We start from the raw sequence: 54,561 nt of genomic DNA, 5'->3' as shown, positions 1-54,561 counted from the left end.
CGAGGCGCGCAGGTCGGTCGCCATGACCGGCGCGCCGGCCAGGCGCGGCACGCCGCGCACGATCGCCGAATGGCCGTGATAGTTGATGCGCGCGCCCATCCGCAGCAGCTCGGGCACGTGCATGAAGCGGTTCTCGAAGATCGTCTCGGTGATCATCGAGGCGCCCTCGGCCACGCACATCAGCGCCATGAACTGCGCCTGCATGTCGGTGGCGAAGCCGGGGAAGGGCTCGGTCACGACGTCGGTGCCGCGAAGCCCGTTCAGGCGCGAGACCTTGAGCCCGCCATCCGCCTCGGCCACGTCCACGCCGGCGTCGCGCAGGATGCGCACCACGGCGCCGAGATGATCGAGCCGCGCGCCGCCGAGCAGCACCTGCCCGCCGGTGATGGCGGCCGCGCAGGCGAAGGTGCCGGCCTCGATGCGGTCGGGGATGATGGGGTGGACGGCCGCACCCAGCGCGCTGACGCCTTCGACGATCAGGCGGTCGGTGCCGATGCCCTCGATCCGCGCGCCCATGCGCATCAGGCAGGCGGCGAGGTCGGTGATCTCTGGCTCGCGGGCCGCGTTGACGATTTCGGAAGTGCCGCGGGCGAGTGTGGCGGCCATCAGGATGTTCTCGGTCGCGCCGACCGAGACCTGCGGGAAGATGATCCGCGCGGCCTTCAGGCCGCCGGGCGCCTTGGCCTCGATGTAGCCCGAGGTGATCTCGATCTCGGCGCCCATCTGCTCGAGCGCCTTGAGGTGCAGGTCCACCGGCCGCGTGCCGATGGCGCAGCCGCCGGGCAGGGACACCCGCGCCTGGCCGAAGCGGGCGACGAGCGGCCCGAGCACGAGAACCGAGGCGCGCATCTTGCGCACCAGGTCGTAGGGCGCCTCGAGGTTGGTCGCGGCGCCGGAGATGGTGATGGTCCGCGCCGGCTTGTCCCACGCAACCGCGAGGCCGTGCTGCGTCAGCAGCCCGGCCATGGTCGTGACGTCGGCGAGGTCCGGCGCATTGGTCAGCGTCAGCGGCCCGTCGCCGAGCAGCGCGGTCGCCATAAGCGGCAGGGCGGCGTTCTTGGCGCCCGAGATCGGGATGGTGCCCGACAGGGCGCGGCCGCCGCGGATGCGGATGCGGTCCATGCGCCTACAGCCTCGGCAGCGCGACGCCGCGCTGGCCCATGTATTTGCCCTTGCGGTCGGCGTAGCTCACTTCGGGTGCGCCTTCGCCCTTGAGGAAGAGGAACTGGCAGACGCCCTCATTCGCATAGACCTTGGCGGGCAGGGGCGTCGTGTTGCTGATCTCGATCGTCACCTGGCCTTCCCATTCCGGTTCCAGCGGCGTGACGTTCACGATCAGGCCGCAGCGGGCATAGGTCGACTTGCCGAGGCAGATCACCAGCACGTCGCGCGGGATGCGGAAGTACTCGACCGTGTGGGTCAGCACGAAGGAATTGGGAGGAATGATGCAGACCGGGCCCTTGCGGGTTACGAAGCCGTCCTCGCTGAAGGCCTTGGGATCGACCACGGCGTTGTCGACATTGGTGAAGATCTTGAACTCGTCCGCCGCGCGCGCGTCGTAGCCGTAGGAGGACAGGCCGTAGGAGATCACGCCCTCGCGGCGCTGGGCCTCCACGAAGGGCTCGATCATGCCCTGTTCGGCCGCCATGCGGCGGATCCAGTGGTCGGGCATGATGGGCATGGTGGTGGCCGGCCTCGGCTTCTTGCGGGCGGGCGGGCGGGGCCAGGCGCGATGGCGGCCCCGGGCGCCCCGGGGCGGCCGGATTAGCCCATGGGCTTGGGCGGGGCAACCTTCGCGGGTGCAGCGGGGGCGGCCCCGGCGGAGTCGCGGGCGCGGGCCTGGGCCTTGCGGCGCTTGAGGTTCTCCCGCAGCGCGGCGGCCAGGCGGGCAGCGCGATCCTCGGCGGCGGGCGGTTTCGCGGGCGGGCGGGTCATCGGCGGGGAAGGTGGCGGGCGGGCCGCCGGGCGGCAAGGGGGTGGAACCCCCGCGCGATGGGGTTGCGCGGCGCAAGCCATCCGCTTAGAGAGTGCGCCGCCCAGCGGCACCGGCGCTGTTGTAGCTCAGTGGTAGAGCACTCCCTTGGTAAGGGAGAGGTCGAGAGTTCAATCCTCTCCAACAGCACCACCCCATCCTATCGCCCTGGTTCGCGTTTCAGGGTCGATCGCGATGGCGCCCGGCCCCACGCTCAGTGCGACCTGTTCCACTGGTTGATGAACTGCATCATCTTGCCCTGCAGCAGGTTGCGCTCCGTCATGCTCTGACTGTTCGCCATGACGAACAGCGCGTTCTTCAGCTCGGCGCAGCGCGGCAGGTCCCGGAACTCGTGAAGCCAGGCGCAGAGAACCACCACCGCCATCTCGGTGCACTGGCCGACGAAGGGGTGATCGTTGCTCTCCATCTCGGCCGGCAGGAAGGTGTACTCGGCCGAAGCGCCCCCCAGCCCTCCGGAACCGGTCAATTGCCGGATCGCCGCGCCGAAATCCTGCGCCTGCCGCGATGACACGTCGACCTCGAGGCTGATCGCCGTCGGGTCGTGGATCATCGTCTCGTCGTTGTACCAGGTGCCCTCGCAGGTGAACCTGTTCTTCTGGCCCATGACGTTGGCCAGCATGGTCTTGACCTGCGCCGCCATGTAGCTGCTCGGGTTCCACCCGATGACGGCGGCGATCTCGCCGTTCACCCGCGCGACCATCGCGGTATGGCCGTTGTAGGCGTAGCCGATGCACGCCTTGGGTTCCATGAAGGTGAAGGTGCTGGCGAGCCTCGAGAAGATCGACGCCCCTTCGCCTTCGCCCTGCACGTTGTGGTAGATGCCCCGCATGCTCGAAACGCCCACGAGGCCGATTGAGTTCTTGCCAGACACGATGCGCTGAACCGTCATAGCCATTCCCATGCCAAAGCGTGGGTCGATCCTATGACCATTCCAGATCCGTGACAAATGGGGCCCGGCAAGATGGACCCGGTCGCGGCCCGCAATGCGGGCGGAGCGCCGGCCCGCCTCGCTTCGTCACCGCACGGCCGACAGGATCCTGACCGATTCGCGCGGGGCCAGGCGTGCCGTGATCCCCTCCGGCGGGGCTGCGTTACGCACCGCGGAACACCGGCGCCCGCTTCTCCCGGAATGCCGCGAGACCTTCCTGGATATCCGCGCTCTCCTTGCACGCCTTCGCCCGCGCCTCGCAGGCCGCGACGTCGAGGCGCCCGTGCCCGATCTCGTTCAACGCCTGCTTCATCCCCTGCACCGCCATCGGCGCCATCGCCGCGAGCGTCGCCGCCAGCCCGTCCACCGCCGCATCGAGCGCCTCCGGCGCCACCAGATGCGTCAGGTAGCCGATCCGCAGCAGCTCCTCCGCGCCGAGTTTCTCCGCCGTCAGGAACAGGCGCTTCGCCGTGTTCAGCCCCAGGCGCGAGACGTAGCGCCGCAGCCCGCCCGGGTAGTAGTGCACACCGAGCCGCGCGGCCGGCATGAACATCTCCATCCCCGTCACGCCCACGCGGAAATCCGCCGTCAGCGCGAAGTCGGTCGACCCGCCATAGACCCCGCCCTGCAGCCGGCAGATGGTCGGCACGCGGATCGCCTCGAAGCGGTCGACCATGGCATCGAAGCCCGGGGCGCGGGCGGCGGCCGCCCGGTCCTCGGCGAAGCCGCCAAGGTGGAAGCCGGCGCTGAAGGCCGGCCCGCTCGCCGCGATGACCAGCACCCGCAGCAACGGGTTCGCATCGACGGTGTCGAAATGCTCCATCAGGCGGATGATATCGCCGGGCTCGACCCGGTTGCGGTGGCGGGACCGGTGCAGGCGGATCGTCGCGCGCGCCCCCTCGATCTCGAGGCTCGGGGGATCCAGGCGGGTGTCTTCGGTCATGGCGTTCCTCTCTCGGCCCCCATGCTTCCCGAATCCCACCCGCTTCACCAGCCGCAGAGGCGCCGCCCGGTCATGTTGTGGGCGAGGATCGCCCGCGCCGTGGCGTCCTCCAGCCGATCCGCGACCGAGACCAGGATCGGCCGCCACGGCCCGCAGGCCTCAGCGCCGCTGCCAGTCCCGGCGCAGCCGGCCAGCAGCATCGCCAGACCGATCCAGATCGCGCTCCACCGCATCGCGTACCTCCCGCGCGCGCGCCGCGCGCCTCAGCGTTTCGGACTCCGCCGCGCCGCGCCCGTCGCGCCGCCCGGCGGCATAGGCGGCCAGCAACACGACGAGCGCCGCGCCCAACGCCGCGGTCCACCCCGCGACCCGTCCCCAGGCCGCGGACAGCAGGGCGGCGATCGCGCTCATGCCGGCCGCCGCATGCGCTGGGCGACGAACCAGCCCGCGACGCCGAGGATCACCGCCGCTGCCAGCCACGGCCCAAGTGCGCGGGCGAGTTCGGCTGCCGCGCCGAGATGCGGCGCCACCTGGCCGATCACCTCGACGGCCGCGACCGAACCGACGCCCGCCGCGGCCGTGCCCGCCGCCGCCCGCGCCGTGCCGCTGCGCGCGACGGCGGCGCGGCCTTCGGGCACGACGCCCGCCAGCCGCAGACCCGCATCGATGGTCGCGCGGTCATACGGCATGCCGCCGAGCTCGTGCTGGATCACCGCTTCCACGAGCGGCCGCAGGTCCGCATAGGCATGGAGGTCCAGTCCCGCCCGCGGGTGGCGGTCCATCCGCCGCGCGACGGCGGCGATATAGGCCTCGGTGTCGTTCTCCCGCCCCGGCGCCCAGCGGGTAATGATGCCACGGATGGTCCGGAGGCCGTGGCGGTCCTGGTAGGTCGTCAGCAGCATCGCGAGTGCGCGGATGCCGTATTCATGGCTGATGAAGCGCGCGAAGCGGGGCGCGCCGCCGCCGGCGGGTGGGGGCTCGATCGGCGGATCGGCCAGGCCCTGCCAGCGATTGGCCGGCTGGTGCTCGATGTTGCCCGGGTTGCGGTTGCGGTAGCCGCGGGTCTGGCGGGGGTCCATGCGGGTCCTCGGGGCTGCGGGGGGAATGGGTGGTGCTGGCCGCGCGGGCGCCTTCCGGGGCATCCTTCGCCCCTGGAGTAGGGAGGGAGGCGGCGGTGAGGCGAGCCATCGCGGCGGCGCTGGCGATGACGATGGCGGCGGGCGCGGCGCAGGCGTCCTGCGTGCACGTCGTCCGCCACCAGGATGCGCGGGACGACGCCAATGCCTTCGCCGCCGGTCTGCAGCGCACGGTGCGGATGCCGATCGACCGCGGCGGATCCTGCACGCCGGAGCTGCTGGTCTCCTTCATGGTCGTCGAGCTCGCCGTGATCGCCGGCCGGTCCGGGCAGGGCTTCCTCGTGACCTATGCCGTGGTCGACGAACGCGAGGGCGATTTCCGCCCCCGCATGGGCGCCACCTGGGGCCGAGACCGGACCCAGGCGCTGATCGATGCCGGGCGCTCGGCGGGGGGCGTCATCCTCGCCGGCGCCCAGCAATAGGACGGTCAGTCCGCCACGACGGCCAGGCTCGCCGCCGGGATGGTGATGGTCCCGGCCGAGGTCAGCGTCGCCGGCGAGCCGAGCGTCGCCCAGGCGAGCGCGTTCCCGCCCGACACGGCGTCATACAGCCCGACATGGGTCAGCGTGCCGGTGGCCTGGTTGAAGCTGAAGCGCACCTGCGCGGCATTGGTCTGCGTGCCGGTGCCGGTGAAGGACGCCGGCTGGCGGGCATAGCCCGTCGCGGCGGCCGGTTCCCCGGTCAGCCCGGCGGCATCCGTGCCGCCGGTGCCGAGGCCGACCCAGACGGCGACCGGCAGGCTCGGCTGCCGCCCGACCAGGGCGCGGGCAAGGACGTTCTTTGCGTAGTCGGTGAGGGCGGTCATGGGGCGTGTCTCCTCGGCTCTCGTGCTGCGCTCAGGACACCACCGCCCCGTCCGGCCAGCGCCAGGACGTGCCGTCGCTCACCGCGAAGCGCTTGTTCGTCGTGCCGTCCGAGACGTAGACGATGCCGCGCGGGTAGCTCGCCGCCGCCGGCAGCGTGGCGACCGTGTAGGTCGCGAGCTGCAACGGACCCACGACGCTGACCATCCCGGTGCCCTTGCCCGAGAGCTGCAGCCCGACATTGGTGTCCGACCCCTGCGCGATCAGTTGCGGCGCGCTGCCCGCGGCCGTGGCGTTGACGCGCAGGAAGTTGCCCGGCGTGCCGGTGGCATTGACCTCGAGCGCCGTCGCACCGCGGGTCTGCAGTTGCACCGGGTTGGTGCCCTTGGCCGCGAGCGCGAGGGCGATGTTGGCATCCGACCCCTGCGCCACCACGCCGACCGCGGTGCCGGTGGCCGATCCGTTCACGCGCACCGAGTTCACCGGCGTCGCCGCCGCGCCCACCTCGAGCGCCGTGGCGCCGCGCGTCTGCGCCACCACCGTGCCCGTACCCTTGGCCGCGACCGTCAGGTTGACGTTGGCGTCGGACCCTGCGGCGGACAGGCTCGGGGCCTGCGCGGTGATGGCGGACCGTGCCTCGACGACGTTCACCGAGCTCGCCGGCGTGACGACGCGGAAGCCGGGTGCCGAGGTCGGCCCGCCGACCGTGACAGTACCGGCCGAGGTGGCGCGGAGCACCTCGGTCCCGCCGGCCACGGTCGCGATCTCGCCGCTCGCGGGCAGGTAGAGCCCGTTGTTCTCGCCGCCCACCATCACGCCCGGACGGTCGATGCGGCCCGCCGGCCCGCCCGAGGCGACGAAGCCGTTGGTGCCGGTGTTCGCCAGCGGCCCGCCATTGCCGTTCGACAGCAGCGGCGGCGTGCCGACATAGACCGCGTTCGGCGTGCCCGAGGCGACGTTGGCCACCTGGATGGCCGCCGAGCCGTCATTCAGCGTGTTGAACCGCTCGGCACGGAAGGAGAAGACGTCGAACCGGTTGCCGCTGCCCGCCACCACGATCGCGTTGCTCTCGACGGCGTCGACGCGAAGGTTGCCGACATGCAGTCGGGTGTTGCTGCCGTCGATGCGGATGCCGTTGCTGCCGGGCAGGACGGCGCCGACGGGCGTGATGGCCTCGCCCTGCGTCGTCGCATTGGCGATCTGCCCGTCGACGCCGCTGCCGTCGATCCAGACGCCGTACTTGGCGAAGTCGGTATAGAGGTTGCCGACGTAGAACTTGGTCGTGACGCCCGAGGCCGAGGCGGAGAAGCGCAGCACCGACCGCGCGCCGAGGGCGAAGATGTCGTCGAGGAAGATGCCGTCGTTGCGCCGCAGCAGGATCGCGTCGAGGTTCTGCTGCTGATAGGCCAGCACGTCGTCGTCCGAGGTCGCGAAGGTCCAGAAATGGACGTGATCGATGCGGCCGATGTCGTAGGACCGGTCGATCTCGATGCCGCCGGTGAAGACCTGGCCGCGCAGGCGCTGGATGTTGAAGCGGCCGGAATTGTCGATCCAGATGCCGCGGTTCACCGCGCAGAGGAAGACGTTCTCGAAGTCGATCGAACCGAGGCAGTCCTGCACGCGGAATACGAAGTCGTAGGCCGTCGGCGTCCAGCCCGGCACCTGCGCCGCCCCATGGGTCTGGTGCACCGCGATGTCGCGCACGGCGCAGCCGCGGGTGTTGACGCCGGTGAAGGTGAAGGGCGTGAAGCCCGTGGTGTCGATGGTGAACCAGGTGCCGTCGCGCGGCGCCGGGCCCTCGGTGAAGCCCGCGCCCTGGAAGATGATGGATACGCCGTTCACCGTGACGGGGCTCGCCAGGCGATAGCGCCGCGGGCCGAACTGCAGAACGCCGCCGCCGCTCGCGGCCATGGCGTCGACGGCGGCCTGGATGGCCGGCGCGTCGTTGGCCACGCCGTCGCCGACCGCGCCGTATTCGCGCACATGGACGGGGCGGTCGGCGAGCAGCCCGGCGCGCAGCTGCGCGATGCTGGCGCGGCGCGTGGTGGCCGAGGGCCCGCTGCCCTGCACCACCGGCAGCAGGTCGGCGTCGGCGGCGGAGGCGATGGCGGGCAGGGCGCTGATCTTGGTGTCGGACATCGGGGTCTCTCTGTGGCGAAGGGGCGGGGGGAGCGGAGCGGGCGGCGCGCTACAGGATCATCGTGTCGCCGGTCTCGAGCAGGAGCCGGCCGCCGCCTTCCGTCAGCAGGCGCGGCAGCGGCGAGACGACGAAGGGCGCCGAGAGGTTGAACAGCGTCGGGTCCGACGCGTCGGCGACGGAGAAGCGATAGCCGCTGCCCGCGCCGGGGATGACGAAGGTCGCGCTGGCGCGCCCCGCGCTGACCGGCACCGTCTGCGGCGGGCGCACATCGGCGCCGCCGGCGTCGCGCAGCGCGAAGGTCGCCTGTGCGATCGGGCCGGTGATGGTGGCGGCGACCGTCTGGCTCGACGCTTCGACCAGCACGCCGGGGATGGCGTCGAGCAGCACCGACCGCGCCGTGGCCGCGGCGGAGACCATGACGTCGACCAGCAGCGTCGCGGACCGCAGCAGATTCGGCGTCAGCCCTGCCAGGTCGACCGTGACGCCGCCGCCGGCCAGCGCGCTGCCGCGGATCGGCACCAGCGCGGTCGCGTCCGCCGCCTGGACGATGATGATGTCGCCCGGCAGCAGTGGCGGTTCCGCTCCGGCGAAATACCCCGGCGCCACCACCGCGGCGCGGGCGTCGGGCGTGCGGTAGTGCCAGAGCGTGAAGCCGTTCGCGGCCGTCAGGGCCGTGAGGTCGCTGGCATTGAAGGGCATGCATGGCTCCTCGCCCGCGCGGCGGGGCCGGGCGGGGCTGCGGGGGATCGGGCTGTCGGGGAGGACGCGGGGCGCTGCGGACGCAGTTCGCCCGTTGGTGCGGCGGAATTACAGGAACCGATGCCGATTGGTCAAGCAAAAAATTCCTAGATCGCGAAGCGGCGCCCCGGGGCTTGCGCCGCCGCCACGCGTGGTAGTCTGCCCCATCCGCCGTTGTCGCCCCGAGGACCCGCGCCGATGCTCCGACGCCTGCTGCCCGTGCTCGCCCTGCTGCTCGCCGCCCTGCCGGCCGCGGCGCAGGAACGGGTGCTGAACGTCTACAATTGGTCGGACTACATCGATCCCTACGCGGTGGCCCGCTTCACGCGGGAGACCGGCATCCGCGTCCGCTACGACGTCTATGACAGCCTCGAGACGCTCGAAGGCCGCCTCGCGGCCGGGCGTTCGGGCTACGACATCATCGTGCCGACCAGCGAGCCGACCTTCGCGCGGCTGCTGCGCGCCGGCGCGTTGCGGGAGATCGATCGGGAACGTATTCCCAACTGGCGCAACCTCGACCCCGTGCTGATGGACCGCGTCGCGGCGATCGACCCGGGGAACCGGCACGGCGCGATCTACCTCTGGGGCACGGTCGGGCTCGGGCTGCGGCTCGACCGCGTGCGCGCCGCGCTGCCGGACGTGCCGCTCGATGGCCTGGACGTGCTGCTGAAGCCCGAGAACGCGCAGCGCCTCGCCCGCTGCGGCATCATGGTCATGGACAGCCCGACCGACGTGCTGCCTTCCGTGCTGCGCTGGCTCGGGCGCGATCCCAACGGGAGCTCGGCCGAGGACCTCCGCGCCGCCGAACAGGCGCTGATGGGTATCCGCCGCCATGTCCGCGCCATCATCCCCTCCAGCGCGATCCTCGACGCGCTGGCGACCGGGGAGGTCTGCGCCGCGATGACCTATTCCGGCGACGTCATCCAGGCCGCGGCCCGCGCCCGCGAAGCGAACCGCGGCGTCGAGATCGGCTACGTCATGCCGCGCCAGGGCGCGCAACTCTGGTTCGACATGATGGCGATCCCCGCCGACGCCCCGAACCCCGAGGCCGCGCACGCCTTCATCAACTTCCTGCTGCAGCCGGACGTCATGGCCGGCATCACCAACCAGGTCCGCTATCCCAACGCCGTGCCGGCCAGCCGCCCGCTGGTGGAGGAAGCCGTCCGTAACGACCCGAGCGTGTTCCCCCCGGCCGAGACGCTGGCCGCGACCTTCGTCGCCGGCACGCCCACGCGCGACGTCGAGCGCCTGCGCACCCGCCTCTGGTCCCGCTTCAAGGCGGGGCGTTGACCGCGCTGCTGCGCGCCGAGGCGATCACCAAGCGCTTCGGCCCGACCCTCGCGCTCGACGCGCTGGACCTCGAGATCGGGCAGGGCGAGTTCTTCGCCCTGCTGGGCGGGTCCGGATCGGGGAAGTCGACGCTCCTGCGCATCATCGCGGGCTTCGAGACACCGGATTCGGGCCGCCTGCTGCTGGACGGGACGGACATCGCCGCGACGCCGCCCTGGGCGCGGCCGGTGAACATGATGTTCCAGTCCTACGCGCTGTTCCCGCACATGAGCGTGGCGGACAACGTCGCCTATGGCCTGCGGCGTGCCGGCGCGCCGAAGGCCGAGGCGGCGTCGCGCATCGCCACCGCGCTCGCCATGGTAGGCCTGTCGGGCTTCGAGCGCCGCCGTCCGCACGAACTCTCGGGCGGGCAGAAGCAGCGCGTCGCCCTGGCCCGCAGCCTGGTGATGCGCCCGCGCCTGCTGCTGCTGGACGAACCGCTTGGCGCGCTGGACGCGGGCCTGCGCGAACGCACCGGCTTCGAACTCCGCGCCCTGCAGCGCGAGACCGGCGCGGCCTTCGTCATGGTCACCCACGACCAGGAGGAAGCGCTCGCACTCGCCGACCGCGTCGCACTGCTCGACGGCGGCCGCATCGCCCAGGTCGGCCCCCCGCGCGAGATCTACGAACGCCCCGCCTCCCGCTTCGTCGCGCGCTTCCTCGGCGCCGCGAACGTGCTGGAAGGACGCGCCGCGCAGGACCGCTTCGACTGCCCCGACGCCGGGATCACCTGCGCCGGCGCCATCCCGGCCGATACCGTCGCGATCGCGTTGCGTCCCGAGCGCATCCGCATCGCAGCGGCCGGGGAGGGACCCAATACCGCCCGTGGCATCGTCCAGGACGTCGCCTTCCGCGGCGATGATTCCCTCGTGCTTGTGGACCTCGGCGGCGGCACGACGCTGCGCGTGGCGCACCCCGAAGAAGGCGGACCGCCGCCGGCGCGCGGCGCCGCCGTGACCCTCGCCTGGGAGGCAGCCGACGTGGTGCCGCTCGCGTCGTGAGGAACCGCCTCGCCGTCCTGCTGCCGGCCTGGGCCTGGCTGCTGATCTTCGTCGCCGCGCCGGCCGGCATCCTCGGCGCCATCGCGCTGGCCGAGGCCGATCCCGGCGTGCCGCCCTTCCGCCTCGCCTGGTCCACCGCCGGCTTCGCGATGCTGGTGGCGGACGACTACTACCTCGGCGCTTTCCTCACCGCGCTGCGCGTCGCGGCGACCACGGCCGGGCTGTGCCTGGCGATCGCCTATCCGATGGCGATGGGCATCGCGCGGGCCCGGCCGGACCGCCGTGTGCTGCTGCTCGCGCTGCTGATGCTGCCCTTCTGGACCGGCTTCCTGCTGCGCGTCGGCGCCTGGATCGGCCTGCTGCGCGACGAGGGCTGGATCAACGGCCTGCTGCAGGGCCTTGGCATCACCGATGCGCCTCTGCCGATGCTCTACACCGAAGGGGCGATGCTGGTGGGCATGGTGCACGCCTACCTGCCCTTCGCGGTGTTGCCGCTGTTCGCGGCGCTGCTGCGGCTCGATCCGACGCTACTGGAAGCCGCAGCCGATCTCGGCGCGCGCCCCGCGATCGCCTTCCTCACCGTCACCCTGCCGGCCACCGCACCGGCCGCCGCGGCCGCCTTCCTGCTCGTCTTCATCCCGGCGGCGGGCGAGTTCGTCATCCCGGAATTGATGGGGCCATCCGAGGCGAACCTCGTCGGCCGCGTCCTCTGGCAGGAATTCTTCCAGAACCGCGACTGGCCCGTCGCCGCGGCGCTGGCGGTCGCGCTGCTGGTGCTGCTGCTGGTGCCGATCCGCCTGTTCCAGCGTCTCGAGGCGCGGCCGTGACCCGCGGGCGCTTCGTGCGTGCCGCGTTGGCGGCGGGGCTGCTCTTCCTCTGGCTGCCGATCCTGCTGCTGGTCGTCTACGCCTTCAGCGCCGACCGCATACCCTTCCAGTGGGGGGGCTTCTCGCTGCGCTGGTTCAGCGCGCTGGCCGCGAATGAGCGTCTTGTCGAGGCCGCGCTGCTGTCGCTGCGCATCGCGGCGGGGGCGGCGACGCTTGCCGTGCTGATCGGCGGCGCGGCGGGCTGGGCGTTGGCGCGCTTCGGGCCCTTTCGCGGCCGCGCGGTCTTCGGTGCGCTGATCGGCGCACCATTGGTGCTGCCCGAGGTCGTGACCGGCCTGTCCTTGCTGCTGCTGTTCGTCGCGCTGGAAACCGCGACCGGCTGGCCGCAGGGGCGCGGCGCGCTCACGGTGCTTTTCGCGCACGCCACGCTCGGCGCCGCCTTCGTCGCGGTCGTGATCCAGGCGCGCCTGGCCGAGACGGACCGCAGCCTCGAGGAAGCGGCGATGGACCTTGGCGCGACGCCCTTCACCGCGTTCCGCACCGTGACCTTGCCGTTGATCGCCCCGGCGCTGACGGCGGGCTGGCTGCTCGCCTTCACCCTATCGCTCGACGACGTGGTCATCGCCTCCTTCGTCTCGGGACCGGCCGGGACGACGCTGCCCATGGCGCTGTTTGCCATGCTGCGGCTCGGCCTGACGCCGGAGGTCAATGCGCTGGGCGCGGTGATCGTGCTTGGCGTCGGAGCGATGCTTGCCGTCGCGGCGCTGCTGCTCAGGCCGCGGCGGGGCTGAAGCGGGCACCGAAGGCCGCGGTCGCGAGGCGCGCCGCCGTGTCGTGCCCCAGCCGCGCATAAGTCAGGGGATGCGCCTTGGCCGGGTCCTGCTCGGCCTCGACGACCAGCCAGCCGTCGTAGCCAGCCTCGGCCAGCATGGCGAAGACCGCGGCGAAATCGACGCTGCCGTCGCCCGGCACGGTGAAGACGCCCTCCAGCACCGCGGCGAGGAAGGGCAGGTCGCGCGCCTTCACATCCGCCATCACCGGCGCACGGACGTCCTTGCAATGCACATGCGCGATGCGCGCCGCATGCCGTCGCCCGGCCGCGACCGGATCCCCACCGGCGAAGGTCAGGTGCCCGGTGTCCAGCAACAGCCCGACCTCCGGCCCCGTGCTCGCCATCAGCCGGTCGATCTCGGCCTCGGTCTCGATCACCGTCCCCATGTGGTGGTGATAGGCCAGCTGCAGCCCGCGCGCGGCAAGGCGTCGGCCCATCTCCGCCATGCGCGGCGCCAGTACGGCCCAATCGGCATCCGACAGCACCGGCCGGCGCGACAGCGGCGTGCCGCGTTCCCCATGCACGGCGCGCGACACCTCCGCGAAGACGCAGGCCGTGCAGCCCATGGCGGTCAGCAGGGCGATGTGTGGTTCGGCCGCCGCCATCTCGGCGTCCACGTCCCGCTCCAGCAGGCGCGAGCCATACCAGCCTGAAGCCAGCGCCAGGCCGTGCCGCTCCAGGATCGGTTTCAGGACGGCGGCCTCGCGCGGGAACTTGTTGCCCAGTTCCACCCCCGCGAAGCCCGCCTGTCGTGCCTCCGCGAGGCAGGTCTCGAGCGGCGTCTCCGCGCCGAGCTCGGGCATGTCGTCATTGGTCCAGGTCAGCGGGTTGATGGCGAGGCGGATCATCTCAGGCTCCGAGGCGCTGGCGCGCGCGGTTGGTCTCGTAGTCGGCGCGGGCGCGTTCCTGCGCGGCGTCGCGGGGCAGGGCGGTGACCGGCACGTCCCACCAGGCCCCGCCCTCCTGCGTCGAGACCTGGGGGTCGGTCGCGACGACCAGCACCGTGGTGCGCTTCGACCGGAAGGCGCGGGGCAGGGCGTCTTCGAGCCCCGCGATGCCGTCGACGGCGATGGCCTCCGCGCCGAGGCTCGTGGCATGGGCAGCGAAGTCGACTGGCGGTGCGGCCTCGGCGAGAAGGTTGTTGAAGGGCACTCCGCCGGTGCCGCGCTGCAGCCGGTTGATGCAGCCGAAGCCGCGATTGTCGAGCAGCACGATCGTTAGCTTCGCGCCCATGGCAACCGATGTCGCGATCTCGCTGTTCATCATCAGGTAGGAGCCGTCGCCGACCAGCACGACCACCTCCCGCTGCGGCATGGCGAGCTTCGCCCCGAGCCCGCCGGCGATCTCGTACCCCATGCAGGAATAGCCATATTCGAGGTGGTAGGACGCCGCATCTGTCGCCCGCCACAGCTTGTGCAACTCGCCCGGCAACCCGCCTGCCGCGCAGACCACGATGCCGTCCTTAGGCATCGCCCGGTTCACCGCGCCGAGCACCTGCGCATCGGTCGGCAGGGTGCCCGCCTTCGGCGCTGCGGTGATGCGGTCGACCGCCTTCTGCCAGCGCGCCGTCGCGGTCGCACCCTTCTGCGTCCAGGCCGCCGGCGCCGCCCAGCCCGCCAGCGCCGCATCCAGCGCTGCCAGCCCCCGCGCCGCATCGGCCACCAGAGCCAGCGCGGCATGCTTCGCCGCATCGAAAGCGCCGACATTCAGCCCGATCAGCCGCGCCTGCGCGAACAGCGCCCGCGATCCGCTGGTGAAATCCTGCAGCCGCGTGCCGATGGCCAGCACCAGATCCGCCTTCGCCGCGAGTTCGTTCGCCGCCGCCGATCCGGTCACCCCGATCGCGCCGGCATTGCGCGGATGATCCCAGGCGAGGCTCCCCTTGCCGGCCTGGGTCTCGGCCACCGGCACGCCATGCGCCGCGGCGAATTGCGCGAGCGTCTGCTCCGCCCCCGCATACTTCACCCCGCCGCCGGCGATGATCAGCGGCCGCTTCGCCCCGCGCAGCGCCGCGGCGGCATCCGCGAGTTCCCGAGCGTCCGCTTCCGGCGCGCGGGGACGATGCAACCGTGGCCGGAAGAACTCCGCCGGCCAGTCGAAGGCTTCCGTCTGCACGTCCTGCGGGAAGGCGATCGTCGCCGGGCCGCACTCGACGGGATCGGTCAGTACGCGCAGCGCCGCGGGCAGGCTCACAAGCAACTGCTCCGGCCGCATGATGCGGTCGAAGAAGCGCGACACCGGCCGGAAGCAATCGTTGGCCGAGATCGTCGGGTCGCCGAAATGCTCGATCTGCTGCAGCACGGGATCGGGCCGCCGGTCGGCGAAGATATCGCCGGGCAGCAGCAGCACCGGCAGGCGGTTCACATGCGCGACCGCCGCGGCGGTGACCATGTTCGTCGCCCCCGGCCCGATCGAGGTCGTGCACGCCATCATCCGCCGCCGCGCATGGGCCTTGGCATAGGCGATGGCCGCATGGGCCATGGCCTGCTCGTTGTGCGCGCGGAAGGTCGGCAGCCGCTTGCCTGCCGACTGCAGCGCCGGCCCGAGTCCCGCCACGTTGCCATGCCCGAAGATAGCGAAGACGCCACCGAACAGCGGCACACGCTTCCCGCCGATCTCGGCTTCCTGCGCCGCGAGGAAACGCATGACGGCCTCGGCCGCGGTGAGGCGGATGGTGGCCATGGCGTTTCCCCCTGCGAGTTGACGGGCGGGCAGTGTTACGGATGGATGACGACGGCCACAAGCGGGGCCTCGGGGGAACGCCATGCTCGTCTTCGCGCAGTTCGGGGCCGGCCGGATCGGTGCCATCCACGCCGCCAACCTGGCGGCGAGCGGTGCCGCCCGGCTGAAATACGTCGTCGACGTGCACGCGCCCGCCGCCGCTTCCCTCGCCGCGAAGCACGGCGCCACGGTGACCGACACAGCGACCGCGCTGGCGGATCCGGAGGTCGGCGCGGTCATCGTCGCCTCCTCGACCGACACCCATGCGGACCTGGTCATCGGCGCGGCGCGCGCCGGCAAGGCGATCTTCTGCGAGAAGCCGATCGACCTGTCGCTCGGGCGCGTGGACGAGGCCCTGGCCGCCGTCCGCGCCGCCGCCGTGCCGATGCTGGTCGGCTTCAACCGCCGCTTCGACCCCTCCTTCGCCGAACTGCATCGCCGCGTCGGCGCTGGCGCGATTGGCGCGGTCGAGCAGGTCATCGTCACCAGCCGCGACCCCGGCCTGCCGCCGGTCGAATACCTGAAGGTCTCCGGCGGCCAGTTCCGCGACATGACGATCCACGACTTCGACATGGCGCGCTGGATGCTGGGCGAGGAGCCGACCGAGGTCTTCGCCTACGGCGCCGCCCTTGTGGACCCCGCGGTCGCCGCCGTCGGCGACATCGATTCCTGCATGGTCCTGCTGCGCACCGCTTCGGGCCGCATGGCGCACATCAACAATTCCCGCCGCGCTTCCTATGGCTACGACCAGCGCGTCGAGGTCCATGGCAGCAAGGGCCGCCTGATCGCCGGCAACCGCGTGCCGACCACGGTGGAGCAGGCCGACGCCGATGCCGTGACCACCGAGAAGCCACTGCATTTCTTCCTCGAGCGCTATGCCGATGCCTACCGAATCGAGCTTGCCGCCTTCATCGCGGCCGTGATGCAGCGGACGCCGATGCCTGTCGGCGCCGAGGATGGCCGCCAGGCCCTGGTCCTGGCCGAGGCCGCGCTGCGCTCCCTGCGCGAGAACCGCCCCGTGAAGGTGAGCGAGATCGGATGAACGCCCTGCCGAAGGTCTCGCTGCAGGGCCGCGTCGTCCTCGTCACCGGCGGCACCCAGGGCATCGGGGAGGGTGTTGCCCGCGCCGCCGCGGAAGCGGGCGCGTCGCGTATCGCCATCACCGGCCGCGACGTGGCGCGCGGACGGGCCGTGGCCGACTCGCTGGGCGTGCCCGCGGCCTTCATCCCGGCCGACCTCGCCGACGCCGAGGCCACCGCGCGCATCGTGGACCAGGCCGAAGCCGCCCTCGGCCCGGTCGATGCCTTGGTCAACGCGGCGGGGCTGACCGACCGCGGCACCATCACCGACACCAGCGTCGAGCTCTGGGACCGCCTGTTCGCGGTGAACGCCCGCGCGCCCTTCATCCTGACCCAGGCGGTGGTGCGGCGGCTGAAGGCGCTGAAGCGCCCCGGCGCGATCGTCAACGTCATCACCATGTCGAGCCATGGCGGCCAGCCCTTCCTCACCGCCTATGCGGCCTCGAAGGGTGCGCTCGCCACGCTGACGAAGAACACGGCGCATGCGCTCCGCGCCGACTGCATCCGGGTCAACGGCATCAATCTCGGCTGGGCCGACACGCCGGGCGAGCACGCCATCCAGGCGCGCGACGGCAATCCTCCGGATTGGCTGGATCGCGCTGCTCCGGCCCAGCCCTTCGGCCGGCTGATCGAACCGCGCGACGTCGCGGGCCTTGCCGTCTACCTGCTCTCCGACGCCGCCGCGATGATGACCGGCGCCTTGATCGACTTCGACCAGAACGTGATGGGAGCCTATGGATGAGTGACCTCGCCCGCCGCCGCGACGCGGCCGCCGCCATCGCCGTGGAGGCGGCCGCTCTGGCGTCGCGCATGCGGGCCGAGGGCGGCGGCGTCGCCAGCCTCAAGGGCGCCCAGGACTTCGTCACCGAGGCCGACGGCGCCACCGAGCGCTTCATCCGCGAACGCCTGGCGCAGGACTTCCCCGGCGAGGCCATCCTCGGCGAGGAGATGGGCGGCGCGGCGAACGGCACCGGCCCGCTCTGGGTGCTCGACCCGATCGACGGCACCTCGAACTTCGCCCGCGGCAGCGACCGCTGGTGCGTCTCGATCGGCCTGGTCATGGACGGCCGGGCCGTCGCCGGCGCCATCGCCCGCCACGCGCCGGCCGAGGTCTTCGCCGCCGCCGAGGGCCTCGGCGCCACGCTCAACGGCGCCCCGATCCGCGCTGCGCCGACCACCGACATCGGCCGCGCCATCATCGAATGCGGCTGGTCGCTGCGCGTGCCCATGGCGCGCTTCCACGCCATGGCGCGCGGCGTCACGGATCTTGGCGCCGGGCTGCGCTCGGGCGGCTCCGGCGCGCTCGGCCTGGTCGAGGCCGCGGCCGGGCGGATCGATGCCTATCTCGAACTCCACATCAATGCCTGGGACGCCGCGGCCGCAATGGCCATCGCGCGCGAGGCCGGCTGCTGGACCAACGGCTTCGACAGCGGCGACTGGCTTGCCTCGGGCAATCCGGTCGGCGTCGGTGCGCCGGCGCTCGGCGCGACGCTCGCGGCGCTGATGGAGGCTTGAACGCGGCGCGAAGTCGCGCGTTACTCGACACGACACGCCGAGCGGCCGGAACAGGCCGCCGGATGGGAGGATCCAACATCATGGCGTCACGCCGTTCCGCCGTCTTCGCCTTCGCCGCCGGCATCCTGGCCGCCGTCCTGCCGGGTGCCGCGCGGGCCCAGGGCAACCTGACGGTCTATTGCTCGGTGCAGGAGGAATGGTGCCGCCCGATGATGGCCGCCTTCGAGCGCGCGACCGGCGTCCGTGTCGCCATGACGCGCAAATCCTCCGGCGAGACCCTGACCCAGATCCGCGCTGAGGCGTCGAACCCCCGCGGCGACGTCTGGTGGGGCGGCACCGGCGATCCGCACATGCAGGCGGGGCAGGAGAACCTGACCGAGGAATACCGTTCCCCGCGCCTGCCCGAGCTCCAGCCTTGGGCGGTGCGCCAGGCCGAGCAGGCCAATTTCCGCACCGTCGGCATCTATGCCGGCGCGCTCGGCTATTCCTACAACACGCGGGAACTGGAACGCCGCCGTATCACCGCGCCGCGCTGCTGGTCCGACCTCGCCAAGCCCGAATTCCGCGGGGAGGTCCAGGTGGCCGACCCCAACACCTCCGGCACCGCCTATACGATGTTGGCGACGCTGGTGCAGGTGATGGGGGAGGAACCGGCCTTCACCTATCTCCGGGCGCTCCATCGCAACGTGAACCAGTACACCCGTTCGGGTGCGGCGCCCGCGCGCGCCGCGGCGACAGGGGAGACGCTGGTCGGCATCACCTTCCTCCATGACGCCGTGACGCAGAAGATCGCCGGGGCGCCGGTGAACATCGTCGCCCCCTGCGAGGGCACGGGCTACGAGATCGGCTCCATGTCGATCATCCGCGGCGCGCGGAACATGGAGAACGCCCGCCGCTTCTACGACTGGGCGCTGAGCCCCGAGGCCCAGGCCATCGCCGGCACCGCCAATTCCTTCCAGCTGCCCTCGAACCGCGCCTCGCCCATCCCCCCTCAGGCCCCGCGCTTCGAGGATGTCCGCCTGATCGACTACGACTTTGCCCGCTGGGGCAGCGCGGAGGAACGCACCCGCCTGCTGACACGTTGGGAACGCGAGGTCCGCGCCGGCGCGCGCTGACCCCGCGTGGGGGCGCTGACGCTCGGGCGCCTGGCGCTGGCCGCAGGCCTTCTCGGCCTGCTGCTGGCGCCCTGGCATGGCCTGGAAGGCGGGGTGGACGCGCTGTCCGCATGGCCGGGCGGTGACGCGGCGCCGCTGCTCGCCCTGCTGCTCGACGGGTCGCGCTGGTGGCTCTGGCCGGTGGTCGGGTTGCTCGGCCTCGCGACGATTCCGATCGTTGCGGGTCGCAGCTCTGGCGGCCTCGTCGCCTCGACGGGCCTCGCGCTTCTCGCCTTCGTCCTGGTCCAGGGCCAGGCAATCGGGCTGCGCGGCCTGCGCTGGGAATGGCTCGCGCCGCTGCTCGGCGCCCCGCCCGCCCAGCAGGCGCTGGGCTGGGGCGGGGCGCTGGTCCTGGCGGCGGCGATCGGGCTGATCTCCGCGGGGCTCGCCCAGCGCGGCCGCTTCGGCGGCGATGCCTTCATCGCCTTCCTGGTCGTGGGCAGCGGGGCGCTGCTGCTGCTCTTCGTCTTCGTGCCGCTGATCGTCATCCTCTCCGCCGCGGCGGTGGAGGACGGCCATGTCGCGCCGGGCGCGCTCGCCGCGCGGCTGGCTGCCCCCGAGGCCTGGAGCCTTGCCTGCGTCACCAGCCACCAGGGCTGTGGCGTGGTGTGGAACACGCTGCTTCTGGCCATCCTCGCGGCCGTCTCCTCGACCCTGATCGGCCTCGCCTTCGCGCTGCTCTCGGCACGCGGCGGAGTGCGCGCGCAGCCGGCCTTCCGCGCGATGACGATGCTGCCGCTGATCACGCCGCCCTTCGTCGTCTCGCTCGCGCTGATCGTGCTCTTCGGACGCACCGGGCTGGTCACGACCGCGTTGTGGGAATGGTTCGACATACCCCGCAGCCGGTGGATCTACGGCCTGCCGGGGGTGCTGCTGGCCCAGGCGCTCTCCCAGGCGCCGATCGCCTTCGTGCTGCTGGAAGGTGCCGTCCGCGCCATCGGTCCGTCGCTCGAGGAAGCAGCCTCGACCATGGGTGCGCGCCGCTTCACCGTCTTCCGCACCGTCACCTGGCCGCTGCTGCGTCCCGCGGTCGCCGCCTGCCTGCTGCTCGGCTTCGTCGAGAGCCTCGCGGATTTCGGCAACCCCCTCGTCCTGGGGGGCGATTTCGACGTGCTCTCGACGCGCATCTTCTTCGCCATCGCCGGTGCGCGCCACGAACCGGGGCGGGCGGCCGCGCTCGCGATCCTGCTGCTCGCGCTGACCTTCGGCGCCTTCGCGCTGCAAACCCTGTGGCTCGGGCGCCGGCGCTACACGACGGTGACCGGGAAGGGGGATTCCGGTGCGCCGGCGCCGCTGCCGCGCGGGCTGCGGATCGCCTGCGGCAGCGTCGCCTGGCCATGGATGGCCTTCACCGCCGCGGTCTACGGCATCATCCTCATCGGCGGCTTCGTCCATGACATCGGCCGCGGCGACATGGCATTCACCTGGCGCCACATCCTGACCGGCTTCGCCGTCGAATGGCAGGACGGCATGGCCTTCCGCGGTTCCGCCTGGGACAGCCTCTTCACCACAATCGAGGTCGCGGCGATCTCCGCCCCGATCACCGCCGGGCTCGGAATCCTGCTGGCCTGGCTGCTGGCGCGGCAATCCTTCCCCGGGCGCGGGACGCTCGAATTCCTGACCATGCTGTCCTTCGCCATTCCGGGCACGGTCGTCGGCGTCTCCTACATCATGGCCTTCAACGAACCGCCGATCGAACTGACCGGCACGGCGCTGATCCTCATCCTCTGCTTCGTGTTCCGGAACCTCCCGGTCGGCGTGCGCGGCGGCATCGCCGCCCTCGCGCAGATCGACAAGTCGCTCGACGAGGCCTCGGCCACCATGGGTGCCGGGGCGTTGCAGACGCTGCGCCGCGTCGTGCTGCCGCTCCTGCGCCCGGCGATCGTCGCGGCCCTCGCCTATTCCTTCGTCCATGCCATGACAGCGGTCTCGGCAGTGATCTTCCTCGTCTCGGCGCGGCACAACCTCGCCACCGTCTACATCGTCGGGCGGGTGGAAGCCGGCGAGATGGCCCTCGCCATCGCCTATTCCACGGTGCTGATCGTGGTGATGCTCGCCGTCGTGCTCGGCATCGAGCGCCTGGTCGGCCGCGCCCAGATCGGCCGCCGCGCCGCCCCTGCCGGGAACCTCGTCGCATGACGGACGCCGCCATCCGCTTCGAACGCGTGACCAAGGCCTTCGGCCTGGTGCGCGCGGTTGACGACGTCTCCTTCGACCTGCCGCAGGGCGCGCTGGTGACGCTTCTGGGTCCCTCCGGCTGCGGCAAGACCACCACGCTGCGCCTGGTCGCGGGCCTCGAACTGCCGACCTCCGGGCGGATCGAGATCGAGGGCAGGGACGTCTCCCGCCTCGCCGCGGCGGAACGCCGCATCGCGATGGTGTTCCAGTCCTACGCGCTGTTCCCGCACATGAACGTGCTGGAGAACGTCGCCTACGGCCTCGTGGTCGGCGGCGCCCGGCGCCAGGCAGCCGAGGCCGATGCCACCGCCATGCTGAAGACCCTCGGCCTCGAGGGCCTTGGTGCCCGGATTCCGGCGGAACTCTCCGGCGGCCAGCAGCAGCGTGTCGCCGTCGCCCGCGCCCTGGTGCTGCGCCCCAAGGTGCTGCTGTTCGACGAACCCCTCTCGAACCTCGACGCGCGCCTGCGCCGCCGGGTGCGGGAGGACATCCGCGACCTGCAGAAGCGCCTCGGCCTCTCGGTCGTCTACGTCACCCATGACCAGCAGGAGGCGCTCGCCGTCTCCGACCTGGTGGTGGTGATGAAGGACGGCCGCATCGCCCAGAAGGGAACGCCGACCGAACTCTACGACGCGCCCGCCGATGCCTTCGTCGCCGACTTCATGGGGGAGGCGAACGTCCTTCAGGGCGAGGTGCTCTCCGCCGCGGACGGCCGGGGCCGCGTGGCCATCGGCGGCGCCGTCCTCGACGCCGCGATGCGCGACCACCCGCCGGGCGCCGCGGCGCTCGCCGTGCGGCCCGAGGCGATCCGCCTCGCTCCGCCGGAGGAATCAGGTCTGCCCGGCCGCATCCGCCGCGCCGCCTTCCTCGGCCAGACGCGTGAATACGAGGTCGACACCGACGCCGGCGCCTTGTTCGTCGTCACCCCCGCCTCGGCCGAGGCCTGGGCGGAGGGTACGTCCGTCGCCTGCCGGCTCGAGCGGATCATCCCACTTCGCGCCTGACCCTCACGGCGGATCCATGAAGGCCGACGCCGCCGAGGCCCGGGCGAGCAGCGACTGCATGGCCGGGTTCCGATGCCCCTCATGGGCGGTCAGTGCCTCCATCGGGCAGAAATACTCGTGCGGATGCGGCACCTGGTGGCGGGCGAAGCCGTCATACTGATCCCTCTGCAGGCCATAGAGCACCCGCAGGTCGCGCACCGGCACGGTGATCGGCGCCGAGGGCTCGCTCGCGACGAAGGGGATGATGTGCCATCGCGGCGTCGCATCCCCCGCCTGCAGCGGCGCGAGCAACCATGCGAGCGGGCAATGCGCCAGCATCGCGATGGTCGAGGGCGCGAAGCGCGACCGCTTGTCGAGCAGGTTCTGGAAGGTCGAGCAGGCCTCGATGCAGAGGATGTCCGCATAAGGATCCTCGGGCGTGCCGCCGAAATGCAGCCACAGCCCGTCGGGTATCGTGCGCATCCGGTCGGAGCCAGGGATCTTCAGGTAAGGCTGCGCGACCGGTTCCCCGTCGCAGGGCCGCCCGCGCAGCCAGGCCCCGCCGCTGCCGAGGGTCGGCGCCCCCGGCGGCCGCTGCGGCCAAGCCTTCAGGCGGTCGCGGACAATGTTGTCGAGCCGTGCGGGGCGTCGCTCGAAACGGCGGATCTCGCTCATGGCAGGAATTCATCACCCGTTAATCAACTTATGGGTGAATTAACTTGGGTCGATACCCTCACGGCAAGTGGAAACAGCCCCTTCACGGGCCAACCAATGGTTTTTTGACGGAGGAAAAACGCGAATCATCCGGCCCTATTCGGACCTTTTCTTAAAGTAATTTCTCAGATCGAGATTGTAACGCGCTCAATTGAGTCCGGAATTCACGGCCGGATCTCTCGCGCAGCCTTCACGCTGGCATGACGCACGTCATTCCTTCCCGGCGCGCCCGCCGGAGCCCGCCGACACCCGGTCGGTGATCGCAAGGATCAGCGCCCCCGCCAGGAACACCCCGTGCAGCCCGACCGCCCAGGCCAGTGTCCGGTCCGTGTAGACATCCGCGCGGAGGAACATCTGCAGCAGCTGGATGGAGGAGATGGCGACGATCGACCCCGCCAGCTTCACCTTGAGGTTGCCTGGGTCCAGCTTGCGCACCCATGCGATGCCCGACGCCTTGCTCTCGGGGTCGAAGGGGGAGACCAGGCTGTCCCAGGACGCCAGGATCACCATCACCACCAGCGCCGAGACCAGCGTCCAGTCCAGGATGTGCAGCAGGTCGAGCAGCGCCTGATCCTGCGGCGAGGTGAAGACGGTCATGCCGAACTTCACCACCTTGCCGAGGTAGCGGATCGCGAACAGCGCCAGCGCCGCCGCGAGGCCGAGCAGGAAGACCGCCGCGATCCACCGGCTGGCGAGAATGAGGTTGGCAAGAATCGGCCGCATCGGGAGAACCTCCGATGCGGCTTATGACGCATCCATATGGCAGGAGGAACAATCGCATGGCGATCCGGCGCATCGCGGAGGAACAGCGTCTCTCGGGCGCGGTGGTGGCGGGCGGCATGGTCTGGCTCGCCGGCCAGGTCGCCGACGACGCGACCCTCGACGCCGAGGGACAGACCGCGGACATCCTGCGCCAGATCGATGCCCTGCTGGCCGAGGCCGGCACCGACAAGCGCGCCCTGGTCAGCATCCAGATCGTCCTGGCCGATATCCGCGACGCCCCGGCGATGAACCGCGCCTGGGATGCCTGGCTCGATCCGGCCCACAAGCCGGCGCGCATGACGATCCAGGCGCCGCTGGTCGATCCGGCCTGGAAGGTCGAGATCACCGGCGTGGCGCTGGCCCCGGCGGCGTGACGCCGTCCGGCCTCGGCCGCCGGCTGCCCGAGGGGTGGTTCCGCTCGGTCATCATGACGCTGGGCTTCGGCCTGCTCGTCGCCGGCGGCGTGGCGGACCAGGGGACGCTCTTTCCCTTCCTCGTCATCGGCGTCGCGGCCCTCGGGCTCGGCACGCTCTATCTGTTGTTCCCGCACGGCCTGCATTTCGCCTTCGGGACCAGCGCGGGGCTCGCCGTCTATGCGTGCCTGTTCGCCGTGATGGGGCGGGCGGCCTTTCCGGATGCGCCCGCCCCCGCGCGGGCCGTGGCCTTCCTTCTGCCGGTCGTCACTTTCCTGGTCGCGGTCTGGCGGCGCCGACGCTCCCTGCGCCTGGTCGCCGAGGCCGAGCATCCCTTCGACCTCGGCCACCTGCCGCGCATGGCGCGCTGGCTGATCCCGGTCTGGTCCGTCGGCGCCTTCTCGCTGGCCCTGCCGGTGAACCGCCTGCCGGTCCTGGAGCAGGGTGCCGCCCTGATCCTGGCCATGGCGGTGATCGCGATCGTGGTCGCGGCCTCGGTGCGCGGCGTCGTGCTGCTGCTGACCGACATGGCGCTGATCACCGAGGAACTCGCCGGCCGCGCCTCCCGCATCCTGGTCCCGGTGGTCGCCTTCCTCGCGATGTACGCCATGCTGGTGATCGTCTTCGCCTGCCTCTACCGGATCGCCCAGGGGCTCTCGATGCACTCGCTCTTTCACGGGCCCCAGGGTCCGGTGCCGCTGCCCTTCCCGGATGCGCTCTATTTCAGCCTCGTCACCCAGGCGACGGTCGGCTACGGCGACGTCACCCCGCATGACGACGGCATCCGCCTGCTCGCCTCGCTCCAGGTCATCCTGGGCCAGGTGCTGCTGCTCTTCGGCTTCGCCGAGATCATGCGCAGCCGGCGCGTGCTGGCCGGCGAGGCCCAGCCTCGCCGCCCCGTCGCGCCCGCCGACGACTGATCGCCAAGGAGACCGCCATGCCCCTGCCACGCCCCCTGACGATCCTGGCGACCGCGGCCGTCCTGGCGCTGCCGGCTTCGGCCGCGCTGCCGCCACCCTACCAGCGCCTCGCCGAGTTCCGCGCCGTCATCAGCCACCCTGAGATCGCCTCGGCCCTCGGCGCGGACCTGATCACGCGCATCGAATATGTGCGCGAGGATCTCTACCGCGTCTCCGGCACGCGCTGCCGGCTCGACCTCGCCATCGTGACGACGCCCGGCAGCCCCGGCCTGGTCGGCCCGCGGCAGTTCGAGGTCCGCGCGACCGACCGGTCCTGTTCGTGACGCCGCGCGCCCAAGGCTGCCGCGGCGGCGGCCTCATTCCGCCGCAATCCGGGGCAGAATGCGGCTGCGTCTCCTGGAAGGCTGAAGCATGAGCGATGCGGGTTTCTGGCGTGGCCGTCGGGTGCTCGTCACCGGCGGGGCGGGGTTCCTCGGCTCGAACCTCTGCCACGCGCTCGCCGCCCATGGCGCGCGCGTCACGGCGCTCGACGCGATGATGCCCGATGGCGGGGCGACGGCGCGCAACCTCGAAGGTGCCGGCGTGCTGCTGGTGCGCGGGGACATCCGCGATACCGAACTGCACTCGCTGTGCGAGGGCGTGGACGTCCTGTTCAACATGGCCGCCCAGACCAGCCACATGGGCGGGCAGAAGGACCCGGTCGCCGACATTGCGATCAATGCCGTCGCCCAGGTCCGCCTGATCGGCGTGATGCGGGAGGTCGCGCCCAAGGCGACCGTCGTCCACGCCTCGACCCGCCAGTTCTACGGCCGCCCTCGCAGCCTGCCGGTCGACGAGCTGCATCCGGTCAACCCGCCCGATGCCAACGGCGTGTCGAAATGGGCGGGCGAGCAGTACTGGCTGCTGGAGAACCGCGTGCACCACCGCCCGGTGGTCTCGCTCCGCCTCACCAACTGCTACGGGCCGCGCCTGCGCATCCGGGATGCGCGGCAGACCTTCCTCGGCATCTGGATCCGCCGCGTCCTTGAAGGCGAGCCCTTCGAGGTGTGGGGCGGCGACCAACTGCGCGACCTGACCTATGCCGAGGACGTCACCGAGGCCTTTCTCATTGCTGCGGAAAAAGCTGCAGAACCAGGGCTTTCCGGCCAGGTCTTCAACATCGGCGGCAGCCCACCGACCTCGCTGCTCGACCTCGCGCGGCGCCTCATCGCCGCCAATGGCGGGCAGGGGGAGTTCGTCACCAAGGACTTCCCCGCTGACCGCGCGCCGATCGACATCGGATCCTATGCCGCCGACGACCGCGCCTTCCGAAACGCTTCAGGCTGGGCGCCGAAGGTCGACCTGGACGAGGGGTTGCGCCGCTCGCTCGCATGGTATCGTCCCCGCCTTGCCGACTACCTCTGATGGATCAGCCCCGATGAACGCGCCCACCATGACGATGATCCCCCAGGCCGACCCCGGCGCCGGCTACCGCGCCCAGAAGGCCGAGATCGACGCCGCCGTCGCCCGCGCGCTCGACAGCGGCTGGTACATCCTCGGCAAGGAAGGCGCGGCCTTTGAACAGGAATACGCCGCCTGGCTCGGCGCCGGCCAGCACGCGGTTGGCTGCGCCAACGGCACGGATGCGATCGCGCTGATCCTGCGCGGCCTCGGCATCGGGCCGGGCATGACGGTCGCCACCGTCTCCCACACCGCGGTCGCCACCGTGGCGGCGGTCGAGATGGTCGGCGCGACCCCGCTGCTGCTCGACATCGACCCCGACACCTACACCATGGACGCGGATGAACTGGTTTCGGTGCTCGAGGACCCGCCGCCCGGCCTGCCGCCGATCAAGGCGGTGATCCCGGTGCACATCTATGGCCAGGCCTGCGACCTCGGCCCGATGCTCGAGGCGACGATGGCCGCCGGCATCCCGCTGATCGAGGATTGCGCCCAGTGCCACGGCGCGACGCTGGGCGGGCGGAAGCTCGGCACCATCGGCACCGCCGCCGCCTACAGCCTCTACCCGACCAAGAACCTCGGCGCGCTCGGCGATGGCGGCGTGCTGTCGACCGCGGATGCCGAACTCGCCGAGCGGATCGCCGCCATCCGCCAGTATGGCTGGCGCGAGCGCTACATCAGCAGCATGGTCGGGGTGAATTCCCGCCTCGACGAGGTGCAGGCCGCCATCCTGCGGGTGAAGCTCACGGCGCTCGATGCTGGCAATGCCCGCCGCCGCGCCATCGCCGCGGCCTATGACGGGGCACTCGCCGGCGGCCCGATCGCGCCCCCCGCCCGTCGCGCCGGGGCCGAGCACGTCTTCCACCAGTATGTCCTCCGCACCGAGGACCGCGCCGCCGTGCAGGCGAAGCTCAAGGCCCAGGGCATCGGCACGGGCGTCCACTACCCGGTGCCGGTGCACCTGCAGTCCGCCTACAAGGACCGCACGCCGCTCGGCCCCGCCGGCTGCGCCGAGACGGCGAAGGCGTCGCAGGAAGTGCTCAGCCTGCCGATGTATCCGGAACTGACGGATGCGCAGGTGGAGCGGATCTGCGCGGCGCTGCGCGACCTGGCTCGCTGAACTCGATCCGCGGGGCCGGGCGCAAGCGCGGGCGGAGGACCTCCGTTCGGGCTTGAATATTTGCTCGCGCTGGCGCGATGTTCGCGCCGACGCGGCACCCTCGCCGCGGGGGGAAGGCCATGACGGAGGTATCCTGTCGCCCTGCGACTGAGGAGGACCTCGTGCCGGCGCTCCGCATCGTTCAACGCGCCGTGCTCGATCTCAGGGCTCGGAACGGCATCGGGGTGTCCTCGCCTGCTTCGCCGCCGCACTTCCAACGGCTGTGCTTGCAGGAGGACCCGAGCGGCGTATGGGTCGCCGAGGCCGACGGCGTGCTCCAGGGCTTTGCCTTCAGCTGGATGATCGGGCGCTTCTGGTTCCTGGCCCAGCTCTTCATCGACCCCGGCGTGCAGGCACGCGGCATTGGACAGGCGCTATTGTCGCGCACGCTCGAACAGGCGGCGAGGCGAGGTGCGGACAACCATGCGCTCATCACCTTCGCCTACAATCGCGCCTCGACGGGGCTCTACATCCGCCATGGCATCTACCCCCGAGAGCCTCTCTATCGTTTCGAGGCCCCGGCACAGACCGTCCGGCTTCCATCGGTGCCGCCAAGCCTGGAGGTCGTGCCGATGCAATCCGGGGGTCCGGCGCCGGCTTGGCTGGGCGAAATCGACGAGCTCGTCCTGGGCTTCCGGCGCGACGCTCACCACCAGATGCTCCTCGGCACCGGCCTGCGTGCGCTGGGCTTCATTCGGGCCGGCCGGCCGGTCGGCTATGCTTATGTCTCGGGTGCGGGGCATGTTGGCCCGATGGCCGTCGCACCAGGCACGGACCCTGCGGCTGCGGGCGTGTTGGCGCTGCACGAGGCAAAGGCCACGGCGGCCGAATACGTCTCGATCCTTGCCCCAGGCCGCGCCGCAGCGCTGCTTGCCATGATCACCGAGGCCGGGCTGAGGCTCGCCGAGCCGATGGTCATCCTCGCCGCCCGGCCTTTCGGCGAATGGGACCGCTACGTGCCCATGAACCCGGGCTACATGTGAAAAAGGCCGCGGCCCCGGTCAGGCCGCCGCCCGCCGCCCCCAGTTCGCGTTGACCAGCGGCGACCCCGCCCCGAGCCGCTGCCGCGCCGCCGCATACTCCGCGGCCAGCCGATCCACCAGCGTCGCCGCGGGCACCACCGCCTGCACCCCGCCGACCGACTGGCCCGCGCCCCAGATGTCCTTCCACTTCCGCTTGCGGTCGGTGCCGAAGTTCATCTGCGACGCCTCATGGCCCGCGAGGTTGTCGGGGTCGATCCCCGCCGCCCGCAGGGAGGGCTTGAGGTAGTTGCCGTGCACCCCGGTGATGAGGTTCGTGTAGACGATGTCGTCTGCCGCGCTGGCGACGATCATGGCCTTGTAGTCCTCGACCGCGCGGGCTTCCTGCGTCGCGATGAAGGCGCTGCCCATATAGGCGAAGTCGGCGCCCATCGCCTCGGCCGCCAGGATGGATCGGCCGTGCGCGATGGCGCCCGACAGCGCGATCGGCCCATCGAACCAGGCGCGGGTTTCCTGCAGCAGCGCGAAGGGGGATTGCGCCCCGGCATGCCCGCCGGCACCGGCCGCGACCAGCACCAGCCCGTCCGCGCCCTTGTCGATGGCGCTGTGCGCGAAGCGCTGGTTGATCACGTCGTGGATGACGTGCCCGCCGTAGGAATGGATGGCCTGGTTCACCTCCGGCCGCGCGCCGAGGCTGGTGATGATCAGCGGCACCTTGTGCTTCACGCACAAAGCGAGGTCCTGATCCAGCCGGTCGTTGGACCGGTGGACGATCAGGTTGATGGCAAAGGGTGCGGAGGGCCGGTCGGGATGGGCCGTGTCATGCGCCGCCAGCCGCTCCTTGATCTCGGCCAGCCATGCGTCGAGTTGCTCCACCGGCCGCGCATTGAGCGAGGGCATCGACCCGATCACGCCCGAGGTGCATTGCGCCACCACCAGGTCCGGCACCGAGATGATGAAGAGCGGCGAGCCGATCAGCGGCAGCCGCAACCGTCCCTTCAGGCTCTCGATCAGGTTCATGGCGGGATCCTCCGGTTTCGCTTGGCGCGAGGCTCGCCGGACCCGCCTGGATTGTCGAGGGGGAGGGGGCCGGCGCCGATGTTTCGGACTCGCTTTCCGGTTCTTCGCGGGTGCAGCATGGGCCCATGGATGATGCCGCCCCGCCCGACCTGCTCGCCGATCTGCTCGCCCGGCTGCGCGCGGCCCGGGAGGCCGCGGCGGCCGACCCCTTCGGCGACCCGGTTCTCCTCGTCGCCCTCGACATCAGCCGCGCCCTGGACGAAGGCCGCCTGAGCGCCGAGGCGCTGACCGCCCTGATCGCCCGCATGGCGCGGGAGGCCGCGAGCGAACGCGCCGCCCGCATCGCTGCCTATACCGGCATGGGGGAGGACCGCGCCGTCCTCGCCCGGCTCGCGGCGCGCCTGGTGCGCCCGGACCCCGAGGACAGCCCGGTCCCCTTCGCCGCCTATCGCGACGCTGTGGAGCGCATCCGCTTCGCCGCCGTGTTCACGGCGCACCCGACCTTCTCCCTGCCGCTGCCCACCGAGATGGCGCTCGCCGAGGCGGCATGCGGCGCGATCCTGCCCGATGGCCTGGCGCATCGCCCTGCGCCGGTGACGCTCGAGGACGAGTTCGCCCAGGCCGCCGCCGCCATCGCCCGCGGACGCGATGCGCTCGACGTGCTGTCGGACTCGCTGTTCGAAGCCGGGCGCGCGGTCTGGGGCGACCGCGCCCTCGCGCTGCTGCCGCGGCCGGTGATCCTGTCCTCCTGGGTCGGCTACGACACCGACGGGCGCACCGACATCGGCTGGCAGGACACGCTGCGCCTGCGGCTGCGGATGAAGCGGCTGCAGCTGGCGCGCCTCGCCGACCGCCTCGAACCGCTTGGGGATTGCGCCGCGCCGATCGTCGCCCGGGCCCGCGCCGCCGAGGCGGCCGTCGCCGCCCAGGAGGCCGCCGCCCCGGCCAAGCCGGACGCGCAGAGCACCCGCGCCTTCGCCCTTGCCATGGTGGAGGGCCACGACACCGCGCTCACCACCCCCGGCCCGCTGCTCGCCCTGTTCGCCACGGCGATGGAGGCCGCGCCCGACGCCGCGACGCGCCAGGCGCTCGCCGTGCAGCGCGCCGGCCTCGTCGCGCATGGGCTTGCGCTCGCCCACACCCATGTCCGGCTGAACTCGACCCAGGTGCACAACGCGCTGCGCCAGCGCCTCGGCATCGCCGCCTCGCCCGAGGACCGCGCCGCGCGGCGCGGCCTGCTCGCGCAGATCAACGCGGCGCTGGCGGAGGTCGTGCCGTTGCCGCTCGACTTCGGCGCCCTGCTGGCCGAACAGGCCTCGGCGGTGAAGCTGGTGATGACCGTCGCGCAGATGGTCAAGCACATCGACGGCAGCCATCCCGTCCGCTTCCTGATCGCCGAGACCGAGACCGGCTACACCCTGCTCTCCGCGCTCTGGCTCGCGCGCCGCTTCGGCATCGCCGACAAGGTCGAGATCTCGCCCCTGTTCGAGACCGCCGACGCCCTGGAACGCGGCGAACGGGTGCTCGAGGAAGCGCTGCGCAGCCCGCATTTCCGCGACTACCTGCGCATGCATGGGCGGCTCTGCCTGCAGTTTGGCTATTCGGATTCCGGCCGCTATGTCGGCCAGCTCGCCGCCTCCTACCTGGCCGAGCGGCTCAAGATCCGCCTTGCCGAGCAGTTGCGCCGCCACGGCCTCGAGGGCGTCGAGCTCGTGCTTTTCGACACCCATGGCGAGAGCATCGGCCGCGGCGGACACCCGTCGAGCCTCGCCGACCGCTTCGCCTATCTCTCCCCGCCGGCCGCGCGCGCCGCGCTTGCCGCCGCCGGCCTGCCGCTACGCGAGGAAGCCGCCTTCCAGGGCGGCGACGGTTACCTTCTGTTCGGCACCGAGCGCCTCGCCCTCGCGACCGTCGCGCGCATCGCCGAACATGCCTTCGCCCCGCCGGCCGAGGCCGAGGACCCGATCTATACCGAGGCCGACTGGGGTGCCGATTTCTTCGCCACCATCCGGCGCGAGATGGCGACGCTGGTCGAGGACCCTGGCTATGCCGCGCTGCTCGGCGCCTTCGGCCCCGGGCTGCTGGACAAGACCGGGTCGCGCCCCGCGGCGCGGCAGGCCGATGGCGGCGGCGGGCCGGTGCGGATCACCCACCCCTCCCAGCTGCGCGCCATCCCGAACAACGCCATCCTTCACCAAATGGGGTTCCTGGCGAACACGCTGCACGGCATCGGCACGGCGGCGGCGGCGAACCCGGAGGTCTTCGCCGACCTCGCCGCACGCTCGCCACGTTTCGCGCGGGCGCTGGCCATGGCGCGCCGCGCCGCGGCCTGTTCGGACATCGGCGTGCTGCGCGCGGCGGTCGACATGCTCGACCCGTCGCCCTGGCTCGACCGTGCCGGCTTCACGAAGCGGCCTGGGCGGCGAGAGACGCTGACCTCGGTCGCCATGGCGCTCGAACGCCTCGATCTGTCGCCCGCCACGCGGCGGATGTTCCGCCGGCTGCAGGCCGACCACCAGGCGCTCCGCGCCGCCTGGCCGGACCTGCCGGTGATGCCCGACCGGCTGGTGCTGGCCCATGCGCTGCGGCTGTGCCTGGTGCAGCGGCTCTGGCTGCTCGCCGCCGCGCTGCCGGAATTCAGCCCCCGCCACGGGCAGACGCGCGAGACCCTGATCGCGCGGCTTCTGCAACTGGACGTGCCGCCGGTGCTCGACCTGCTGGGCCAGATCTTCCCTGCCGCCCCCGACCCGTCGAGCGGACTCGACTTCGGTGAACCGACCGCGCCGCGGGAAGGGGCGTCCTATGCCGCCGAGCATGCCGCCATCTTCGGCCCGATGGCCGCCTATTTCGCGCTGGTGCGCGAATGCTCGGCGGTGATCTCCCATGAGGTCGGGGCCTTCGGCTGACGGCGCCGGTGAAGCGCTTCGTCGCGTTGGCGGCGTGCGTCGATCACCACTGAGGCCATGACCGCGCGCCTGCTCTGCCTGCTGCTGACCCTCCTCGCGAGCCTGCCGGCGGCGGCGCAGGAACCCTGCCCGGCGCGGCGCAACGTCGACTGCGCCGGCGCGGCGCGCGCCATCGACGCGGCCATCGCAGCCGACCCCTGGCTCGCCATCATGGACCGGGCACAGCGCATGCGGCTCGATGAACTGGCGCCGCTTCTGGGGGCCGAGAGTGCCGCGGAACTCGCCGCCCAGCAGGCGGCCTGGCGGCGCAGCCTGTCGCGCAACCTGTTCTTCCATCCGGACGGCACCCTGGACGCGCCCGATCCGCGGGCCGTGCTGCGCGCCGCGATGGAATACCGGCTGATGCAGCTGATCCGCATCGAGCACGACCCCTCGGCCAGCATCGACGGCATCTGGGCCGGCGTTCAGGGGGAGGTGACGGTCGAGATCCTCGGCGCCGGCAGCTACCGGATCTCCGCCGGCACCGCCGACATCAACAACCTGGCCTGGACCTGCGGCTATGAGGGCGAAGGCGAGAGCACCCGCGTCGAATGGCTGGAAACCCGCGACGGCGCGTTGGAACTCCGGCGGGAAGGGGTGATGCTGCGCGTCCGGATGAACCTGCCGCAGGCCAATGGCTTCTGCGGCGCGGCGGGCAGCCTGTCCGGCCTGTTCTTCCGGATCGGCGATGTCCGCTGATCAGAAGCCCACGCAGGCGCTGCGATAGACGGTCAGCACCGAATCCTGCTGGTGCCGCGCGGTCCAGGCCTGTTCGAGCGGCAGGATGCGGGCCCGCGCCTCGCCGGCCGTCGCGCCGGGCATGACGAGCGTCAGCACCTTGCTGGCCTCCCGCACGATACGCGCATCCGGGCCGCGCCACTGTCCCGCGCCGTCGACCACCGTCAGCCCGTCCGGGAAGGCCGGCGTGACGACGCCGTCCAGGAAATCCTGCCACTGCGCGTCGCTGACGGGCGCGCCGCCACGGACGGCGCGGCCGAAATAGGCCTCGGCCACCGTCGCGCGCTGCGTGCCGGCGGGGCAGGGCGGTTCGGCGCCGGCGCAACCGGCGGCAAGCCCCGCCAGCAGCAGCGCCGCCGCCCTCACGCCGTCGTCGCCAGCAGCGCGACCCCGGCCGAGATCAGCCCGATGGCCGCGATCTTCGCCGGGCCGAGCGATTCCCCGAACACCGCCCAGCCGATGACGGCGATGACGACGTAGGAGGCCGCGGTGCACGGCAGCGCGACGCTCATCGGGATCTTCCGCAGCGCGACGATGTAGAGCAGCGCCGCGCCGCCGTAGCAGACCAGCCCGACCATGGTGTGCAGGCGGAACAGCTGGTCGATGAAGCCGCCCTGCGCCTCCACCGCGTCGGAGGCGCCGGACTTCAGCAGCACCTGCCCCACCAGGGAGGTGCTGATCGCCGCGGCCAGCGCCAGCCAATGTGCCGTCACGACGCGCTCTCCTTCGGCGGGATGACCTGGCGGACGACGCCCTGCGGCTTGCCGTTGGCCGACATGAAGGCGCGGCCGACATATTCGCCCATCACGCCCATCACCAGGAACTGCACGCCCGCGACCAGCAGCACCACCGTCATCAGCGAGGCCCAGCCGGAAGGCGTCTCCCCGAACATCGCCTCGACGATGACCCAGGCCGCGGCCACGAGCCCCAGGATGCCCATCGCGACGCCGGCGAAGATCGCGAGGCGCAGCGGCAGCACCGAGAAATTGGTCGCGAGGTTCAGCCACAGCCGCACCAGGCGCCGCACCGTGTAGTTCGACCGCCCCTCGACGCGGGCGAAGTGCTTCACCTCGATGCTGTCGAGCCGCTGCGTCACCTGCATCAGCAGACCGTCCACATAGGGGTAGGGGCCGCGATACTTGATCACCTCGCCGACCGCGAGGGCCGACATGCAGCGGAAGGAGGACAGATAGAGCCCCTTCGGCTTGTCCATCAGCTGGTCCGCCACCCAGTTCGCGAAGCGCGACCCGAGGTTGCGCCACCCCTCGTGCTCCTTCACCGCGTAGCGGGTGTAGACCACGTCGAAGTTGCCCAGCCGGCAGTGGTCATAGAGCTTGATGACCTCCTCCGGCGGGTTCTGCAGGTCGTCGTCCATGGTGATGACATAGGCCCCGCGCGCATGGCGCAGGCCGGTCATGACCGCGTTGTGCTCGCCGAAGTTCCGCGCGTGCTCGATGTAGGTCAGCGGCACGGTGGCCGTCCGTGCGAGCTCCCGGCAGACGTCGCCCGAATTGTCGGGGCTGCCGTCATTGACCAGGACGATCTCGATGCCGCCCTCGGGCCGGAGCTTCGAGAGCTCGGCGACCAGCGTCCCGACGGTGGCCGCGCCCCGGTACACCGGCACGACGATGGAAAGGCCGACCGGGTGCGTCGCCCCGGTCGCAAGTGTGGACATGGAAGGTGTCTCCGACATCACGGCCGCGTCGCGACCAGGAGGATCGATCCGCCGGCGGGATAGCGCAGGCCGAGCCTGCCGAGGAAGCGTTCCGCGGCGGTCACCGCATGCAGGCTCGCATCGAGCCAGGGCGGGAAGGGTTCGACATCGCTCTTCGCATCCGCATCCGAGCGCAGCACCTTGCGCTGCAGCGCCATCAGCGGCAGCAGCAGGGCGTTCCAGTAGCGCGTCTCAACGCCGCCGAAGCCGGCCGCCGCGACCAGCGCGCGGGCCGAGGCCGCCGTGAAGCGACGTGCATTGTGGACACGTTCGTCATGCGCGGAATGCAGCCAGTCATAGGCCGGCAGGTTCAGCACCAGCGTCCCGCCCGGCATCAGCACGCGATGGAACTCCGCCAGCGCCGCCGCCGGATCCACCGCGCGGTGGCAGAGCACGTCGCAGGAGGTCAACGCGGCGAAGGCGCGATCGGCGAAGGGCAGACGGTTCGCGTCTCCCGCCGTCGCGACCGCGCCGGACTTGGCCGCCGCCCGCGCCGCCGCGGCCGGGTTGTAGTCGAGGCCCGCCAGCGGCCGGCCCAGCGTCGCGAGCCGCCGCAGCAGCCCGCCCGTGCCGCAGCCGGCATCGAGCACGCTGCCCGGCGGACCGGGCCGGCGGGCAAGCGCATCCAATACGCGGGCATGGAGGGCGCGGTACCACCACATGCGCTCCTCCGCCGCATCCATGAGGTCGTATTCGGCGGGTTCCACGGCATCGTTACATCGCATCGCAGCAAGGCCGGAACATGGCAGCAATGCGGACCGGATGAATCGCTTTATGGTTGCATACAGCGCCGCGCGCCCCGAGGATGCGGCCCGCCTCCATGATCTTCCTCCGCCGCAACGCAGAATCCGCCCCGGCCTCCACCTACCGGGACGCGGACGCCACCCTCGTCACCTCCAGGGACCGCGGCGCGCGGGCGCGCTGGCTGCGTCTCGCCGCCTTCGCACCGGCGGCGTTCTTCCTGGTCGCGATCCTGCTGCCGCCGTTGAACCACGACGTCGCGGCGGTGATGGATTTCTCGCGCCGCTGGCTCGCCGGCGAGGCGCTCTACACTGACCTGATCGACGTCAACCCGCCGCTCGTCTTCATCCTGAACCTGGTGCCCGCGGCGCTCGCGCGATGGACGATCCTGTCGCAGGGCCAAGCGATCCTCGTCTGCCTTCTCGGCTTCACGTTCATGCTCTGGCGCATGACCGAGGCGCTGCGGCGCGGCCGCGCCGAGGGGCCGGTCGAAGCCGCCGTGCTGACCGCGGTGCTGCCGCTTCTCCTCCTCGCCGCCGGGTCGGATTTCGGCCAGCGCGACGTGATGATGGCCATGGCGGCGATTCCCTATTGCCTGCTCGCCGCCCGCCGGATCGAGGGCCTGCCGACGGACCGGCGCCTCGCCATTGCGGTCGCCGTCGTCGCGGCGCTCGGCTTCGCGCTGAAGCCCTATTTCCTCGCCGTCCCGCTGCTGGTCGAAGGCCTCGTGCTGCTCCGCCGGGGCGCGGCCAAGGCGAAGCGGGACCCGGTGCCCTGGGTGATGCTGGGCCTTTGGGTCGCCTACCTCGCCTCCATCCCGCTCTTCTTCCCCGCCTATGCCTGGCAGATCCTGCCGCTGGCCTGGGAGTTCTACGGCGACATCCACGGGCCCGGCCCCTGGCGCGTGCTGGTCACCGACGTGATGGGCGCGGCCGAGGTGCTGCTGCTGTTCACGGTGCCGCTCGCCTTCCGGCGCGAGTCCGGCGCCTTCGGCCAAGCGCTGGCGATGGCGGCCCTCGGCGCCTTCCTCGCGGCCTGGGCGCAGCACAAGGGGTGGACCTACCACGTCCTGCCGATCACCCTGCTCGGCCTGGGCGCGTTGGCGGTCGCGGCGGCACGCTGGGCCGACCGCGCCTTGCCCGAGGGCCGCGCGCGCGCCTCGGCGCCGGCGCTCGCCCTCGTCGCGGCAAGCGCGATCCTGGTCTACCAGCTGCGCGGCGGCGAGACGCCCTGGCGCGAGGCCGCCTATTACGGCGAGACGCCGGGGCGCCTCGCCGAATGGCTCGACCGCAACGCGCACGGGCAGCCCGTGCTGGTGCTCAGCCCTGACATCTTCCCGGTCTACCCGGCGCTGACCTACGCGGATGCCCGGCAGATGCTCCATACGATGAGCACCTGGACGCTGCAGGGCTTCTACCGGTCCTGCCCGGCCGGCGAGGAACCCTATCGAGACCCCTCGACGATGCGGCGGTCGGAATACGCGGTCTTCCACACGGTGGCGGAATCCTTCGCGCTGCATCCGCCCGCGGCCCTCGTCGTCGCGCGTCACGCCAACATCCCCGCCTGCGGCGGGCGGTTCGACCTGCTGGCCTACTTCGCGCGTCACCCGCTGTTCGGGGAAACACTCGAGCGCTACGCGCCGGCCGGCGAGATCGACGGCTACCGCCTCTTTGTCCGGCGCCACTGACATGGCGAACGACGCCGGCGGACCCGTGCGCGAGTCGGATGCCCATGGCCTGAAGATCCCGACCGCGGCGGAATCCGTGCGCGGGATCCTGCTGATCCTCGCCGCCTATGCCGTCGTCACCAGTGCCGACGTCGCGGTGAAATGGGCTCTGCCGGAAGTCGGCGTCGCCGTGTCGATGCTCGCCCGCGGCGTGGTGGGGGCCATCGCCATCCTCATCATGACGCGCGGGCACGGGCTGGGGCCGGTCAACCGGCGGCTGCTCGCCCTGCGCGGGACGATGCACTGCGTCGTCTCGGCCACCTGGTACTGGGCCTGGCTGTCGGGGATGGCACTGGTCAATTCCTATGCCATCGCCGCGGTCGCGCCGCTGATGATGACGATGCTCGCCATCCCGATCCTGGGGGAGCGCGTCGGCTGGCGGCGTTGGACCTCGACCGCGGTCGGCTTCGCGGGCGTGCTGATCATGCTGCAGCCCTCGGGCGACCTGTGGGTGCTCCAGACACCCTTCCTGCTGGCCGCCGTCATCCTGATGGCCGTCACGCGGATCTGGACGCGCCTGCTCTCCGTGACCGACGGGCCCGCGGCTGTCGCGTTCTGGTTGATGATGGCCCATATCCCGATGGGCCTGCTGTTCCTGCCGATGTTCCCACCGCCTGGCGGCATCCCCGGAACCGCGATCATCCTGGCCCTGATCTTCTTCGGCATCGCCAACGCGGTCGCGCACATGCTGTTCGCCAGGGCCTTCGCGCTCGCTCCCGTCTCGGCGCTCGCACCCTACGAGTATTCCCCGCTGCTGATCGGCGGCGTCGCGGGCTTCCTGATCTGGAGCGAGCTTCCCGCCTGGACCACCGTTGCCGGCGCCCTCGTCGTGATCGCCGCGGGGCTCTACAATCTGCACCGCGAAAGGGTGCGCCGCGCCCAGGAACGCCGCGAGACGGGAACAGGCTAGTGCCGCTCCGACACGACATCCGCCGCGGCGCCCTGCTGATGCTTGGCGCCACGGCGCTGTTCACCGTGATGTCGGCGATCATCAAGGGGGTCTCCCCCGAGATCCATTTCATCGAGACGATGTTCTTCCGCTCCGCCTTCGCCCTGCCGGTGATGGTGGTGATCGCGGCGCGGGGGCGGGACTGGGGGCTGCTGCGGACGAAGCGCTTCCCCCAGCACGTCGTCCGCGCCTTCACCGGCACCATGGCCCAGGGCTGTTCCTTCTATGCCCTGACGGTGCTGCCGCTCGCCGAGCAGACGGCGCTGACCTACACCACGCCCCTTTTTGTCACCCTGCTGTCGATCCCCTTCCTGGGGGAGAAGGTCGGCATCCATCGCTGGTCGGCCGTGCTGGTCGGCTTCGGCGGCATCCTGGTGATCGCGCTGGGGGAGGGCGCCTTCCAGGCCGGCGCCATGCCCGACCGGACCATGGCGATCGGCATGGTGGTCGCGGTCGTGCAGGGGGTCTGGTCGGCGATGACGACGCTGCTGGTCCGCAGCCTGTCGGCCACGGAGTCATCGGCGACGATCGTGCTGTGGCAGTCCTTGCTGATGACCGCCTTCAGCCTGGTCGCGCTGCCCTTCATCTGGACCACGCCGAGCCTGTGGCAGTTCTGCCTGCTGGTCCTGGTGGGCCTGATCGGCGGCGTGGCGCAGGTGATGCTGACCGAGGCCTATGCCTCGGCGCAGGTCTCGGCGCTCGGGCCCTATTCCTACACCTCGATCCTGTGGTCGGTCGCGATCGGCTGGGTGGTCTTCTCGGATGCGCCGGGCTGGAGCACGCTCACCGGCGCGGCCCTCATCGTCGTGTCGGGGTTGTACATCCTGCACCGGGAACTGGTGCGGTCGCGGCAGCGGAGGAACCAGTGAGCATCCCCTTCCTCAAGGACGACCCGCTGCCCGTCGGCATCGCGGCCGAGGTCGCGCCCGGCGTCCGCCGCCTCCTCTGCGGCAATCCCGGCCCCTTCACCTGGCGCGGCACCAACACCTGGATCATCGGTGCCGGCGGTTCGGTCGCCGTGCTCGACCCGGGACCCGAGGATGCCGACCACCTCGCGGCGATCCTGCGCGCCACGGAAGGCGAGCGGATCACCCATATCCTCGTCTCCCACACTCATCGCGACCACTCGCCCGGCGTCGCGGCGCTGCAGGCCGCAACCGGCGCGCGTTCCTACGGCTTCGGCCCGCACATGACACCGCCGGACCAGGGCGGGGAAGGCGGCGACCATTCCTTCCACCCCGACGTGACGCTCGCGGACGGCGCCGGCGTCGAGGGCGACGACTGGCGCCTGACCGCGATCCACACGCCGGGCCATTGCGCGAACCACCTGTGCTTCGCGCTCGAGGGCACGGGCGTGCTGTTCAGCGCCGACCATGTCATGTCCTGGTCGACCAGCGTGGTCAGCCCGCCGGATGGCGACATGGCGGCCTACATGCGCTCGCTCGGGCGGCTCGCCGCGCGGGACGACCGGCTCTACCTGCCGGGCCACGGCGCGCCGCTGCCCGAACCGGCGCCCTTCGTCGCGGCGCTCGCGGCGCATCGGCTGGAGCGGGAGGCGAAGGTGCTCGACGCGCTGCGGGCTGCGGGGCGTGCGACGGCCACGGACCTCGTCCCGCCGGTCTACGGCCCCGCGCTCGATCCGCGCCTGGTGCCGGCGGCGGCGCGCAGCCTGCTCGCCCACCTCATCAAGCTGGGCGCCGAGGGCGCCGCGGCGCGCGACGGGGACCATTGGGAAGCACGCTGACACCGCGCGCGGCAGGCCTTCGCCCTCTCGCAGCCCGGACGCATCCGCGGGCCGTGTCCTGCCCTCGCGTCGACGCCGCCTCTCAGAGCGATGCCGTCCGATCGAGGCGAATGACGTAGGACCGCCAGTCCGCGCGCTCGGCGATGCGTTCGTACAGCGCGATCGCCCCGCGGTCGCCCTCGGGCACGATCCAGCGCAGATGCGACCAGCCGCGCGCGCGCCCGGTCTCGAGCAGCGCGTCGATCATCCGCCGCGCGATTCCCCGCCCGCGGCGGTCCGGGCGGACGAAAAGGTCGTCGAGCGCCCCGCAGCGCCGCGCGAAGACCGCTTCGGGCAGGTCGAAGAAGATGGCGAAGGCGACGATGCCGTCCGCGTCGCTGGCAGCGAGCACCTCGGTGCGCGCATCGGCGGCGAGCATCGCGGCCGCCTCGGCCCCGCTCGCGGGCTGGGATCCGGCGAGCGTCTCGCGCATCTCGGCGGCATAGGCCTCGATCAGCTGCGCGAGGAGGTGCCGCCGTTCGGGCGGCAGCGGCGCGATGGCGATGGTCATCGAAGGCCCTGGAAGCGAAAGGGGCGCCGCCCGCCTGAGCGGACGGCGCCCCCGAACGCCGGGATCGGCGCTGGGATCAGCTCGCCGGGGTTTCCGGCGCGGGCGCGGCGGCCGCGGCAGCAGCGGCGGCGCGCTTCGCGGCGCGGGTGGCGGCGGCCTTCTTCGCCGCCTCGACGCGGGCGGCGGACTTCACGACGGCCTTCTTCGGAGCGGCCTTCTTCGCAGCCGGCTTCTTGGCGGCAGCCTTCTTCGGAGCGGCCTTCTTGGCAGCGGCCTTCTTCGGAGCGGCCTTCTTCGCGGCCGGCTTCTTGGCGGCAGCCTTCTTCGGAGCGGCCTTCTTGGCAGCGGCCTTCTTCGGAGCGGCCTTCTTGGCGGCGGCCTTCTTCGGCGCAGCCTTCTTGGCGGCGGCCTTCTTCGGAGCGGCCTTCTTCGCGGCCGGCTTCTTCTTCGCAGCCGCCTTCTTGGCAGCCGGCTTCTTCGCGGCGGCCTTCTTCGCGGCGGGCTTCTTGGCAGCCGGCTTCTTCTTCGCCGGGGCCTTCTTCTTCGCCGCGGCCATCGCCATCGGCTGGGCGCGCAGGCCCTCTTCGGTCTCGATCGTGTCGGTCATGGTGAGTGGTGTCTCCGTGCGTTCCGGTGATTCGGAGGCGGTGCGCAGCGGCGCCGCACCCGGGGGGACAGCAGTTGGGATCGGGCGGACCGTCGGCGCGCGGATCCCGTCGCGCGCCATGCCGGCCTGGTCGCGGCTTCCATGGTGCAGGTGCCGGAATGGGCGAAGAGCGCGGTGTTTCCCCGCCGCACGCCACCTCCGACTTCTCTCCCGCCGAAGGTCAGCGCGTGGTGCGCGCTGTCGGGCGGTGCCGGAAGAACTGCGTCAGTCGCCGTCCTTCCCGTGAGCCTGCGGTCCATGGACCGTCCTTCCCTGCTGCAGCGATCCACCGCTGCCGATGCGCCGGTATCGTCCTGATGCGCGGTGCTCCGACTCTGTCGTGCGGAGCGTCGTGCGAGAGAGCGTGTCCGACGAATCGCGCAAGATGATTCGCGCAACGTCACGCTATCTGCACGCGCATATTGCGTGTCAACAGAATCCGCACATGCACGCGCGCAAAATGCGCGTCGGCGTCGTCGTGGTGCGATGCATGTGTCGTGCGTGTCGCGATTTGCGCATCCGGCGCGCGCGTCGCGCGCCGTGCGAAGCATGCTCCCGCCGCTCGCGACGAGCGGCGGGAGCGTCCAGCCTCAGCCGCGCTGCGCGAGCGGCACGACGGGCCGCTGCTCGAGGCCGGTGTAGAAGGACAGCGGGCGGATCAGCCGGTTGTCGGCCGCCTGCTCGAGCACATGCGCCGCCCAGCCTGTGATGCGGGAGCAGACGAAGATCGGCGTGAAGAGCGGGATGTCGAAGCCCATCAGGTAGTAGGCGGGCCCCGCCGGGAAATCGAGGTTCGGGTGGATCTTCTTCTCGGCCAGCATCACCCGCGCCAGCACGGCGGAAGTGTTCATCCAGCGCTTGTCGCCCACCACCTCGGCCATGATCTCGGCATACTTCTTCATGGTCGGCACGCGGCTGTCGCCGGTCTTGTAGACCCGGTGGCCGAAGCCCATCACCAGCGCCTTGTGGTCGAAGCGTTCCCGCAGCCAGGCCTCCGCGACGTCGGGGGAGGGGATCTCCTTCAGCATGTGCATCACCGCCTCATTGGCGCCGCCGTGCAGCGGGCCCTTCAGCGCGGCGATCGCCCCGGTGATCGCGCCGTGCATGTCCGCCATGGTCGAGCAGATGGTCCGGGCGGTGAAGGTCGAGGCGTTGAAGGTGTGCTCGGCGTAGAGGATCATCGAGACGTCGAAGGCCTTCAGCACCTCTGGCTGCGGCACCTTCCCGAACACCATGTGGAAGAAGTTGGCGCCGAAGGAGAGCGAGGCATCCGGCGCGATCGGCTCGAGCCCCTTCGACAGCCGGTTCGACGCGGCGACCGCGGCCGGGATCTTCGCCAGCAGCCGCATCGCCTTGCGCCGCTGGGCGGCATCCGAGATGTCGGCGGTCTCGGGATCCTCCATCCCCATGAAGGAGACCGCGGTGCGGATCGCGTCCATCGGATGCGCGTCCCGGGGGAATTCGCGCAGGACGCGCAGCAGCGCCGGGCTCAGCGCGCGATTCGCCTTCTCCTCCGCCTGGAAGGCCGCGAGTTGCGCCTGGCTCGGCAGCTCCCCGTTCCACAGCAGGTAGGCCGTCTCGTCGAAGGAGGCGTTCTCGCAGAGGTCCTGCACCGCATAGCCGCGGTAGGTCAGGGAGTTGGTCTCCGGCATGACCTTGGAGATCGAGGACTCGTCGGCATAGACGCCAACCAGGCCCTTCTTGATGTCAGGCGTTTCGCTCATTGGTGACTCCCACTTTGTCGTCTCTGTCTCGGCGGGGCCGTCATCCCGTGCGTGCAGGATGCCGGTCCCCCCTTCCTCGGTCCCCGCGCCGTCCCTGGTGGCGGCGACGCGCAAGCCATGGCGTTCATAGAAGGCTCGGGCCGCAGTGTTGCGCTTGATGCAGAACAAGGAAAGGCATGGGCCCCGGCGGCGGCGCCTCTGGCCGGGCCGCCATCAGAAGATGCCCGGCTTGCCCTGCCGCAGCGCGCCCGCCGGCAGCGCGACGTTCAGCGCGCCCAGCATCCCGGGCTTGAGCCGCGGCAGGTCCTGCACGGTCTCGAGGAAGCGGTTCGCCTCCCGCGCCGTGATGATGCCCTCGGTCAGGGTGCGGAACTTCGCGACGTAGTCCGGCCGGGCGAAGGGGCGCGCACCGTTCGGATGCGCGTTCGCGACTACCAGCTCATCGACCAGGCGCGATCCGTCCTTGAAGAGGATCTCGACCCGCCCGCCAAAGGCGAGCTCGTCCGGATCCTTCGCGTGGTACCGGCGGGTCCATTCCGGATCCTCGCGCGTCTCGATCTTGTGCCACAGGCGGACGGTGTCGGGCCGGGCGACCCGCTTCGGCGCGTAGCTGTCGGCGTGGTGCCAGCGCCCGTCCTGCAGGGCGACGGCGAAGGCGAACATGATGGAATGGTCCAGCGTCTCCCGCGACGCCTTCGGGTCCATCTTCTGTGGATCCTTTGCCCCCGTCCCGATCACGTTGTGGGTGTGGTGGGAGGTGTGGATGACGATCCGCTCGATCGCCTCGACATCCGCGATCCGCTCCCGCATCCGGAAGGCGAGGTCGATCAGCGCCTGGGACTGGTACTCGGCCGAGTGCTCCTTGGTGTAGGAGGCAAGGATGGCGCGCTTGGGCTCGCCCGGCTCGGGCAGCGGCACCTGGTAGTAGACCGGCCCGAAGACGTCCTGGCGGTTCGACCGCCCCGACAGCACCCATGCGACCAGGCTGTCCTCGCCCTCATATATAGGTGAGGGCGCGCCCTCGCCGCGCATGCAGCGGTCCACCGCCTCGACCGCGAGCTTGCCGGCATGGGCGGGCGCATAGGCCTTCCAGGAGGAGATCTCCCCCTTGCGCGACTGGCGGAAGGTGACGGTGGTGTGCAGCGCCTGCTGGATCGCCTGGTAGACGACCTCCTGCTTCAGCCCGAGAAGCGTGCCGATCCCCGCCGCCGCCGAGGGCCCCAGATGGGCGATGTGGTCGACCTTGTGCTCGTGCAGGCAGACCGAGCGGACCAGGTCGATCTGGATCTCGTAGCCGGTGGCGATGCCGCGGATCAGGTCGCGTCCCGATCGCTCCATCGCCTGCGCGACGGCGAGGATGGGCGGGATGTTGTCCCCGGGATGGGAATAGTCGGCGGCGAGGAAGGTGTCGTGCATGTCGAGCTCGCGCACCGCCGTCCCGTTCGCCCAGGCCGCCCATTCGGGGGAGACCGTGGTGCCCGCCTTCACGCCCAGCACCTGCGCCCCGCCCGCCTTCCTGGGGTGCCCCAGCGCCATGTCGCGCGCGGAGACAACCGGGCGGCGGTTGATGGCGGCGATGGCGACGGCGGCGTTGTCGATGATCCGGTTGATGATCATCGCCTGGACATCCTTCTCGAGCGCCACCTTGTCGGTGGCGACCGCGGCCATCTTCCAGGCGAGTTGCTCCTCGCGCTTCAGCAGCGCCCTGGACGGGTGGACCTTCACGGGATGGAGCTTCATGGCCGTTGGCCTCCGGAGCGGATGAGCGGGAGGCGCGTCTTGTGCGCCCGGCGGGGCGGCGCCGTCCATGCCGGACGGCCGTGGCATCGCTCCCTCTGTCTGGTCCGCACCCTCAGCGCAGGAACCGCTTCTCGATCTCCCGCATCGCGCCATCGCCCTGCAGCGCGAAGATCTCCGCGACCGAGGCGATGCGTCCTTCCACCCCCGCGATCCCGCCCTCGGCGAGGATCCGCGCGAAGGTCTCCCGCATCGCCGCCACCGCCGCGCGGATCGCGTGGTTGCCGCAGATGATCAGCCCGACCTTCTCCAGCGCCGCGACCTCCTTGAACGAAAGCTGCGGGTAGGAGGTCGGCACCAGCACCAGCGGCACCCGGCCCGGCCAGGCCCGGCAGAAGGCGAGGATCTCGTCCGGCGTCTTCTGCTTGGAATGGATCAGCACCGCATCCGCGCCAGCCTCGGCATAGGCCTCGCCGCGCTTCAGCGCCTCATCCTGGCCGAGGCCGGCGATCAGCGCCTCGGTCCGCGCGATGACCAGAGGGCCGTCCGCGACCCGCGCCGCCTCGATCTTCCCCTGGAATTCCTCGACCGGGACGAGCTCCTGCCGCCCGCCGACGCGGAGCGAGGAATCCTTGGGGAAGGTCTTGTCCTCCATGACCATCGCAGCGACCCCGGCCGCGGCGTAGCGCGGCGCCAGGTAGGCGACGTTCACCGCATTGCCGCTGCCGGTGTCGATGTCGGCGACGACCGGCGCGGACTGCACCTCCACCATCTCCCGCATGGCGGCGAGATGCGTCTCCCACGACAGGATCGAGGCATCGGGCACCGCATGGGCGGCCGAGAGCTCGAAGCCGCTGCCCCAGATGGCGTCGAACCCGGCCTCGGCAGCCAGTTTCGCCGAGAGAGGGTTGTGCGCCGACATCGCGATGGCGGGACGATCGGGGGTGAGGCGAGCGCGCAGGCGCACAGCGGGCGTTTCCATGCCGCGATGGTCCCCCGACGCGGGCGCGCCATCAAGCCGGGGCGGGGTGGGCAGGGCGGGGCAGTGGCGTTAGCCTCCGCCGCGATCTCTTCCGGGGAGTCTTCCGCCCATGTCCGACGCCACCCCCTTCGACCGCGTGATCCGCGGCGACCTGGTCCTGCCCGACCGCATCCTGCGCGACGGCTACGTCGCCATCCGCGGCGAGACCATCGCCGCCATTGGGGAGGGCGCGAGCCCGCCGGCCCAGGAGGTGATCGACCATTCCGGCCGCTACGTGCTGCCCGGCCTGGTGGACGGGCACATGCACACCTCCTCCTCCCGCGGCTGGCCCGGCATCAAGGGGGCGTCCATGTCGGCCGCGGCCGGCGGTGTCACCACCTGCGTCGACATGCCCTACGACGTGCCGCGCCCGGTCACCGATGCCTCGATCCTCGCCGAGAAGGTCGAGGTGGTGAACGCCACCTCCCATGTCGACATGGCGCTGTATGGCACCATCAAGAAGTCGGGCGGCGTGGACGCCATCGCGGGCCTCGCCGAGGCCGGCGTCTGCTCCTTCAAGCTCTCCACCTATGAGTATGACCCGGTGCGCTTCCCGCGCATCGACCACCCCACCATGGTCGCCGCCTTCCGGGAGATCGCGAAGACCGGCCTGATGGTCGCGATCCACAACGAGGACCAGGAGATCGTCGTCCGTCTCACGGAAGAAGCGAAGGCCGCCGGCAACACCAGCCCGATCTGGCACTGCCGCACCCGCCCGCCGCTCTGCGAGACCATGGCCGATCTCGAGATCTTCGAGATCGGGCTCGAGACCGGGGCGCATGTCCACATCGCCCACTCGTCCCTGGCGCGCGGTTTCGAGATCGCCGAGGTCTTTCGCCGTATGGGCGGCAAGGCCTCAGGCGAGGCCTGCATCCAGTACCTCTGCATGACCGAGGAGGACATCGTCCGCCTCGAGGGCTTCGGGAAGTGCAACCCGCCCTTCCGCACCCACGAGGAAGTGGCGCGGATGTGGGAGGCCTTCGCGGCGGGCAAGATCGCCTATGTCTCGACCGACCACGCGCCCTGGCCGAAGGACCGCAAGACCTACAACGGGGACATCTTCGCCGTCGGCGCGGGCCTCACTGGCCTGCAGTCCTTCGCGCCGCTGATGTACACGCTGCTGTCGGAACGCTCGCTGCCCGTCACCCTGATGGCGAAGTATTGCGCCGAGCGCCCGGCCAAGTTCCACGGCCTCTTCCCCCGCAAGGGCGCGATCCGCGTCGGCGCGGACGCCGACTTCCTGGTGCTCGAGACGGGCGAGTTCACCTTCGATGCCGCCGAGATCCAGGACGAGCCGGACGCGAAGTGGTCCCCCTATGATGGCCGTCGCATGGCCGCGCGCGTCGCCGCGACCTACCTGCGCGGCGCCTGCATCTGGAACGGCAAGGAGGTGCTGGCGAAGCCCGGCACCGGCCGCTTCGTGCCCCGCCAGCACAACGGGACCTATGTCGGGGAGGAATGAGCGGCCCAAGGGCCACTGGATCAAGCGCCCGCCGCGCCCCTCGCGTGCCGGCGACGCGCCGCCGCCGCGCGAGAAGCCCGGCTTCGCCCAGGCGGCGATGGCGGTCGCCGCAGGCCTCGTGCTCGGCCTGCTCGGCGCGAGTCTCGCTTTCCAGGGTGGACTGCGGGAAGGGGTGCCGGGGCTGATGCTCGGCGGCGGCATCTGCCTCGGCACGGTGATCGTCTGGCGGGCCTTCGGCGGCACCCTCCAGGATTTCAGGGACCTGTTCCGATGACCCACGCCGACTACTACGTGAAGCACCTGGCGGTGGACCTGCCGCTCGCCGCCGCCGAGCGCATCGCCGATGCGACGCTCGCCGCCGGCCGCGCGGTGGGACTTCTGCCGCTGACCGTCGTGGTGCTCGATGCCGGCGGCCACGCGGTGGTACTGAAGCGGGAGGACGGCTCGGGCATCCTTCGCGCCGAGATCGCGACCGGCAAGGCCTATGGCGCACTCGGCATGGGCATTGGCAGCCGTGTCATCCGCGACCGGCTGAAGGAACGGCCCGCCTTCCAGTCCGCCATCGCCGCGGCCTCGGACGGTCGCTTCATCCCCGTCCCGGGCGGCGTGCTGATCTGCCGCCCCGACGGGGCCGCCATCGGTGCCGTGGGCGTCTCGGGCGACGCCTCGGACAAGGACGAATATGCCGCGATCGAAGGGGTGCGCGCGGCGGGATTCATCCCGCACCCCGAGAACCCATCGGAGACATGGCGCGATGCCGGGTTGTGACGTGCTCTCCCGCCGCGGCCTGCTGGCCGCGGGCGGAACATTGCTGGCGGCGCCAGCCATCGGTCAGGACGCTTACCCCTCCCGCCCGCTGCGGCTGGTGATCCCGTTCCCCGCGGGCGGGCCGACCGACGTCTATGCGCGCTTCTATTCGGAACGCCTGTCGCGCGAGCTCGGCCAGCCCGTGGTCACCGAGAACCGTGGCGGGGCAGGGGGCGCGATCGGCTCGCTCGAGGTCGCGCGTGCGCGACCCGATGGGCTGACCCTGCTGTTCGGCACCGCCTCGACCCACGCGCTCTATCCGCTGGTGACGCGTCAGCCGCAATTCGACGTCGCGAAGGACTTCATCGCGGTGGCCGAGATCGGCGGCGGCCCGCTCGCCTGGGTCGCGAACCCGTCCCAGCCGGCGACGCTCGCCGCCTTCATGGCGGCGGCGCGGTCCGCGCAGCCGCATCTGTCCTACGGCTCGCCGGGCACCGGCACGCTGATGCACCTGGCGACGGAACTGATGAAGCAGCGCGCCGGCGGCGTGCCGCTCACCCACGTCCCGTATCGCGGCGCGGCGCCGGCGATGAACGACGTAGTCGGCGGCACCATCGCGCTCGGGGTGAACACCTTCGGCGCGGCGCTGCCGCTGCACCAAGGCGGGCGGGCGCGGATGCTCGGCGTCGCGACGCCGCAGCGCCATCCGCGCGCGCCGGACATTCCCACGGTCGCCGAGGCGTTGAACCTGCCCGGCTTCCAGGCCGTGCTGTGGCATGCCGTCTTCGTGCCGCCAGGCACCCCGCCGGCGATCGTCGCGCGCCTGTCCCAGGCAACCAACACGATGCTCGCCGATCCCGCCTTCCGCGCCGCGCTCGACGGCGCGGGCATCGTCGCCTCAGAGCCCGGCACGCCGGCCTCCGCCGCCGCCTTCATCGCCGCCGAGACCGAGCGTTACCGCCCGATCGTCGAGGCCATCCGACCGGAACTCGATTCATGACCCGCATCCTGCGCATCGCCGGCGCCCAGATGGGCGCGAACCAGAAGGCCGACAGCCGCAAGCAGATCCTAGACCGCATGATCGCGCTGCTCGAGGACGCGGCGGGGAAGGGGGCGAAGCTCGTCGTCTTCCCGGAACTGCCCTTCACCACCTTCTTCCCCCGCTGGCTGTTCACCGACCAGGCCGAGCTCGATTCCTACTTCGAGACGGAACTGCCCGGGCCCAACACCCAGGCGCTGTTCGACCGCGCGAAGGCGCTTGGGGTCGGGATGTATGTCGGCTATGCGGAACTCACGCCGCAGGGCCGCCGGTACAACACGGCCGTCACCACGGGGCCGGATGGCAGCATCCTCGGCAAGTATCGCAAGATCCACCTGCCTGGCACGGTCGAGCCGCGCGTCGGCGACCGCTTCCAGCAGCTCGAGAAGCGCTACTTCGAATACGGCGACTTGGGCTTCCCCGCCTTCCGCGGGCCCGATGCCTGGGGCCGGCCTGTCCTCGGCATGCTGATCTGCAACGACCGCCGCTGGCCGGAAGGGTGGCGCTGCTACGGGCTGCAGGGCATCGAGCTGATGCTCATCGGCTACAACTCCGCCGCCTACGACCCGATGGGCGGCACGACCGAGAGCGCCGAGCTGCGCACCTTCCATTCGACCCTGGCGGTTCAGTCGAACGCCTACATGAACGCGACCTGGGCTGTCTCCGTCGCCAAGGCCGGCAACGAGGATGGCTCCGGCCTGATCGGCGGCTCGGTCATCGTCGACCCGAACGGCGTGGTGCAGGCGGAGGCGAAGACGCTGGGCGACGAGGTCATCGTCGCCGATGCCGACTTCGACGCCTGCCGCCAGGGCAAGGAGAAGATGTTCAACTTCGCCGCCCATCGCCGGCCGCAATGGTACCGGGCGATCATCGACCAGGTCGGCGCCGTCCCGCCGCCCTGATTTGCATGGCGCGCGGGGCCGGCGGGCCGCCCCGCGCTTGCCCCGTCGACGACCGGCGCTCAAACTCCGTCTTAACTTAAGAAGATGGAGGAGAACGGCGCCATGGACGGCATCCTGACCGGCACGACGGTGGAAGCGGCCGCGGAGGCATGGCTCGGCCGCTTCCAGGCGGCGATGGACGCGCGGGACGAGGCCGCCATCGCGGCCCTTTTCGCCACCGAAAGCCATTGGCGCGACATCCTCGCCTTCACCTGGAACCTGCGCACCGCCTCCGGCGCGGATGCGATCGCCGAACGCCTCGCCGGGCGCCTCGCGGCCGCGCGGCCGCGCGGCGTTGCGCTCGCCGCCCGCCGCACCCCGCCGCGCCGCGTCACCCGTGCGGGCACCGAGGCGATCGAGGTCATCTTCACCTTCGAGACCGTCGTCGGCCCCTGCAACGGCGTCGTCCGCCTGGTCAGCGAGAACGGCGAGACCCGCGCCTGGACGCTAATGACCGCGCTCGACGAGATCCGCGGCCATGAGGACCCGGCCAACGGCACGCGCTGGCAGAATGTCGACTGGAAGCGGAATTTCGGCGGCGAGAACTGGCTCGACCGGCGGAAGAAGGCCGTCGCCTATGCCGACCGCGACCCGGCTGTCCTCGTCGTCGGCGCGTCCCAATCCGGCATGACCATCGCGGCGCGGCTGTCGCTGCTCGGCGTCGACACGCTGGTGATCGACAAGGACGCCCGCATCGGGGATTCCTGGCGCAAGCGCTACCACGCCCTGACCCTGCACAACGAAACGCGGGTCAATCACCTCCCGTACATGCCGTTCCCCCGCTCCTGGCCGGTCTTCATCCCGAAGGACATGCTGGCCAATTGGTTCGAGCTCTACGCCGAGGCGATGGAGATCAATACCTGGACCGGCACGGAACTCACCGGTGGCAGCTGGGACGAGGCGGCGCAGTGCTGGGACGTGACGCTGAAGCGCGCCGACGGCTCCGAGCGCCGCATGCGCCCGCGCCACATCGTCATGGCCAACGGCGTCAGCAGCATCCCGATCATGCCGGACCTTCCCGGGCTGAAGGACTTCAAGGGCGTGGTGCGGCATTCGGGCGCCGTCGGCAGCGGCCTCGACTGGGCGGGCAAGCGCGCGCTGGTACTCGGCACCGGCACCTCGGGGCACGACGTCGCGCAGGACCTGGCGGTCTCGGGCGCGGCGGAGGTGACGCTGATCCAGCGTCGCCCGACGCTGGTGGTGAGCCTGAAGGAAGCGCAGGCGCCCTATGCGCTCTACGACGAGGACATCCCCTTCGAGGACAAGGACCTCCTCGCCACTTCCTTCCCCTTCCCGATCTACAAGCGCGCCCACCAGCGCATGACCAGGATGAACGAGCATGCCGACAAGGCACTGCTCGACGGCTTGAAGGAGAAGGGGTTCCGCCTGACCTCGGGCCCGGACGGGACCGGCTGGCAGATCATGTATCAGCAGCGCGGCGGCGGTTACTACTTCGACGCCGGCTGCTCGCAGATGATCATCGACGGCAAGGTCGGCCTGATCCAGTTCGACGACATCGACCGCTTCGGCCCCGAGGGCGCGATCATGAAGGACGGCACGACGAAGCCCGCGGACCTGATCGTGCTCGCCACCGGCTATGAGGGCCAGGCCGCGGCCGCGCGCCGCCTTTTCGGCGATGCGGTTGCCGACCGCGTCGGCAAGGTCTGGGGCTGGGACGAGGAAGGCGAGCTGCACGGCATGTGGCGCCCGACCGGCCAGCCGGGCCTGTGGTTCCATGCCGGCGGCCTCGCGCAGTGCCGCATCTTCTCGAAGGTGCTGGCGCTGCAGATCAAGGCGCGGGAACTCGGCCTGCCGACGTGATCCAGGTCGTCGAGGACCCGCAGACCGGCCATTTCCGCCTCGTGACGCGTGATGGCGAGACGCTCGCCATCACCAGGACGCGGCCGGCCGCGAACGACCTTGTGGACCTGCTGGCCGGGGCCTGGGAGGAAGCGCCGGCCGCCGCGGTGGCGCGGGCGTGGATGCGGCGAGGCGCGGCGATCATCGAGCCGCGTTGACCTCCCGCGGCGCAGCAATCCGCGATAGGGTCCGCGCGATTGTCCGGAGACCGCCCATGACCCGCAGCCTCGTCCTCGCCGCCGCCCAGCTCGGCCCCATCCAGAAGGCGGAAGGCCGCGACGTCGCCGTGGGCCGCATGGTGCGCCTGATGGAAAAGGCCCATCAGCGCGGCGCCGAGGTCGTGGTCTTCCCCGAACTCGCGCTCACCACCTTCTTCCCGCGCTGGTACGAGGAAGACGTCTCCGCCGCCGACCATTGGTACGAAACCGCGCTGCCTTCCAACGAGACCGCGCCGTTGTTCGAGGCCGCGCGGAAGTACGGCATCGCCTTCCACCTCGGCTATGCCGAGAAGACCCCCGACGGGCACCGCTTCAACACCGCCGTCTTCGTCAGCCCGAACGGCGAGGTCATGCTGAAGTACCGCAAGGTCCACCTGCCGGGTCACAAGGACTACGACCCGATCCGCAAGGTGCAGCACCTCGAGAAGCGGTACTTCGAGGTCGGCGACCTCGGCTTCCCCGTCGTCCGCGCACCCGTCGCGGGCCATGACGTCAATGTCGGCATGATGATCTGCAACGACCGGCGCTGGCCGGAAGCCTGGCGCGTGATGGGGCTGCAGCAGGTCGAACTCGTCATGCTCGGCTACAACACGCCCTCGCTGAACATGGACAACCGCGGCTTCGAGGCGCACCACCTGCGCGTCGAGCACAGCCATCTCTCGATCCGCGCGGGCTGCTACCAGAACGCCTGCTTCGCGGTCGCCACCGCCAAGGCGGGCACCGAGGATGGGCACGAGCTGTTCGGCCATTCGATCATCGTGAACCCGCAGGGGGAGATCATGGCCCAGGCGACGTCCTGGGGCGACGAACTGATCGTCGCCGAGGCCGACCTCGGCATGTGCGAGCTCGGCCGCACCACGATCTTCAACTTCGCGAAGCACCGCCGGCCGGAGGCCTATGGCCGCATCACCGCGCAGGTGGGCAGCGAGCCGCCCGCCGCCTGGACCCCGTCGCGCGGCTGAAGGGTGGCCTGTCGGCCCGTCGGCGGCTCGGCTAATGTTTCGCTCCCAGGCCCGCAAAGGACCATCCATGAGGCTTCAGCTCTTCTTCACGGCCGCCCTGGTCGTGGCCTGCGCCGAGCAGCAGGCGCCGCTGCCGGCCGGCTACACCGTGCCGCCGCCCGCGAATCCCCCGGCCGCCCGGCCCACGCCCGCCGCATCCGGCACGCCGGCGCAGCAAGAAGCGCAGCGCATCCAGCGCGCCCTGAACCAGGATAGCCGAGACCAGCGCATGAACGCGGCGGATGGCCTCACGCCGCGCCGGACCGGGGAGCCCGACTACGCCCCCTACGACGAAGGCGCGATGGGCCAGATGCCGGACATGCCGAATCAGGTCTCCCCGGCCTTCCGCAGCGGCTTCTAGCGAGGCCATGCGGCGCGCGATCGCGGTCGCGGCGTTCGGCGCGACGATCGCCGCGGCCGGCGGCATCGCGGCCATGGTCATGGTGGGCGGCGCCGGCTGCGCGGCGACCGAGACGCGCCGCGCGCCCGACGGCGCCTGGCGCATCGAGGAAATCGGCTGCGGCGCGACAGTCGGCGAGACCTGGCGCGTCATGGTGCGCGGCCAGGACGGGCGGGAGCGTCTGGCGCTCGAATCCCACCGCTACCCCGATGCGACAGATGCGGATCTCGCGCCCGGCCTGCTGCGCGTGCGCCTTTCCGAACCCGGCCCCTGGCGGGAGGTCCCGCTTGACGCGGCGGGCCGTCCGCTCGCGCCGCTCCGCCTGACCGAGGGCGCGCCGCGGCGCTGATTCAACGGCGCAGCGCGATCTCCCGCGCCAGATCCTCGCGTTCAGGGCAGGAGAAGGGGCAGAGCGCCTCCAGCCGCCGGAGATTCGCCTCCGCCATCCCGCGCCGCCCGGTCTCGAGGTAGAGCACGCCCTGATAGGCGATGGCGGGCAGGTGCTCCGGGTCGCGCGCCAGCGCCTGGGCGTAGCGCGCCTCGGCTTCCGCCGGCCGGCCGGTACGCCGCAGCGCGAGCGCGAGGTAGGTCAGCAGGTCCGGATCATCCGGCCGCCGCGCCAGCACGGTCTCGAGCAGAGGCACCGAGAGGTCGTAGCGGCCGTCCTGGGTCAGCCGCGCCGCCTCCCGCGCCTGCGGGTCCTCCGGCGGCGTCAGCGGCGGGGCGGCGATCGCCGTCCCGGCGGCCAGCAGCCCGGCGAGGACTGCCAGCCGCATCATTCCGCCGCGAGGCGCATCCGCCCGCCGCGCGCCGCGACGACCGCGAGCAGCGCCTGGGAAACCGCCGCCTGGCAGGGTTCAATGGCGGGCACGCCGCAGGCCTCCTCGGCGAAGGCGCGGTGCCCGGCCATGCCGGCGCAGCCGAGGATGACCGATTCCGCCCCCATGGCG

59 protein-coding genes and 1 tRNA gene (2 of these 60 cut by a window edge) are annotated in these 54,561 nt (G+C 71.3%); 34 read left to right on the top strand and 26 right to left on the bottom strand.

Annotation, left to right across the window (positions count from 1 at the left end):
• The 3 genes from murA to GWK15_RS03525 form a co-directional block, all read right to left on the bottom strand.
• Positions 1–1,122 carry the 5' portion of a UDP-N-acetylglucosamine 1-carboxyvinyltransferase gene (gene murA / locus GWK15_RS03535; RefSeq protein ID WP_168039100.1) on the bottom strand. Its footprint begins 138 nt before the window's first position, so the window shows 1,122 of its 1,260 coding nt (coding positions 1–1,122); its start codon is at positions 1,120–1,122; the stop codon falls past the left edge of the window.
• Between the two features lie 4 nt (positions 1,123–1,126).
• Entirely contained in the window at positions 1,127–1,681 is a 555-nt protein-coding gene (dcd, locus tag GWK15_RS03530; protein WP_168039098.1) for a dCTP deaminase, read from the bottom strand.
• An 83-nt stretch (positions 1,682–1,764) separates the two neighbouring features.
• Complete coding sequence (locus GWK15_RS03525; RefSeq protein ID WP_168039096.1) at positions 1,765–1,935, bottom strand: hypothetical protein; 171 nt, start codon at positions 1,933–1,935, stop codon at positions 1,765–1,767.
• A gap of 115 nt (positions 1,936–2,050) precedes the next feature.
• On the opposite strand from GWK15_RS03525, the gene GWK15_RS03520 reads away from it, so the two are divergent.
• Positions 2,051–2,125: transfer RNA gene (locus tag GWK15_RS03520), tRNA-Thr, on the top strand.
• A 61-nt stretch (positions 2,126–2,186) separates the two neighbouring features.
• Here GWK15_RS03520 and GWK15_RS03515 read toward each other — a convergent pair.
• From GWK15_RS03515 to GWK15_RS03500, 4 genes are all read right to left on the bottom strand, one after another.
• Positions 2,187–2,822 (bottom strand): hypothetical protein, encoded by a 636-nt coding sequence (locus GWK15_RS03515; protein ID WP_168039094.1) that lies wholly within the window; start codon positions 2,820–2,822, stop codon positions 2,187–2,189.
• Between the two features lie 262 nt (positions 2,823–3,084).
• Entirely contained in the window at positions 3,085–3,864 is a 780-nt protein-coding gene (locus tag GWK15_RS03510) for an enoyl-CoA hydratase/isomerase family protein (protein WP_168039092.1), read from the bottom strand.
• Positions 3,865–4,023: 159 nt separating this feature from the next.
• The gene (locus GWK15_RS03505; RefSeq protein ID WP_168039090.1) at positions 4,024–4,275 is read right to left on the bottom strand and encodes a hypothetical protein; all 252 of its coding nucleotides are present in this window, start codon (positions 4,273–4,275) and stop codon (positions 4,024–4,026) included.
• Complete coding sequence (locus GWK15_RS03500; RefSeq protein WP_168039088.1) at positions 4,272–4,943, bottom strand: structural protein; 672 nt, start codon at positions 4,941–4,943, stop codon at positions 4,272–4,274. The genes GWK15_RS03505 and GWK15_RS03500 overlap by 4 nt, the downstream gene beginning before the upstream one ends.
• 95 nt (positions 4,944–5,038) lie before the next feature.
• On the opposite strand from GWK15_RS03500, the gene GWK15_RS03495 reads away from it, so the two are divergent.
• Positions 5,039–5,422 carry a hypothetical protein gene (locus tag GWK15_RS03495; protein ID WP_168039086.1) on the top strand — a complete coding sequence of 128 codons (384 nt, stop codon included), beginning with the start codon at positions 5,039–5,041 and terminating at the stop codon, positions 5,420–5,422.
• Positions 5,423–5,427: 5 nt separating this feature from the next.
• On the opposite strand, the gene GWK15_RS03490 is transcribed toward GWK15_RS03495, so the two are convergent.
• From GWK15_RS03490 to GWK15_RS03480, 3 genes are read right to left on the bottom strand one after another with little or no spacing between them, the layout of a single operon-like run.
• Positions 5,428–5,805, bottom strand: coding sequence for a phage tail fiber protein (locus GWK15_RS03490; protein WP_168039084.1), 378 nt, complete (start codon positions 5,803–5,805; stop codon positions 5,428–5,430).
• Between the two features lie 31 nt (positions 5,806–5,836).
• Positions 5,837–7,942 (bottom strand): hypothetical protein, encoded by a 2,106-nt coding sequence (locus GWK15_RS03485; RefSeq protein WP_168039082.1) that lies wholly within the window; start codon positions 7,940–7,942, stop codon positions 5,837–5,839.
• Between the two features lie 49 nt (positions 7,943–7,991).
• Positions 7,992–8,642 (bottom strand): hypothetical protein, encoded by a 651-nt coding sequence (locus GWK15_RS03480; protein WP_168039080.1) that lies wholly within the window; start codon positions 8,640–8,642, stop codon positions 7,992–7,994.
• A gap of 237 nt (positions 8,643–8,879) precedes the next feature.
• Between GWK15_RS03480 and GWK15_RS03475 the strand changes: the two genes are divergently transcribed.
• From GWK15_RS03475 to GWK15_RS03460, 4 genes are read left to right on the top strand one after another with little or no spacing between them, the layout of a single operon-like run.
• A complete protein-coding gene (locus tag GWK15_RS03475) occupies positions 8,880–9,971 on the top strand; it encodes a polyamine ABC transporter substrate-binding protein (RefSeq protein WP_168039078.1) in 1,092 nt (363 codons plus the stop codon).
• A complete protein-coding gene (locus tag GWK15_RS03470) occupies positions 9,968–11,011 on the top strand; it encodes an ABC transporter ATP-binding protein (protein WP_168039076.1) in 1,044 nt (347 codons plus the stop codon). Before GWK15_RS03475 ends, GWK15_RS03470 begins: the two co-directional genes overlap by 4 nt.
• Entirely contained in the window at positions 11,008–11,838 is an 831-nt protein-coding gene (locus tag GWK15_RS03465) for an ABC transporter permease subunit (protein ID WP_168039074.1), read from the top strand. The genes GWK15_RS03470 and GWK15_RS03465 overlap by 4 nt, the downstream gene beginning before the upstream one ends.
• Entirely contained in the window at positions 11,835–12,629 is a 795-nt protein-coding gene (locus tag GWK15_RS03460) for an ABC transporter permease subunit (protein WP_168039072.1), read from the top strand. The genes GWK15_RS03465 and GWK15_RS03460 overlap by 4 nt, the downstream gene beginning before the upstream one ends.
• Here the strand turns inward: GWK15_RS03460 and iolE are convergent.
• Both iolE and iolD read right to left on the bottom strand, forming a co-directional pair.
• On the bottom strand, positions 12,610–13,518 hold the full coding sequence (gene iolE, locus GWK15_RS03455) for a myo-inosose-2 dehydratase (protein WP_168039071.1): 909 nt from the start codon (positions 13,516–13,518) through the stop codon (positions 12,610–12,612). The genes GWK15_RS03460 and iolE overlap by 20 nt on opposite strands.
• 1 nt (position 13,519) lies before the next feature.
• Entirely contained in the window at positions 13,520–15,352 is a 1,833-nt protein-coding gene (gene iolD / locus GWK15_RS03450; RefSeq protein WP_168039069.1) for a 3D-(3,5/4)-trihydroxycyclohexane-1,2-dione acylhydrolase (decyclizing), read from the bottom strand.
• 82 nt (positions 15,353–15,434) lie between these two features.
• Here iolD and iolG point away from each other — a divergent pair, with 82 nt between their 5' ends.
• The 6 genes from iolG to GWK15_RS03420 all read left to right on the top strand — a co-directional run bounded on the left by iolG (position 15,435) and on the right by GWK15_RS03420 (position 22,321).
• Positions 15,435–16,433: an inositol 2-dehydrogenase gene (gene iolG / locus GWK15_RS03445; RefSeq protein WP_168039067.1), complete on the top strand. Its 999-nt coding sequence runs from the start codon at positions 15,435–15,437 to the stop codon at positions 16,431–16,433.
• Positions 16,430–17,212 (top strand): SDR family oxidoreductase, encoded by a 783-nt coding sequence (locus GWK15_RS03440; RefSeq protein WP_168039065.1) that lies wholly within the window; start codon positions 16,430–16,432, stop codon positions 17,210–17,212. Before iolG ends, GWK15_RS03440 begins: the two co-directional genes overlap by 4 nt.
• Positions 17,209–17,985: an inositol monophosphatase family protein gene (locus tag GWK15_RS03435; protein WP_168039063.1), complete on the top strand. Its 777-nt coding sequence runs from the start codon at positions 17,209–17,211 to the stop codon at positions 17,983–17,985. Before GWK15_RS03440 ends, GWK15_RS03435 begins: the two co-directional genes overlap by 4 nt.
• A gap of 80 nt (positions 17,986–18,065) precedes the next feature.
• Positions 18,066–19,100, top strand: a complete 1,035-nt coding sequence (locus GWK15_RS03430; RefSeq protein WP_168039061.1) for an ABC transporter substrate-binding protein — start codon at positions 18,066–18,068, stop codon at positions 19,098–19,100.
• Positions 19,101–19,106: 6 nt separating this feature from the next.
• Positions 19,107–21,278: an ABC transporter permease subunit gene (locus GWK15_RS03425; RefSeq protein WP_168039059.1), complete on the top strand. Its 2,172-nt coding sequence runs from the start codon at positions 19,107–19,109 to the stop codon at positions 21,276–21,278.
• A complete protein-coding gene (locus GWK15_RS03420) occupies positions 21,275–22,321 on the top strand; it encodes an ABC transporter ATP-binding protein (RefSeq protein WP_168039057.1) in 1,047 nt (348 codons plus the stop codon). Before GWK15_RS03425 ends, GWK15_RS03420 begins: the two co-directional genes overlap by 4 nt.
• A 3-nt stretch (positions 22,322–22,324) precedes the next feature.
• On the opposite strand, the gene GWK15_RS03415 is transcribed toward GWK15_RS03420, so the two are convergent.
• Entirely contained in the window at positions 22,325–22,975 is a 651-nt protein-coding gene (locus tag GWK15_RS03415; RefSeq protein WP_168039055.1) for a hypothetical protein, read from the bottom strand.
• 249 nt (positions 22,976–23,224) lie between these two features.
• The gene (locus GWK15_RS03410; protein ID WP_168039053.1) at positions 23,225–23,737 is read right to left on the bottom strand and encodes a YqhA family protein; all 513 of its coding nucleotides are present in this window, start codon (positions 23,735–23,737) and stop codon (positions 23,225–23,227) included.
• Positions 23,738–23,793: 56 nt separating this feature from the next.
• Here GWK15_RS03410 and GWK15_RS03405 point away from each other — a divergent pair, with 56 nt between their 5' ends.
• From GWK15_RS03405 to GWK15_RS03380, 6 genes are all read left to right on the top strand, one after another.
• A complete protein-coding gene (locus GWK15_RS03405; protein ID WP_168039051.1) occupies positions 23,794–24,150 on the top strand; it encodes a RidA family protein in 357 nt (118 codons plus the stop codon).
• On the top strand, positions 24,147–25,109 hold the full coding sequence (locus GWK15_RS26500; RefSeq protein WP_168039049.1) for an ion channel: 963 nt from the start codon (positions 24,147–24,149) through the stop codon (positions 25,107–25,109). Before GWK15_RS03405 ends, GWK15_RS26500 begins: the two co-directional genes overlap by 4 nt.
• A 17-nt stretch (positions 25,110–25,126) precedes the next feature.
• The gene (locus GWK15_RS03395; protein WP_168039047.1) at positions 25,127–25,432 is read left to right on the top strand and encodes a hypothetical protein; all 306 of its coding nucleotides are present in this window, start codon (positions 25,127–25,129) and stop codon (positions 25,430–25,432) included.
• An 88-nt stretch (positions 25,433–25,520) separates the two neighbouring features.
• Complete coding sequence (locus GWK15_RS03390; RefSeq protein WP_168039045.1) at positions 25,521–26,513, top strand: NAD-dependent epimerase/dehydratase family protein; 993 nt, start codon at positions 25,521–25,523, stop codon at positions 26,511–26,513.
• A 13-nt stretch (positions 26,514–26,526) separates the two neighbouring features.
• Positions 26,527–27,669 carry a DegT/DnrJ/EryC1/StrS family aminotransferase gene (locus GWK15_RS03385; RefSeq protein WP_168039043.1) on the top strand — a complete coding sequence of 381 codons (1,143 nt, stop codon included), beginning with the start codon at positions 26,527–26,529 and terminating at the stop codon, positions 27,667–27,669.
• A gap of 161 nt (positions 27,670–27,830) precedes the next feature.
• On the top strand, positions 27,831–28,691 hold the full coding sequence (locus GWK15_RS03380) for a GNAT family N-acetyltransferase (RefSeq protein WP_168039041.1): 861 nt from the start codon (positions 27,831–27,833) through the stop codon (positions 28,689–28,691).
• A gap of 18 nt (positions 28,692–28,709) precedes the next feature.
• On the opposite strand, the gene GWK15_RS03375 is transcribed toward GWK15_RS03380, so the two are convergent.
• Complete coding sequence (locus GWK15_RS03375) at positions 28,710–29,708, bottom strand: NAD(P)H-dependent flavin oxidoreductase (RefSeq protein ID WP_168039039.1); 999 nt, start codon at positions 29,706–29,708, stop codon at positions 28,710–28,712.
• 125 nt (positions 29,709–29,833) lie between these two features.
• On the opposite strand from GWK15_RS03375, the gene GWK15_RS03370 reads away from it, so the two are divergent.
• Positions 29,834–32,614 (top strand): phosphoenolpyruvate carboxylase, encoded by a 2,781-nt coding sequence (locus GWK15_RS03370; RefSeq protein WP_168039037.1) that lies wholly within the window; start codon positions 29,834–29,836, stop codon positions 32,612–32,614.
• A 57-nt stretch (positions 32,615–32,671) separates the two neighbouring features.
• Positions 32,672–33,352 carry a hypothetical protein gene (locus GWK15_RS03365; RefSeq protein WP_168039035.1) on the top strand — a complete coding sequence of 227 codons (681 nt, stop codon included), beginning with the start codon at positions 32,672–32,674 and terminating at the stop codon, positions 33,350–33,352.
• Here GWK15_RS03365 and GWK15_RS03360 read toward each other — a convergent pair whose 3' ends face one another.
• From GWK15_RS03360 to GWK15_RS03345, 4 genes are read right to left on the bottom strand one after another with little or no spacing between them, the layout of a single operon-like run.
• Entirely contained in the window at positions 33,353–33,757 is a 405-nt protein-coding gene (locus tag GWK15_RS03360) for a DUF3574 domain-containing protein (RefSeq protein ID WP_168039033.1), read from the bottom strand. It lies immediately after the preceding gene.
• Entirely contained in the window at positions 33,754–34,104 is a 351-nt protein-coding gene (locus tag GWK15_RS03355) for an SMR family transporter (protein WP_168039031.1), read from the bottom strand. The genes GWK15_RS03360 and GWK15_RS03355 overlap by 4 nt, the downstream gene beginning before the upstream one ends.
• Entirely contained in the window at positions 34,101–35,066 is a 966-nt protein-coding gene (locus tag GWK15_RS03350) for a glycosyltransferase family 2 protein (RefSeq protein ID WP_168039029.1), read from the bottom strand. The genes GWK15_RS03355 and GWK15_RS03350 overlap by 4 nt, the downstream gene beginning before the upstream one ends.
• A 17-nt stretch (positions 35,067–35,083) precedes the next feature.
• On the bottom strand, positions 35,084–35,812 hold the full coding sequence (locus GWK15_RS03345; RefSeq protein ID WP_168039027.1) for a methyltransferase domain-containing protein: 729 nt from the start codon (positions 35,810–35,812) through the stop codon (positions 35,084–35,086).
• Between the two features lie 113 nt (positions 35,813–35,925).
• Between GWK15_RS03345 and GWK15_RS03340 the strand changes: the two genes are divergently transcribed.
• Genes GWK15_RS03340 through GWK15_RS03325 form a run of 4 tightly spaced genes read left to right on the top strand, consistent with a single transcriptional unit; the run spans position 35,926 to position 40,265 of the window.
• Positions 35,926–37,533, top strand: coding sequence for a hypothetical protein (locus tag GWK15_RS03340; protein WP_168039025.1), 1,608 nt, complete (start codon positions 35,926–35,928; stop codon positions 37,531–37,533).
• A gap of 1 nt (position 37,534) precedes the next feature.
• A complete protein-coding gene (locus tag GWK15_RS03335) occupies positions 37,535–38,482 on the top strand; it encodes a DMT family transporter (RefSeq protein ID WP_209441981.1) in 948 nt (315 codons plus the stop codon).
• Positions 38,482–39,390 carry an EamA family transporter gene (locus GWK15_RS03330; RefSeq protein WP_168039023.1) on the top strand — a complete coding sequence of 303 codons (909 nt, stop codon included), beginning with the start codon at positions 38,482–38,484 and terminating at the stop codon, positions 39,388–39,390. Before GWK15_RS03335 ends, GWK15_RS03330 begins: the two co-directional genes overlap by 1 nt.
• A complete protein-coding gene (locus GWK15_RS03325; protein WP_168039021.1) occupies positions 39,387–40,265 on the top strand; it encodes an MBL fold metallo-hydrolase in 879 nt (292 codons plus the stop codon). Before GWK15_RS03330 ends, GWK15_RS03325 begins: the two co-directional genes overlap by 4 nt.
• A gap of 82 nt (positions 40,266–40,347) precedes the next feature.
• Here GWK15_RS03325 and GWK15_RS03320 read toward each other — a convergent pair whose 3' ends face one another.
• From GWK15_RS03320 to GWK15_RS03300, 5 genes are all read right to left on the bottom strand, one after another.
• Positions 40,348–40,815 carry a GNAT family N-acetyltransferase gene (locus GWK15_RS03320; RefSeq protein ID WP_168039019.1) on the bottom strand — a complete coding sequence of 156 codons (468 nt, stop codon included), beginning with the start codon at positions 40,813–40,815 and terminating at the stop codon, positions 40,348–40,350.
• Between the two features lie 76 nt (positions 40,816–40,891).
• The gene (locus GWK15_RS03315; RefSeq protein ID WP_209441980.1) at positions 40,892–41,422 is read right to left on the bottom strand and encodes a histone H1-like repetitive region-containing protein; all 531 of its coding nucleotides are present in this window, start codon (positions 41,420–41,422) and stop codon (positions 40,892–40,894) included.
• 629 nt (positions 41,423–42,051) lie between these two features.
• Complete coding sequence (locus GWK15_RS03310; protein ID WP_168039017.1) at positions 42,052–43,185, bottom strand: bifunctional 2-methylcitrate synthase/citrate synthase; 1,134 nt, start codon at positions 43,183–43,185, stop codon at positions 42,052–42,054.
• Between the two features lie 213 nt (positions 43,186–43,398).
• Positions 43,399–44,925, bottom strand: a complete 1,527-nt coding sequence (locus GWK15_RS03305) for an MmgE/PrpD family protein (protein ID WP_168039015.1) — start codon at positions 44,923–44,925, stop codon at positions 43,399–43,401.
• Between the two features lie 112 nt (positions 44,926–45,037).
• Positions 45,038–45,904 (bottom strand): phosphonopyruvate hydrolase, encoded by an 867-nt coding sequence (locus GWK15_RS03300; protein WP_168039013.1) that lies wholly within the window; start codon positions 45,902–45,904, stop codon positions 45,038–45,040.
• A 109-nt stretch (positions 45,905–46,013) separates the two neighbouring features.
• On the opposite strand from GWK15_RS03300, the gene GWK15_RS03295 reads away from it, so the two are divergent.
• The 10 genes from GWK15_RS03295 to GWK15_RS03250 all read left to right on the top strand — a co-directional run bounded on the left by GWK15_RS03295 (position 46,014) and on the right by GWK15_RS03250 (position 53,960).
• Positions 46,014–47,405: a dihydroorotase gene (locus tag GWK15_RS03295; RefSeq protein WP_168039011.1), complete on the top strand. Its 1,392-nt coding sequence runs from the start codon at positions 46,014–46,016 to the stop codon at positions 47,403–47,405.
• Positions 47,389–47,679, top strand: a complete 291-nt coding sequence (locus GWK15_RS03290) for a hypothetical protein (RefSeq protein WP_168039009.1) — start codon at positions 47,389–47,391, stop codon at positions 47,677–47,679. The genes GWK15_RS03295 and GWK15_RS03290 overlap by 17 nt, the downstream gene beginning before the upstream one ends.
• The gene (locus tag GWK15_RS03285) at positions 47,676–48,173 is read left to right on the top strand and encodes a GlcG/HbpS family heme-binding protein (protein ID WP_168039007.1); all 498 of its coding nucleotides are present in this window, start codon (positions 47,676–47,678) and stop codon (positions 48,171–48,173) included. Before GWK15_RS03290 ends, GWK15_RS03285 begins: the two co-directional genes overlap by 4 nt.
• Positions 48,160–49,152, top strand: coding sequence for a Bug family tripartite tricarboxylate transporter substrate binding protein (locus GWK15_RS03280; protein WP_168039005.1), 993 nt, complete (start codon positions 48,160–48,162; stop codon positions 49,150–49,152). The genes GWK15_RS03285 and GWK15_RS03280 overlap by 14 nt, the downstream gene beginning before the upstream one ends.
• Positions 49,149–50,093, top strand: a complete 945-nt coding sequence (locus tag GWK15_RS03275) for an N-carbamoyl-D-amino-acid hydrolase (protein ID WP_168039003.1) — start codon at positions 49,149–49,151, stop codon at positions 50,091–50,093. The genes GWK15_RS03280 and GWK15_RS03275 overlap by 4 nt, the downstream gene beginning before the upstream one ends.
• 102 nt (positions 50,094–50,195) lie before the next feature.
• On the top strand, positions 50,196–51,953 hold the full coding sequence (locus GWK15_RS03270) for a flavin-containing monooxygenase (protein WP_168039001.1): 1,758 nt from the start codon (positions 50,196–50,198) through the stop codon (positions 51,951–51,953).
• On the top strand, positions 51,950–52,150 hold the full coding sequence (locus GWK15_RS03265; protein WP_209441979.1) for a hypothetical protein: 201 nt from the start codon (positions 51,950–51,952) through the stop codon (positions 52,148–52,150). Before GWK15_RS03270 ends, GWK15_RS03265 begins: the two co-directional genes overlap by 4 nt.
• Positions 52,151–52,206: 56 nt before the next feature.
• Complete coding sequence (locus GWK15_RS03260) at positions 52,207–53,172, top strand: N-carbamoyl-D-amino-acid hydrolase (protein WP_168038999.1); 966 nt, start codon at positions 52,207–52,209, stop codon at positions 53,170–53,172.
• A gap of 67 nt (positions 53,173–53,239) precedes the next feature.
• Positions 53,240–53,572, top strand: a complete 333-nt coding sequence (locus GWK15_RS03255; protein ID WP_168038997.1) for a hypothetical protein — start codon at positions 53,240–53,242, stop codon at positions 53,570–53,572.
• A 7-nt stretch (positions 53,573–53,579) separates the two neighbouring features.
• Positions 53,580–53,960 carry a hypothetical protein gene (locus tag GWK15_RS03250; protein WP_168038995.1) on the top strand — a complete coding sequence of 127 codons (381 nt, stop codon included), beginning with the start codon at positions 53,580–53,582 and terminating at the stop codon, positions 53,958–53,960.
• Position 53,961: 1 nt separating this feature from the next.
• On the opposite strand, the gene GWK15_RS03245 is transcribed toward GWK15_RS03250, so the two are convergent.
• Both GWK15_RS03245 and GWK15_RS03240 read right to left on the bottom strand, forming a co-directional pair.
• On the bottom strand, positions 53,962–54,390 hold the full coding sequence (locus tag GWK15_RS03245) for a tetratricopeptide repeat protein (RefSeq protein ID WP_168038993.1): 429 nt from the start codon (positions 54,388–54,390) through the stop codon (positions 53,962–53,964).
• Positions 54,387–54,561 carry the 3' portion of an aspartate/glutamate racemase family protein gene (locus GWK15_RS03240; protein WP_168038991.1) on the bottom strand. 503 nt of this gene lie beyond the right edge of the window, so only the last 175 of its 678 coding nucleotides appear in the window; its start codon lies off the right edge, out of view — the gene reads right to left on this strand; its stop codon occupies positions 54,387–54,389. The genes GWK15_RS03245 and GWK15_RS03240 overlap by 4 nt, the downstream gene beginning before the upstream one ends.

It is taken from the genome of Neoroseomonas oryzicola, from assembly GCF_012163135.1.
In the GTDB taxonomy this organism is placed as follows: Bacteria; Pseudomonadota; Alphaproteobacteria; order Acetobacterales; family Acetobacteraceae; genus Neoroseomonas; species Neoroseomonas oryzicola.
This window is presented reverse-complemented; position numbering and strand designations above follow the sequence as displayed.

Bases quoted from the DNA above. Each gene is read 5' to 3' on its own strand.
- dcd (WP_168039098.1), bottom strand. From the start codon at position 1,681: ATGCCCATCATGCCCGACCACTGGATCCGCCGCATGGCGGCCGAACAG.
- GWK15_RS03525 (WP_168039096.1), bottom strand. From the start codon at position 1,935: ATGACCCGCCCGCCCGCGAAACCGCCCGCCGCCGAGGATCGCGCTGCC.
- GWK15_RS03515 (WP_168039094.1), bottom strand. From the start codon at position 2,822: ATGCGGGGCATCTACCACAACGTGCAGGGCGAAGGCGAAGGGGCGTCG.
- GWK15_RS03510 (WP_168039092.1), bottom strand. From the start codon at position 3,864: ATGACCGAAGACACCCGCCTGGATCCCCCGAGCCTCGAGATCGAGGGG.
- GWK15_RS03505 (WP_168039090.1), bottom strand. From the start codon at position 4,275: ATGAGCGCGATCGCCGCCCTGCTGTCCGCGGCCTGGGGACGGGTCGCG.
- GWK15_RS03500 (WP_168039088.1), bottom strand. From the start codon at position 4,943: ATGGACCCCCGCCAGACCCGCGGCTACCGCAACCGCAACCCGGGCAAC.
- GWK15_RS03490 (WP_168039084.1), bottom strand. From the start codon at position 5,805: ATGACCGCCCTCACCGACTACGCAAAGAACGTCCTTGCCCGCGCCCTG.
- GWK15_RS03485 (WP_168039082.1), bottom strand. From the start codon at position 7,942: ATGTCCGACACCAAGATCAGCGCCCTGCCCGCCATCGCCTCCGCCGCC.
- GWK15_RS03480 (WP_168039080.1), bottom strand. From the start codon at position 8,642: ATGCCCTTCAATGCCAGCGACCTCACGGCCCTGACGGCCGCGAACGGC.
- GWK15_RS03475 (WP_168039078.1), top strand. From the start codon at position 8,880: ATGCTCCGACGCCTGCTGCCCGTGCTCGCCCTGCTGCTCGCCGCCCTG.
- iolE (WP_168039071.1), bottom strand. From the start codon at position 13,518: ATGATCCGCCTCGCCATCAACCCGCTGACCTGGACCAATGACGACATG.
- iolD (WP_168039069.1), bottom strand. From the start codon at position 15,352: ATGGCCACCATCCGCCTCACCGCGGCCGAGGCCGTCATGCGTTTCCTC.
- iolG (WP_168039067.1), top strand. From the start codon at position 15,435: ATGCTCGTCTTCGCGCAGTTCGGGGCCGGCCGGATCGGTGCCATCCAC.
- GWK15_RS03440 (WP_168039065.1), top strand. From the start codon at position 16,430: ATGAACGCCCTGCCGAAGGTCTCGCTGCAGGGCCGCGTCGTCCTCGTC.
- GWK15_RS03435 (WP_168039063.1), top strand. From the start codon at position 17,209: ATGAGTGACCTCGCCCGCCGCCGCGACGCGGCCGCCGCCATCGCCGTG.
- GWK15_RS03430 (WP_168039061.1), top strand. From the start codon at position 18,066: ATGGCGTCACGCCGTTCCGCCGTCTTCGCCTTCGCCGCCGGCATCCTG.
- GWK15_RS03420 (WP_168039057.1), top strand. From the start codon at position 21,275: ATGACGGACGCCGCCATCCGCTTCGAACGCGTGACCAAGGCCTTCGGC.
- GWK15_RS03415 (WP_168039055.1), bottom strand. From the start codon at position 22,975: ATGAGCGAGATCCGCCGTTTCGAGCGACGCCCCGCACGGCTCGACAAC.
- GWK15_RS03410 (WP_168039053.1), bottom strand. From the start codon at position 23,737: ATGCGGCCGATTCTTGCCAACCTCATTCTCGCCAGCCGGTGGATCGCG.
- GWK15_RS03405 (WP_168039051.1), top strand. From the start codon at position 23,794: ATGGCGATCCGGCGCATCGCGGAGGAACAGCGTCTCTCGGGCGCGGTG.
- GWK15_RS03395 (WP_168039047.1), top strand. From the start codon at position 25,127: ATGCCCCTGCCACGCCCCCTGACGATCCTGGCGACCGCGGCCGTCCTG.
- GWK15_RS03390 (WP_168039045.1), top strand. From the start codon at position 25,521: ATGAGCGATGCGGGTTTCTGGCGTGGCCGTCGGGTGCTCGTCACCGGC.
- GWK15_RS03385 (WP_168039043.1), top strand. From the start codon at position 26,527: ATGAACGCGCCCACCATGACGATGATCCCCCAGGCCGACCCCGGCGCC.
- GWK15_RS03375 (WP_168039039.1), bottom strand. From the start codon at position 29,708: ATGAACCTGATCGAGAGCCTGAAGGGACGGTTGCGGCTGCCGCTGATC.
- GWK15_RS03370 (WP_168039037.1), top strand. From the start codon at position 29,834: ATGGATGATGCCGCCCCGCCCGACCTGCTCGCCGATCTGCTCGCCCGG.
- GWK15_RS03365 (WP_168039035.1), top strand. From the start codon at position 32,672: ATGACCGCGCGCCTGCTCTGCCTGCTGCTGACCCTCCTCGCGAGCCTG.
- GWK15_RS03350 (WP_168039029.1), bottom strand. From the start codon at position 35,066: ATGTCCACACTTGCGACCGGGGCGACGCACCCGGTCGGCCTTTCCATC.
- GWK15_RS03340 (WP_168039025.1), top strand. From the start codon at position 35,926: ATGATCTTCCTCCGCCGCAACGCAGAATCCGCCCCGGCCTCCACCTAC.
- GWK15_RS03335 (WP_209441981.1), top strand. From the start codon at position 37,535: ATGGCGAACGACGCCGGCGGACCCGTGCGCGAGTCGGATGCCCATGGC.
- GWK15_RS03320 (WP_168039019.1), bottom strand. From the start codon at position 40,815: ATGACCATCGCCATCGCGCCGCTGCCGCCCGAACGGCGGCACCTCCTC.
- GWK15_RS03315 (WP_209441980.1), bottom strand. From the start codon at position 41,422: ATGACCGACACGATCGAGACCGAAGAGGGCCTGCGCGCCCAGCCGATG.
- GWK15_RS03310 (WP_168039017.1), bottom strand. From the start codon at position 43,185: ATGAGCGAAACGCCTGACATCAAGAAGGGCCTGGTTGGCGTCTATGCC.
- GWK15_RS03305 (WP_168039015.1), bottom strand. From the start codon at position 44,925: ATGAAGCTCCATCCCGTGAAGGTCCACCCGTCCAGGGCGCTGCTGAAG.
- GWK15_RS03300 (WP_168039013.1), bottom strand. From the start codon at position 45,904: ATGGAAACGCCCGCTGTGCGCCTGCGCGCTCGCCTCACCCCCGATCGT.
- GWK15_RS03295 (WP_168039011.1), top strand. From the start codon at position 46,014: ATGTCCGACGCCACCCCCTTCGACCGCGTGATCCGCGGCGACCTGGTC.
- GWK15_RS03290 (WP_168039009.1), top strand. From the start codon at position 47,389: ATGTCGGGGAGGAATGAGCGGCCCAAGGGCCACTGGATCAAGCGCCCG.
- GWK15_RS03285 (WP_168039007.1), top strand. From the start codon at position 47,676: ATGACCCACGCCGACTACTACGTGAAGCACCTGGCGGTGGACCTGCCG.
- GWK15_RS03280 (WP_168039005.1), top strand. From the start codon at position 48,160: ATGCCGGGTTGTGACGTGCTCTCCCGCCGCGGCCTGCTGGCCGCGGGC.
- GWK15_RS03275 (WP_168039003.1), top strand. From the start codon at position 49,149: ATGACCCGCATCCTGCGCATCGCCGGCGCCCAGATGGGCGCGAACCAG.
- GWK15_RS03270 (WP_168039001.1), top strand. From the start codon at position 50,196: ATGGACGGCATCCTGACCGGCACGACGGTGGAAGCGGCCGCGGAGGCA.
- GWK15_RS03260 (WP_168038999.1), top strand. From the start codon at position 52,207: ATGACCCGCAGCCTCGTCCTCGCCGCCGCCCAGCTCGGCCCCATCCAG.
- GWK15_RS03255 (WP_168038997.1), top strand. From the start codon at position 53,240: ATGAGGCTTCAGCTCTTCTTCACGGCCGCCCTGGTCGTGGCCTGCGCC.
- GWK15_RS03250 (WP_168038995.1), top strand. From the start codon at position 53,580: ATGCGGCGCGCGATCGCGGTCGCGGCGTTCGGCGCGACGATCGCCGCG.
- GWK15_RS03245 (WP_168038993.1), bottom strand. From the start codon at position 54,390: ATGATGCGGCTGGCAGTCCTCGCCGGGCTGCTGGCCGCCGGGACGGCG.